Below are 40,979 nucleotides of genomic sequence, written 5' to 3' on the forward strand. Positions count from 1 at the left end.
CAAGCCGATCTCCGATCCCAATACAGAATCGGCAACCTCACAGATCGCGACCACTCCCGAAAGGTGGTCCCACAACAGCGCTTACTCATCACTCGATCGTATAGCCGTTCAAGTGTATCGGTTTATAGCAATTTGGATACACCGAGTGAATGCCACCCAGCATCAAGCGGCCACGACGCGAATCGGCCGTGCCACGCGCAACTGCAGGCTGGATGAGGATCGTATCTTATGTTTTACAGACCTCGAGCATTATCTGAGGTCGCTGCCATAAGACGCTGGTACCCGCACTTTTCGTACGGGTTTGGAACTGCGCAATCATCGTCTAGCCAGATTTAGCAGCCTTGCCGCTTGCGATGAAATGCGGGTTGGCGAAATCCTCATCGTCGCTCTGGTTGCGCTTGCCGTAGGCTAGCGGCTGACCATCCAGCGTGCGCGTCATGCCGCCGGCGGCGCGTAGCACCGCGTCCCCCGCGGCAGTGTCCCATTCCATGGTGCGGCCGAAGCGTGGGTAGACGTCCGCCTCGGCGCCGGCGACGAGGCAGAATTTCAGCGACGAGCCGACCGAAACGATCTCGGCAGCGCCAAGCGCGCGGATATAGGCGTCGGTTTCCGGCGTGTTGTGGGAGCGGCTGGCAACGACGGTCAGCGGCACCGTACCGGCCCTTGCCGAAATCGGCTGGCGATCGACGATTTCATAGTCGTCATTGATCTCGATCGTTTCCGCTTTGCCCGGCCGGCCGGAAAAGAAGCGGCCGGTGCAAGGCGCGAAGACGACGCCGATCTCCGGCACGCCGTGACGGACCAGCGCGATATTGACAGTAAAATCGGTCCTGCGGTTGACGAACTCCTTGGTACCGTCCAGCGGATCGATGAGGAAGAAGGCCTCACCGAGATCCGGTGCCATGATGCCGGCCGAAGCTTCTTCCTCGGCCACACACGGAATCTCGGGAAATGCGGCACGCAGCCCGGCAAGGATGATCTTCTCGCTCTCGCGATCCGCCTCCGTCACTGGCGAGCTGTCCAACTTGCTGTCGACCGCACAGCCGGCACGAAAGACGCGCATCACCTCGCGCCCTGCCGCCAAGGCAAGGTGTTCGAAGACGGCGAGCATCGCTTCGTCGTCAGATACCGCCGCCGCTTTCATATTGGTCTTCGGCAATGTCCCGCTCGTTCAGCCAGTGTTCCAGGGCGTCCACCATCTCCTCGGCCGATCTGCCGAGTGTCTTGAGATGGATTTCGGGCTTTTCCGGCACCTCGTACGGTGAATCGACGCCGGTGAAATTCTTGATCTCACCGTTCAACGCCCGCGCATAAAGGCCCTTCGGATCACGCCTGGCGCATTCCTCGAAGGGGGTGTCGACAAACACCTCGATGAATTCGCCGTCGGCCATCAGTTCGCGCGCCATGCGCCGCTCGGCACTGAACGGCGAAATGAACGACACGATGACGATCAGCCCGGCGTCGGCCATCAGGCGCGCCACTTCGGCGACGCGGCGAATGTTTTCGACACGATCGGCGTCGGTGAAGCCGAGATCGCGGTTGAGGCCGTGTCGGACGTTGTCGCCATCCAGAATGTAGGTATGACGGCCGGTGGCGAACAGTTTCTTTTCGAACAGATTGGCGATGGTAGACTTACCCGAGCCCGAAAGCCCGGTGAACCAGAACACGGCCGGCCGCTGGTTCTTCATATCGGCACGCGCGCGCTTGCCGACATCGAGCGACTGCCAGTGGATGTTTTCGGCGCGGCGCAGCGAATGCAGGATCATGCCGGCGCCGACGGTGGCATTGGTGATGCGGTCGATCAGGATGAAGGCGCCGGTGGTGCGGTTTTCGGCAAACGGATCGAACGCGATCGGCGAGCGCGTCGAGATATTGCAGATGCCGACTTCGTTCATTTCAAGCGACTTGGCCGCCTCATGGGCGAAATCGTTGACGTTGACGCGGTATTTCAGGTCGGTGACTGTGGCGCTGGTCTGGTCGGTTTCGGTGCGCAGGATGTAGGAGCGGCCGGGCAGCAGCGCATGTTCGTCGAACCAGACGATGTTGGCGGCGAACTGGTCGGCGACCTGTGGCCGCGCTGCCGGCGATACCAGCATATTGCCGCGCGAGACCTCGATCTCGTCGTCGAGGACAAGGGTGATGGCCTGGCCGGCAATAGCCTGCTGAAGATCACCGCCATGCGAGACGATGCGCCTGACACGGGAGGGCTTGCCGGATTTCGCGACGACCACCTCGTCGCCCGGCGCAACCGAGCCGGAGGCGATGGTGCCGGCGAAACCGCGAAAATCGAGGTTGGGACGGTTCACATATTGTACGGGAAACCGGAACGGCAATTCGACCGCGGCCTCGTCGACCGAGACGGTTTCAAGATGTTCAATGAGCGTGGGGCCGGAGTACCAGTGGGTCCTGTCGGAACGGCCGGTAACGTTGTCGCCATAGCGGGCCGACATCGGGATGGGCACGATCGTCTGGAAACCGAGCTCACGTGAGAACTGGCCGTAATCCGCCACGATCCGGTTAAAGACCGCCTCGTCGAAGCCGACAAGATCGATCTTGTTGACGGCGAGCACAATGTGGCGGATGCCAAGCAGCGAAGCAATGATCGAATGCCGCCTGGTCTGCCGCAGTACGCCCTGGCGGGCGTCGATCAGCACGATGGCGAGATCCGCCGTTGATGCACCTGTCGCCATGTTACGCGTGTATTGTTCGTGGCCAGGCGTGTCGGCGACGATGAACTTGCGCTTTGGCGTGGCGAAGAAGCGATAGGCGACGTCGATGGTAATGCCTTGCTCGCGCTCGGCCTCGAGGCCGTCGACCAGCAGCGCGAAATCGACATCGTCGCCGGTGGTGCCGTGCTTGCGCGAATCGCGCTCGAGCGTGGCCAGCTGGTCCTCGAAAATCTGCTTGGTGTCGGAAAGCAGGCGCCCGATGAGCGTCGACTTGCCGTCGTCGACCGAGCCGCAGGTCAGGAAGCGCAGCAGCGACTTTCGTTCCTGTGCCGCCAGATAGTCGCGGACGCCGTCGGTCGGGGCGAGGCTCTTGGCCATGATGTGGCGCATACTCAGAAATACCCCTCGCGCTTCTTCTTTTCCATCGAGCCGGCTTCGTCGCGGTCGATCAGGCGACCTTGCCGCTCGGAAGTGCGCGCCGTGAGCATTTCGCCGACTATCGCCTCCAGAGTGTCGGCTTCCGAATCGATCGCGCCCGTCAGCGGATAGCAGCCGAGCGTGCGGAACCGAACCATCCGGTTCTCCACTGTTTCGCCGGGCCGCAGTTGCATGCGCTCGTCATCCCTCAGGATAAGCATGCCATCGCGCTCGACGACCGGCCGCTCCTTGGCCAGATACAGCGGCACGATCGGGATGTCTTCCTGGAGAATGTACTGCCAGATGTCGAGCTCGGTCCAGTTCGACAACGGGAACACCCTGATCGATTCACCGGCAGCGATGCGGGTGTTGAAAATCTTCCACATCTCTGGGCGCTGGTTCTTCGGATCCCAGACATGCTGGGCGTTGCGGAACGAGAAGATGCGTTCCTTGGCCCGCGACTTCTCCTCGTCACGACGGGCGCCGCCGAAGGCTGCGTCAAACCCGTATTTGTCGAGCGCCTGCCGCAGCGCAACCGTCTTCATCACATGCGTATGGGTGTTGGACCCGTGGTCGAACGGATTGATGTTGTCACGCACGCCGTCTTCGTTGACATGGACCAGGAGGTCGAAACCGAGCTTTTGCTGCATCTGGTCGCGAAAGGCGATCATCTCGCGGAATTTCCAGGTCGTGTCGACATGGAGAAAGGGAAAGGGCGGCTTGGCCGGATAGAATGCCTTCATCGCCAAGTGCATGAGCACGGACGAATCCTTACCGACCGAATAGAGCATCACCGGCTTGGTGAAAGCGGCGGCCACCTCGCGAAAGATATGGATGGATTCGGCCTCAAGCCGCTGAAGGTGTGTAAGTGCGATATTCATGGACTGCGAGCGTTCTTTCGTACCGATCCACGGAAGGGCCTGCATCGGAGGCGACCTTCAGCCGCCCGATTCAAACTGCACTTCCGGACAATCTATTCTCGTGCGGGCGTTCTAGCAGATCGTTCCAGTCCAGAACAATGCAAGACAGGCTTGCGGCCGAATGGTTCGGGAATGAATTTTCCGTATGGCCAGCAAAATCGGGAAATTTCTGCTCAGCGAGCGATTGTACTTGGTAGGGGCAGCAAAATGTTGCCTGAGCCTCGGAACCCGAGAGTCAGGAGCCGGCTCGCCTCACAGCGATCCGCCATGTCCTGGCGACACTAGCCGTGGCGACGAGGTCGCTAGGACGAAGTTCCGATGGGAACAAAAAGCTTGTCACCGTTGTGATCGATCTCGATCACCTCACTCTTGCGGCTCAAGCGTTCCGCAAATCCTTTGTGGAAAATGATGGCGTTCATATAGGCAAAGGTCATCGCCAGCGCCCCGGTTCGTAGCGGATAATCGACCAGCGAATGAATGAGAAGAAAAGACACCGAGAGGAATGCCGCCTTCTGAAGGGGGTCACGGCGGACCCTGGCCAGCGCAGCGAATAGCAGTGCAAGATAACCTGCCATCAGCAGGATAGCCGGAACTCCTCCTTCGAAAGCTATTTCAAGATAGTCATTATGGGCATGATTGACGTATTGCTTGAAAATCATGCCCTCCCTTTCATAAATTTGGTAGGCGTTTTGAAAATTCCCAAATCCGACACCTGTCGCCCAATTGTCCTTGATCCCCTCGATGGTGGTTCGGGCGAATTCTCCGCGCCCGAACGCCGGATCAATTGCCTCGACGTCGATCTTCGTCCACGCGCCTATCGTGTAGATCGAAAGCCCAACAAAAATCAGCAGAACGCTGAACCCGCTCGCCCTTGAACGAGCTGAGAGAAAGATCACAGACAATACGGTGATCGCCAACCCGATCAGAACACCGGCACGCGAACCAGCTGCCAAAAGCAGCAGCAAAAGTGTGACCAATCCGAGCGACCCCGACAAAAGCCGCCCGCGGAAGAGACCATGATAAACGACGAAGGGAATCGAGACGAAGAGCAAAGCCGCAAAATGATTCCGGTTCGCAAAAAGCCCGGCATTAATCGTGAAAGGCAACAATCCCTTAATAGCGACGTCGTCTGAGAGGGAATACTGAATCGCTCCCGCCAATCCATTGCAGATCACGCCCATGAAGAAGAACGGAAGAAGCGCGCTGACCTGCTCCGCACGCAAACGCAATACGGCCAAAAAAAACGCTGCAGCGGCCAGAAGATAAAGCAGGCATTCGACCGTGCGGCCGACACCAACGCTGACGAAGCGAAATCGGCTTTCTTCAACCCAGGGATTTCCGAGCAGCAACTCCGGCCGCAATCCGTTGAATATGGCCGCCGGCAGCGGAACGATTTGCAAAACGATCAACGCCACGGCGAAGACCAGCAGCCACAGAACAGGCCGGGGGATTCTCTGGCCGGAGGTTTGCGAAAGGACGGCCGCCGCCGAAACAATTGCCGCAACCTCAATCAAAGTGTCTGTGTAAAGGCCGCTCGCGGTACCACCGCCGATCAGCAGCGACACAAACAAGACCGTGCCAAGAAGATATTTGTCCCATTCCGACGGCCGGTCGTTCAAGATGGAAGTCTCTCAACGCTCAATTTGTGCATTACCAAGGTGCCGACATATCGAAATCGCCAGCTTTCGGCAATGGCGGCGGTCTGCAGCATCAGTAGTTGCATGGGGCAGCCAGTCGGTACAACCGAGAAATCCTGGCTCAGCTTTTGTCGGTCATACGTGCCCTCGGGGATGTTGAACTTTGCTATTTCGCCGGTCGGCCCTAAGCATTTGATAGACCAGAACAATTCTTTTGGAAGCTTCAGATTTCGTGCAGAGGCAATGAGGGAAATCTTGTACGAGCCTGGGGGCAGTTGAATATATTGCTGAAGGGCAGTGTTCTTGACCGGAGTGTTCAAGAACCGGACCGTTGCCCCACCCTCGCCCTCTACAGTACCCTGGGATGTAGCAAATGTAACTTCCAAGCCCGATTGACCGGGGACCTGCCAATCGAAGGGCTTGCCGCTGGGGACCGGCTCGAACGTGCTGTTAAAAATGTATCCGCCTAATTTCCGCTCCTGCTCAGACAGCGTGAAAAGAAACAGCCTATAGGCCGGTCCATATTGCTTCTGACGAATATAGCCGCTGATCGCGGCTGTGAGTTCACTCGAATTCGGAGGTACGCTTGATCCGGTCAAATCGAGCAGCAGCCGATTTGCGAAATTGATCTGCTCAGGAGTCTTGATAAGAGCGTAGATCAGACTGGCTCTCCAGGGCGCCTGCGCCCTGATGGCCGTCAGGACGGCTTCATACCCATCTGGATTCGAGAGAATTGGCGGCATGACTTCGGCGATCGCCGGAAATTGGTCCGGCCATCGCCGCAGCAAGACGTCGATCTCGCCAACGGCCTTCGGCAAATCACCTGCTTCGATGTTGCGGCCAATGGACCTCTGCAGCGCATGGATCTCTGTCTTAGACAATTTTCGGGCTTGATCGAAGAGCTGGTAGGCCTCGTCTTTTTCGCCTTGCCGGTATTTGATTTCACCAATCAGGCTATAGAGACGTGCATCCGCCAGATCGAAGGCGAGCGCGCCTCTGGCCTTGGCAAGCAGGGCATCAAGGTCGGGAGAATTGTTCGGATCGTTCAACTCGAGGGTAATTTCAGCGACTAACGCATCAACGTTGAACGGATCGAGCGCAAAAGAGACAGTTGGTGTTTCGGTTTCAAGAAATCGACTTAGCCCGATCGAGAAAGCCACCAACACTAGAACGGATGCGACGAACCAAACGCTTGAACGCCGGAGATTTTGCATAAGCGGGCTTGCTTGCTCCATCATCGACTTTGCCCTCAATCTTCGGAGTACTCATGTCCGTGCCGTAGTTGTAGTACTGATAGTTCATGTATTTGTAGGCATAATTGTAATCAAACTTGTTCACCGCAAACTTGGACATAGCAGCGCCAACCACATTCGCGCCAGCAGCTCGCAGGCGCTTCAACGCGGCCTTGGCCGACTTGCGCGTCACCTGATTTGTAGAGATGACCATCAATGTGCCCTCAGCGAGCCGGCTGAGAATAGGAGCATCAGAAAGGCCGACAATCGGCGGCGCATCGATAATGACAAGATCGAAGCGCTTGCCGAGATTGGTTACTATCAGAGCCATCTTCGGAGAGGAGAGCAGATCCGCAGGATTTGGAGGGATTGTTCCGGAAGTTAGAACGGTCACGTTGGGATATTTCGTCGCCCTGAAGATGCTCGCCAGATCCTCCTTGCGCACGGTGTTTGTCAGCAGATTGCTTAGCCCGATCGTATTGTCGAGACCAAACAGGCGATGAAGGTTCGGTTTACGGAGATCGCCGTCGACAATGAGAACCCTTGCGCCGAGTGCTGCAAAATCCTGTCCGAGTTTAAACGATGTGGTCGACTTGCCTTCCGACGGCTCCGAACTCGTGACGACCAGCGATCGTGGGGCGCCTTCCGCACCGGAAAACTGCAGCGATGTTCGAAGCGAACGATAGGCCTCCGACAGGCCGGACTTCTGATCGGCAATACTGGCCATGAATTCCCGGTCATCGACGAGGGGCAAGATGCCGAGCATTGCCAAGCCGAGCTCCTTTTCAACCTGCTCTGGATTGGTGAAGGTGTTGTTCAGCAGTTCGATAACATAAATGACAGACGCGCTCAGAGCCATGAAAAGGGCCAGCGCGATCGCAAGATTGATGCTCAAGCGTGGGGAATATGGCCGATCTGGCACTGACGCGAAATCGACGATTGCGGCACTTTGTGTCTTGAGCTCCGAGCTAACACCAACCTCGTTGAGCTTGGCGATAAGACCATCATATTGCGACCGGTTTGAATCGACCTCACGCTTAAGGATTGTGTATTTGATGTTCTTGTCGTTGAAGATTACCTGCTGCTTTTCCATCTCAGCAAGCTTGGCTTTGAGATCGGCCTCCTTGTTCTGCGCCTCCTGATATTTCAGCCGCAACGAATCGGTTATAGCAAGTACGCCGTTGTTATAGAGCCGCTGCAACTCCTTGATCTGCGACTGAAGCTGCTGCATTTCGGGAAAACCGGGCTTGAGAATGCCGAGCTTCTGCTGGTACTGGCTGGTCAAATCCGCCAGTTTTTCACTGAGCTTCTGCAGACCTTCGCTTTCCAGGACGGGGGCCAGACTCGAACCGCGGCCTTTGTCTATTTGATCTACCACCCGTCCCGCATCAAGGCGGTCCTGGATGGCTGTCGCAAGCGCCGTGTTCAGGGCCTCGATATTTGAGCCTATCAGTGATTTGTCGTCGCCAGTAATTGTGATACCGGCATCCTTTGCGTATGCGACCAGCTCCTCTTCCGATTTCTGAAGCTTTTGCTTTACTTGCAAAACCTGTTCCTGGATGAATTGCCGCGCTAAGTCGGAAGTTTCGCTGGTCTGATCAAGACGCTGATCGATGAAGCTTTGAGCAACCTGATTGGCTACATCACTTGCATATTTTGGTTTTTGATCAACGAACGTGATCGACAGCAGGCTTGTGTTCGTAACAAGATTGACCGCGAGATCGTTAAGAATGCGCTTGATCGCAATCTCCTCGCGCTCCTCCGGGGTCTTGTCCTCCAGCGAAGGCGATTTGGAAATACCAAACGCGCGATAGAAAATATTGCTGGGGGAAAAGGCCGGCGTGGGAAACAGGAAATCCGGCTTTTCGCTGAGACCCAATTGAAACACAACACGCTGCGCCAATGCGCGGCTTTTGAGTTTTTCACGCGCGGTCAGGAAGGCACGCACGTCGGCATTTTCAGAAACCACCTCGATGTCCTGGAAGACCTTGGCCGAGGGGACAAGCACCTCCAGTTGCGTCGTTGCCTGGTATTTTGGCGTCTGCATCATCGTGATGATGACACCGGCAACAAGCCCCGCTGCCGCCATAATGACGAAGAGCCATCGATATTGGACGACGTAGAAGAAGAGCTTGAGCGGATTGAACCCCTGTTCCTGCTCCGAATAGTCGCGGCCGTAGGGGCTGTAGTTTTGCCCACCGTCATAATAGAGATCGGCGGACAGGGCTTGGCCATGTCCTGGACCTGCAATTTGATGCTGCCTGTTGCGATCGAGCATGGTGAGAGTTGATCCTATTCGACTGCGTCAGACCGGGCTGCGAACTATATCCCCGGAATCACGGCTATTCGGGCGGCACTGGAGGCTATGCCGAGCGCATCCTTGAGATTATTCATTGCTATCTTCGACTTCGAGGCAAAGACGACAACCTTGTCACCGCCGTAGATCCGTGGATTGCGGGCCTTGCCAGCACGAATTGCCTCCACGTTGTAATTTGCGACCAAGGTGTTCTGGCCGATATTGCGATAGACGAAGACCTTGCTTGCATCCCCGACCGGGCTGAAATTTCCCGCCAGAGCGATTGCGTCCAGAAGGGAGGAATTGCTCGTTACCGGAAAAATACCGGCCCTGTTGACTTCGCCATCGACGGTTATGCGCTGCCCGATTGATTCCTTGACGAAAATCGTCACGTCGGGTGACTGCAGGTAGTTGGCGCCGTAGGCCGTCTCGATCTCTTGCTCCAGCTGCCGAACAGTTTTTCCTGCCGCGGTAATGGTTCCGATAAGCGGAAGCGATATCTGCCCGCTGGAGTCGACTTGAACTGTTCGGCTCAAATTGTCGACCTGGAATACGTTCACTTCAAGCACATCGTTCGGAGACAAAGGCTGCTCGCTGCCGTTCTGGGTGTTCTGCGGCGGAGGCAGGTCCTTCACTACCTTCAGCGCGCCGCCGCCCGAAAGTGGAGTAGATGACGACGTCAGTTGCAGCGCATCGACCGCACCCGAGGAAGTAGGTGTCGTCGACGAGGTGCTGGTGCATGCCGACATTGCAAACGAAGCTAGCAAGACGAGTGCCGTGCCTATGTGGTTTTTTGCCAAATGAAAAATACCCATCACGCTGTCCCGCCCTTGAATAGGCGGCCCAATCCACCAAAACGGCCAGCATTACCGGCGGCTGGGTTTCTCGGACGTGCTTTTCCGATCGGCTCAATGGGCCGGTTCGCCAATATTTCGCCTGGACGTTTCAACACCATGTTGCGGGCCTCGTCATCCCCACATCGCTTGGCAGCAGCAGCAACCGCCTTGGAAAGCCCAGGACGGCGGCGCGTTGCGCTATGAGTGTCCGATGCGATGATATCCACCCTGCCCTCGTCAATCAGCTTTTCCGAATAATAGAGCGCCGTGCGTCCAAAAGCACCAATAATCGAGTCCGCGGTAATCTGGATAAGGCAGCCGACCGCATTCAACCTCTCGATAACGTCGTAATTCGTTTTGATCCAGGTCAAACGCTCAGGATGAGTAAGAATCGGAATGAAACCGGCATTTATCAGGCGTAGAGCAAGATCCTCCATTCGTGGAGGTAGAACATGATGCGGCGGTTCGAACAGAAAATAGCGGGACCTGTTTAAGGTCGGCACTCTGCCCGCCGCCAACTGGTCCGGAAGATCCGGCGCTATGTGAACATCGGCGCCGACGTAGAGAGCAAGTGGTATGGCAGCGCTACGCAGCGCCTGGTGCAACTCTTGAACCGCCCGAACGATGTTCGATGTTCCGTTTTCGTATACGCCGGGCGTCACGTGTGGCGTGCACGCCATATGGGTCGTTCCGTCGGCCACTGCCAGTCGAGCCATTTCCAGAGATTCGGCAAGACTGGGCGAGCCGTCGTCGAGGCCGGGCAAGATATGGGAATGTAGATCGATCATGGGCGTTTGTGACTGCAGGGAAGCAACGTGGCGACGTCATCCCCAAAAAGTATAAATGCGTCATCCGCAAGACAGCGAATGACGCATTTATCAAGTTCATGCGATACGATGGATGCTAGGTCCCGGCTACTGGCGGACAGAGTCGTCGTCATCATGCAGGCCGATGATCAGCGCCGCACCGGCGGCAAAAGCTACGCCTGATGTTTCGAGCGCTACACACATGCCGCCCTTCCGCAGGATTGACCTTGATCGTCCCGTTTGCCGCATCCGAAACTTGCACCAACACGCAGCAGCAACAGATTGCGATTCGACCATTTTTCCTGGACAAACCGGCACTTCGCCCCTCATCCCGGCATGTTCGCCAGCCTCAGACATCCGCATGCCGCCTTGGCTGGGACGATCCACCGATGCGGCAGTCACGACACCAGCATACACGCCAAGCTCGCTCCGTCGCCGACAACAGACACACAGCAGAAAGCGCGACGCGCCTCTGCTGCCGTTGCCTTATTTACTACGCGGTTAACTTAGTCGCTAACGGCGTGGCCGTGATCTTTGTCCGCCGTTGCAGCCAGAACACCAGCCCCAAGAGCCATGCCGCCAAAAATGAAGAGCGGCGTGTTGTTCTTGTTTGTATTAGGATTGCCGGTCTGGGCGGTCTTCTCAGAACCGAGGACATTGAGGCAGATCTTATTCTCGACACGCGAGATATCGAGCGTCGAATTCGCCGGGACGCTCACATTGCAGCCACCGACCTGAACCGAAGCCGAGCCCTTGGCGCCAACCACGACACGGCTGCCGAAATCCAACGCGCCGCCCGCTTGCGCCGGGCCATAGCCAGCCACCTGCGAGATCATCACGTCGCCGTTGACGCTGCCGAGCGATCCAATCGGATTTACGCCGTTATAGGCGGTTGCACAGGTGCACGATCCATCCTGCGCGAAAGACGACACCGGGGCGAAGCCGGCCAACACAACAACCCCGGCCAACGCACTTTTCAAAACTAGATTCATCCGCATCAATCCTTCTGTCCCACGTTACCTGAGGCCCACCCAACCGCTAAGGTACTCAAAAGCGCGTAACAGCTTTCTGCGCCAATTCCAACCCATTTCGCAAATGCGAGATAATTTTTGGTTTCGGTGTGGTTGATTGAACACACCTTTAGAATATCCTAATAATCATCTTTACAGCCGGCTAATAGCGGGCTACTGGCGGGCCGAATTCCCAATCCTTGTGACCGAGGCAGGAGCTAGGAGCCTGGCGCGCAGGACTTGTATGCTGCACCTGCCTGGGCGGGTTGCCCGCATAGAATACCAGCCTCGACGAACTTCGCCGCCAGATCCGTACCGTCGGATGCAAGGCATTGCACCACGACGGCGCCACGGAATTTGGGCGCGACATTACCGTCGCATGGAGTACCCGAGCCGACGGGCTTGCATTTCAAAGCGAGCCCTTGATACCTGCGTGCTTCAAGTGTTAACGCGGCCCGCATCGATTGAGGCCCGCTGAAGGTCACGCCGCACAGCACGATCTTGCGGGGGCCGACGCGGAAGTCGTCGAGGGAAAGTACATAGAGCTGGCCGTCGAACGGTTCGAGTATCTCGCGTGCCTTTGGAGCCGGCGGGCGAACCAGCGTTCCCATGGTCGCGATAACGACAAGGAATACCACGCCAAATACAGAGATCGCAATTGCGAGCAATCCGATCACCCTTAACGACAAAGTTCTCTCCCTAGCAGCTACTGCTACGCGTCGGACTAGCCGCAGCCATCGACCATAATTCCAGCGGACATTTAATTGGGCTTCTGCGCGATCGCAATCATGCTTTTCGCAAGCGAGGGAATGCGCCCCACTCGTTCGAAACGTACAATCTCAAGCCCGACCTCTTGGAGTAGCTTGCTAAGAGTTGGGATTGACCAAAATTTGATATGACCGCCATCCCATAATGCCCAAAAATGGGCGTCCATTCGGCCAGTTAGAGCCAGAGCCAAATTCTTGAGATATCCGTGATACGGTGTAGAAATGATCGCGACACCACCTGGATTGAGCAGATCGCACACATTCCTAGCAAATGCTCTCGGATCATAAAGGTGCTCGACAACTTCAAGGCTGAGGACCATGTCGAATGTGCCATAGCGGGCTCGCAGGTCGTCGTATGCAGAACCGCTCTCAATCCTAATGTCTGGATAGGCCTTATTGGCGATCGCCACAGCGGATTTTGATGGATCAATTCCCGTTACCACGCACCGGTCGCTAAGATGCTTAGCAACACTTCCGTTTCCGCATCCTAAATCAAAAACGGTAGAGGGAGAAAATTCCGCCACGATTTTGTCAACAGCCGGCAATAATATGTTGTGAGAATCATTTGTCTCGTGGGAGACATAGAGATATTCTGCATTTTTTTCTTCGCTCATACAACTCTCCTGGAACCGCAACCTACATTCTAACTATCGATTCAACTCAGCTATACCCTAACCATCGTCTACAGAAAATCCGGTGCGGTCCTTGATTGCACTTGGAATCGACGTATTGTTTTGCTCAGCGAGGGTTTCTATCTCAAAGACCTTGGCGTCAACCAAACCTCGATACCATAGCCCTTGCAAGAAGTGGAAATAAAACCCAGGCTTGCCGTCGAGAAATCCTAGGCGGAACAAATACCGATACATGAAGTAAGCAATTGTTCTAGCGCCGGCGGGAGTACGATAATAAATCTTCTCCTTAAGAAAACGGCGAGCACGCGCTTGCGGACTAGAACCGGACACTGGAAGTTTATCCGCTTTTAAAAATTGAAATTTTGCATTGAGCAGGTCGATGGCCTCTCTAGAGGCGTACTGATTGTGTTTCGTAGACCACCATGTTAAGGAATTTAGGTTCATATCAGAGATTATTATTTCCGATTTTTGAACATTTCCATTTACAATGACATGCTCATCCATCCAGCGCTGCTCGCAGCGCCCACGGCCATTACGCCAAAGCCGGAGTTGCCAACTGGGCTCAATTGCCCCGTGCCTCATCCGTCGGCCGAGGAAATACATTCGGCGCTGCACAAGGATGCCGTCGCAGTCGGAGCCAGCTTGCGACACAACTTGGGCTAGCTGACTTGGCGACGCTGGATCCAGGACCTCATCCGCATCAATCCTAAGAAGCCAACCGCCTTTGGCGGCAAGTGCCGAAATCCCGAAATTCAGTTGGCTCGCGTAATTCACCCACGGGTGGTGAATTACCTCTGCGCCGAGCCCTTCAGCCATTTCGACCGTTCCATCAGTAGACCCGCTGTCAATAACAGTGATGCTTTCGACCTGATCTTTGATACTCGTTATGCAGCGGGCAATATGGACGGACTCATTTAAGGTGAGAATCAGACCGTGGATTCCCGCCGTTGCCTTGTCATTGCCGATCATGCTGGGGACGCCATTAGTAGCTTGAAAAAATGCAACTGACTACCGCGAGGCTATTTGACGGGAAGGATTGCCGACTACGACAGCTCTCTCAGAGACATCCTTTGTGACCACCGAACGCGCCCCTACAATCGCCTCACGCCCCACCCGCACTCCAGGGCCAATAAACGCATCAGCTGCAATCCAAGCCCCTGTCTCAATCCAGATCTTTCCCACCACAAGGGGGAATGCAGGACTCCGATAATCATGCGTCGCGGCGCAGAGATGTACACCTTGACTCACGGTGACGTAGTCTTCAACCGTAATCGGCCCGACCGAGTAGCAAATCACTCTCGGTCCAAGGCTGCTCACGGCACCAAGACGCAAATTCCACGGCGCCCAAATGCGTGCCGATGGGTAGGGATGAGCCCCTCTGCTTACAGTTGCGCCAAATAGTCGCAGCAGGAACCGGCGCCAGCCGTGAGCCGGAACAGGAGACCATCTGTACAGTGTGGCTTCGACAATTTGCCAAATCAGTCGTCTTGATCTGTCTTTGAAGCCTGGCGTGGGAGCCGGTTCTAACCTGAGGCGTCGTGGGGTCAATTCGGGCATGGCCTATTCTGATCGGATGACGGTGCGATGTTCCAGGCGCGGTTGTTTGCCTGTCGATTCTGAATAAGAGGTTCGAACCATGAAGGGCTCGCTAATGCAAAGACTTTCAAAGTGGCGACACCAACTGCTCAGGCTCTCCGTTCTGTTCGTGACGTGTATTGCCGCTATCTGCTTGCCGACAAGCGCGCAGACCCCCGTCCCATTCAGGCTGTTCGAGAATCTATTTTTCTCGGGCGGACCACCCGATTTTCAGTCGTTCGGGTTCGAACACCTCACCATCGCCGACCCTCACGTTCTAGGGTATGATATTCCTAAGACTGACCAGGTACGAAAGGCTCTCGCTCTTCCCAGAGAAAACCGCTATTTGGCGATCGACATTGAGCATTGGCCGCTTACAGGCACTGAAGCGGATCGTGACTCGTCGATCGCCAATTATAAGGCGACACTCAGTGCCATAAGGCAGGCAGACCCACACCTCAACCTTGGGCTCTATAACGTCCTGCCAGTTGCGGACTACTGGCGTGCGATCGGCGCCCGAGGGGGGAACGGGCTCAAGGAGTGGAGGTCTCGAAACACCGAGATTGCTTCCGCCCTTATCCCCCATGTCGACATGCTCTTTCCGTCCCTTTACACCCCGTACGGCGACCAAGACTCTTGGGTCAAGTACGCGCAGGCCAACATCGACGAAGCGCGAAGAATTGCTCAAGGAAGGCCGGTCTATTGCTTTCTATGGCCCCAGTTTCCAAAGACTCTTGCTTTTCTGCCGGGCGAGTTCTGGTACGCCGAACTGCAAACCTGCAGGAGACTGGCTGACGGGATCGTCATCTGGGGGACGAGCGCCCCGGGGCCTACATATCGCCCGATGCAGTGGGACGAAGACGCCGAGTGGTGGCAAGCCACTTTGAAATTCTTGCGCGAATTAGGCAAGATCCCTTAGTGTAGGCTTGTTCACGCTATCCAAGGGTTCAGAGTATCCGAGAGGCAAATTTCCCTAATCGCGCGGGTCCGCGAAGCAGCTCCGAATGTCTTGTGCCCTCCTCGTCAGAAAATCGGCAGCCGATCGTTTTCGCAGGCACACCTCCCACTATTTCATACGGTCGAACATCATCTACAACCAAGGCGCCGGCCGCAACAATAGCGCCCTCACCAATGGTCACGCCTGCAAGTACGGTCGCCCGAGTCGCTATCCAGACATCGTCCCCGATTAAGGTTCTCTCAGAAGGAGGCCTCCCGGAGAATATTATCGGGACTCCCACCCTGTCATAGTTATGCTCTTTGCCCACGATAGCTACGTCGGGGCCGATCATAACATACTTTCCCATTTCCACAGATCCGCAAATTCTCGCCCGCGGCCCTATGTAACCATAAGGACCCATCTGAAGATCCCGGCTAATGTCTGAACCCGCGGCCAGATAGCTTGTTCTATCCACGAAAAACGCGCGATACCTCATTCGATTGAAGCTCATGCGGAGCTGCCGAGCAAGAGGACGTACGCGGGCAGCAAAAAGCTCTCCGCTCATCAATGCCCTCCAGAGGCCAAGGCGCACTCGATCATCCGAACTTGTGACTTAGGGGTATACCGGTCCTCGATCGTCGCAATGGCAAGCAATCTCTCTTTGCTCGTGCGGGGTGTTTCCATCCATTTCGTTAACACAGCCGCCAAACTCTCGACATCGTCTTCCTTGAAAAAATCACCGGTAATGCCCGGCTCAATCGCCTCCACCTCCGGCATCTGATTGTCAAAATTTCCGTGCGTAATTATTGGAATCCCATAAGCCAGTCCGTGCATCGCCGTAAGACCAACCTTGCCTGGAGAAACCATTGCCCGCGCGTGATAGACAATATTCGAAATCAGTTTCTCCTCATAGAGGGCGCCGTTGAAGACTACCCTCACGTTTAATTTTTCAGCTAAGTCTTGCAACTCACCCCGCAATGGCCCATCTCCGATTAACTGCAATACAATACTTCGGCCAGTCTTTCGATGGACAACATTTATTGCCTCAATTGCCAAATGGATCTTCAATTCCCTGGTTAATCGAGCAACACAAACTATGTAATCACCGCGGAGCAATGCATCGCTCTTCTCACTCTCAATTCTAATTCTTTCTATTTTTTGAGCATCATAATCGAGAGAGTTGTAGATTACGTGCATATCCCTTTCATTGAATCCAAATCTCGTACCAATACTTCTTGCACGAACTCCATATAGCATCAATCCGTGCGGGATCCGGTAATATAAATTGCGTAACGCACGTCGCACTTTGCCTTCTACATTCAACCAGCCGTGGGTCCAAAAGTACACTTTATATCCCGCCAGCCGCGCGAATAGCGCATAAGGCCAATTTGTTAAAATGTAAGGATTCCCGAGAAATATCATATGGGAAAATCCGCCTGTTAGAAGCTTACCCAGTAACCCAATCTGAATTGTGAACGGTCCAATGACCACTTGCCTCACGAAGACGATTCCATCCAAACTAGGCCCAGACTTTAGATCGAACTTGTTCTTTGAACCAACAAAAAACGTGTAGCGGTACTTTTCGCTCTTTTGCAATTCCTTGAATATTGCTTCTCTGTAGTGCGGAAAATGCGAATACACCACCGCAACACGTTCTCTGCGATCGACCTCTCCTGCCACGCTACCCTCTGAGACTTCAAGCTTGAATATGGCTGGCCCCGCCTTCGACATTTTCGGATTCGAATCAGCGATTACCCAAAGGGTGCGTTGATCTCGGAACAAGCAGCGGGCGGACATACCTGTAAGGATACCATCTCTGTTGGAACAAAAGGGAGACCATAGAAAGAGACGCCCACATTGTGTACGACGTGTACAACGATCCAGAAAATTGAGCTCCGATCAAATACTGCAGAAATATCAGACATGCCCAGGCATTTGAGTCGCCCGCCCGCAGCAGTCTCCAACATTGAAATGAAATTCGGAATAGAAGCAGAATAAAGGGAATCCCGCCGAGTATACCAGTGGCCATTAGGCTCTCAATCACGACATTGTGTGGATAGAATAGCGTAGTCCGTTCCTCGAGTGCGTCTCCAACGATCGGGCTCTCTAAAAACTGATTGTAGGCGGAATGAGCACTTACCTGCCGCTGTCTCGCAGATATATCAAGCTCATCGGAAAACGAGGCCGAGACACGGCTTAGCCCCAAGGAATCCAACAACTGGCTATCAATGACACCCATTTGCATGAGGACAATGCCGGCGGATATCGCAAACAGTGATGCGACGATCAGTTTTGACGTCCGCAGCGACGCGATGCAGAAAAGCGAAACCACAAGCAGAGCGGCAAGCGGCCCTCGCGAGTCCGCCTTAACGAGCACAATGGCCCCGGCCACGATTGCTAAAACAGCAACTCCCTTCGACATCCAATTCGAACCGCGAAGGTATGCTTTCAAGAACATCCAGGCACCCAGCAAGCAGGTAGATGCTCCCGCATGTCCGACGAAGATCGGGTTAAGCGCCGATACGTTCAGTCTCCCCCCATCGACCACATCGCCCGAGCTGGTAACGAAGTCGAAGTTCCCTTTTGCCAATATGAGCACGCTGCAAATTGCGCCGGCATACAGTAGCACAACTCCTAGTGCGTCGAATTTAACCCATTGCCGCGGAAGAATAAGGGCAAAGGCCGGGGCGAAACAGACGCCGAATGCCCAAACCCAATAGAACCACCTTGGCCTGCCAAGAAGAATATCTTGTAAAACCGTGTCGTTAAGAATGCGAACAAAGTACACAATCCAAAACGCTAGAAATAACGCTACATCAATGTTTAAGTTAACACTTTTCCTAAAGCGAGAGCCGCCCCAAATAACAAGTATTGAAAGAACTAACACGAAGCCGCGAAATATTATCGACACGCTCGCGTTGCCCGGACTTACAAACTCCATCATCGCCGCCAAGAGCGGGAAGCCAAAAATGCCCGCAAGGCATAGAAGGATATATGGATCTTTTAGGTTTACCACTCTATCTCTCGACGAAGAGTTTCTTGCTCTTGTGCAGACAGGCCATTCTTTCATACAAAACGACTATGGCTACTTTTGGAAACGTACGGATCCTCACCGCCAGGCCACCAAGCACAGGAAACCAAGCGAGCCAACGAACACGGCCAACGACAGCAGCGACGACCGTGTGAAAGGCACGAGATTAACGTTTAGCCCATAGAGGCGCATATTTCCAATAATCCCGACCACCGACCCGAAGGCGACAGCGGCCGCAATCCCAACTGCAACATAAGCACCGTAGCCCGTTTTCCCAGCTATGTACCCGAAGATGACGCTTCCTGCCGCAATCGCCCACTGGCCAGCAATGTTCCAGCGCAGCATCCCCGCTCCCTGCGCATACAATTGGATCACATTACCAAGGGTCGAGATGTACCATCCAATGCTAAGCACTGCGACGTTAATGATGAAAATCGATGATATCTGCGACAACACAAAGTAGGAGACTAAGGGTGCACAAAGACAGGTCATGGCGAAGGCCAAGGCTGTCAAAGCGGCAAACTTTGGAAAGACCATATTCACAAGATTCTTGGCGGCTGCCTGATCATGTATATAGCGTCTTGAGAACTCTGGAATGAGCGGCATCGAGGCGGACACAATGAGCATTCGAGTATATGCCGTTATCTTGTAGGCAAGATCGTAAATACCAAGGACAGACAACCCTCCAAAGTGATTGATCATAATTCTAGACAGCGGGTCGAACACCAGTCCTGCTAATGACGTAACCTGCAATTTTATTCCATAGCTCATCGTTTCCAGAAACGCTTTGCGTGAGAACTGCATTGGAACAATGCCTAATCCAGGTATTTTCGCGACCAATACTATCCTTGCTAGCACAAGAACAAGCACGAACTGTGCTGCTTGAGACAGCGCCATACCCTTTACGCCGATATACGGTATGAGTGCGTAGCTCAATACAATGAATATGAGAAAACCACAAATTTGAATAATTGATCTGATATCCGATCTATGCAACCCATCTAGTGCGCTCAGTTGACTACTAACCATAACATTCAAAAAAAGGGATATCGAAGTGACAATGACGAGCCATTGCCCGATTTCGTGAAACTTATCTTCGATACTTGAGACCACCATTCTGCTAAAAGGAACGAGTGTGACCAGTATGATTGCCGTATATAAAATCGCTGTAGCCAGTGTAACGGTGTCGATGTAAACGGCAGCACTTTCACTGTCGTGATCAGCGATCGCCACCATCCTCGACAAACCTGCTCCGCCCGAGACATCAGCTAGCCGTCCAAATGCCACAATCCCTACAGTGAGTGACCAGAGGCCTAGCACTTCGGTCCCCGCTTCGGCAATCAGTAGGCGGTACACCAGAAAATAGCAGATTGTTCCGACCGCGCCTTGGGCGAACGATAGTGCCGAATTTCGCCCAAGCCCTTTGCGCAAAATGCCGCTAGGGGCCTCACGCAAAAGTCGAACTGCACTCTCTAGATACTCACTCAAAGAAGCGATCCATCTGCGGTTTTGGGTGAAGCTCCTGAAAGGGACGCCATCCAAACGAGAGACGTCAAAACGATCAGCTCGATTTGCCTCACGCCCCTCATTGGGGGAATTGTTTCCTGACATGGTCGACAAACAAATCGGGTAGCGGAATGTTGTCGAGGAAGCTCGTCTCGCGGGAGGGATCGTCGTTCACTGTGACTATCGCCTGGCCTGGGTAAGTAATCCGCGGAACCTGTGAAAAAAAGGCAGCCCACAGATTGAAGTTGGAGCCAGTTCCGATGATCGCGCTTGCCTGAGCCATTTCGAGCATATGCGTGACGGATTCTGCATCGTCTGCTCGCTGTACGTCCGGTAGACTAAGCAGCGGAAGAAGTTCGGAATCGCTTCCGTCAGAAAAGACGCGGGCCGGTATGCTCCTCCCTAATCCGTCGCGAAGTGCGGTAAGGCTATCGCAGTACCATTTGATTGGGAGCCGATTGTTGTGCATTCCTGCCTTCACTCGGCCCGGATCAAAGCCGGTAAAATCGCCAAGTCGCACATGGACTGCCACGAAGGGTTCCACAGGCGCCTGCGGCAGATATTTTTTGCGGGTGATCCGACGAAACGCTTCGTGCAGCACACGCCCGTGGCCGCGGACTTCATGGAAATGACTTTCAAAGTTCGAGGTCCCTGTGTTCTTGAAGACCACAACCGTGTTCCTACTCGGATACGGCGCAGGCTCAATCGCATACGCCGGAATCTTGCGCGCCGTTGCGAGAAGGATCGTGCGCCACGGCTCTCCCACATAGCCTTCATTGGTAAAAAGCTTGAAATATTCGCGCCTGTCACGCTCACGGCGCAGATAGGGGCCGATGCGAGGGCGCAACCAGCGCGGTCCGAGCATCCGCGCATTGTTGTTGCGACACCATATCTCGCAACGCGCCCAGGCAAGCATGCTGTGGCCGAGACCGAACCGGCCGATATCCGCATACCCGTAGAGATCTGTCATGACCGCCTGTTTCATCAAAATCGGCGAGTCAGTCAATATTCGGTAGATAAATAGCGTCAGCCCAAGCCAATTGGCCAGACTGATTATGATGTTGGTTGTATATCGCGTGCAGATGATAATCAAATTTTTCAAGGTATGCTGTTACGTCGTGAAACTGGCAGCATCCATCATATATCTTCATAAATAATACTTCTGAGTATATTACTTTAATTCGCTTCTCTATAATTAACTTCTCCGCACCATTCAAGATGTTTAGCTCCGAACCTTGGGCGTCCATCTTGAGGAGGCCTATGTCTTTTACGTTCGCCTTTCTGCAATATTCAGCCAAGGTCGTAACGTTCACTTCTACTACCTTCTCTTCCAGCATATATTTGTCAAACGTTGAACCAGTAGCTCTTGGACTAAATAGGGAACTGGCATCCGGCAGCGTCGTGACATGGAAGGAAGATATTCCTTCCTTTGAAGAGACGGCCATGTTGATCGGAACGATTCGCGGCTCACGCTCGGCGACAGCACTGAGTTTCGCAAAGTTTTCCGGCAATGGTTCGAAGGCGTGAACAGTCGCCTTCGGGCATCTGTTTGCATAAGTGCCCGTGTCACGCCCGTCGGCAGCGCCAACTTCAAAAATCGTGGACACTGCGTCACCTGCGAGGCGTAATTGTTCCTCCATAGAATCATCGATGTGAACGCCGCGCTCAAGCTTTCTCAAATGGTAGCCGAATAGACCGAAAAACCGCTGCGCTGCGATCGCCAGGCTCACCCTCATGAAATGGTTCCTTGTTTGCTACCAGTAAGTTGAATTGATGAACGCGCTATCACGACGAGTATATTTGCCCTGGTCGATCAGAGGCGTTTGAGGACGCTGACTCCGAGTCGTTGGGAGGCGACGAGATATTCCCGCTCGTCATTTTGCCGATCTTTTGCGAACCGCTATGAACTGATCGTTCAGGACGCTGTGAGTCCATTCGCTTGCCGACAATACTTCTTCCAGCTTCTGCATCACTTCAGCTTTTCGCGGCCATCCTGGCTCGACGCCAAACAGACGGAAGTCGTCGACGATGACGGCACAGAAGTGGTCCAAATTGGCCTGGATGAGATCTAGTTCCTTCAACACAGGCTCCGGTTCGTCACCTTGACCGGTGAGGCCGCCGCTAAAATGTCCATCTAGAAAAATAAGCGCCGTTTGCACCCGTGCCGCTATTTCTGGAAGCAGCTTTGCGCCGTCTCCCAGCAGCAGCTCCACATTTTTCCGCTTTGCACAGCGCTTGCTGGCCTGCTGGTACAGAGCTTCGTCAATCTCTACCGAGATCACTTTGTCGAAAAGGTAAGAGAGACGCTTTGTTGTGATCCCTTTGTAGGAGCCAATCTCCACCGCAGTCGTCGCGCCCGTTATGTCTCTGCACGTTTTCATGTTGTGCAGCTTCGTCAGCGAGTGCGGAACAAACTGCCGGTTGCGCAGTTTTGCGACGAGGTCAAGGACATAGCCCGCAATCGGCTCCAAAATGCTCTTCGGGTCATTCATCGTTGAGGTTCTGCAGCATGGGACATTGTTGATTGCTCAAGTTAGGGGCATCCATGGTTGGGTTTCCATATACGCGTTGGAATCGATCGGCTAGGCGCGGTGCATTCAGGCAGATTGAGAACCAGGCTCCTCGCTAGAGGCTGAGCTGTTGTCTTTCAAGCTGAACGATCAGTGCTCCCATGTGGTTTGGACAAGAACTGCCCTAGCTTTCGGGCCGGCTTGGCAAGAAGCGCGTAGTCGAGAGGCCCTGCCCCCAGCCAGCGGCGGCGCGACCGAAGTGCTTCCAAATTGTGCCAGATATGCGAGACAATGCTTCGCGTGCTGGCTCCGCCAACCATCATGTCCACCAACACGTGCCCGGTCGCTGCCGTCTGAAATCCGTGAAGCTCAACAGCTCTCAACATCCAGTCATAATCCGATGCCACTTTGAGGCTGAGATCGAATCCGCCGACCACGTCCGCCACCTTCCTCGTCACATAGAACGTTGGGTGGGCCGGCATCCATCCGGTCCGAAAGCCCTTGGCGGGTCGGGCCTCAGCACGCCAACGGCGCACGACTCGCTTGGTCAAATGGTCTTCGACAAAATCTAGGTCACCATGAAGAATATCGGCCTGCTCGAGCCCCGCGGAGATCCGCCCCAGTGCTGTGCGATCGTGAAAGCAATCGTCTGAATTCAGCACGCCAACTGCATCTCCGGTATAGAGGCGCAGCCCCTTATTCAGCGCATCATACATCCCGGTGTCGGGTTCGCTGATCATTCGAATCTGGTCCTGCGGATAAGACCGGACTATTGCCATCGTCCCGTCCGATGAATTGCCGTCGATGATCACCAGCTCCTTATCACCATGATCCTGAGCCAAGAAGCTCTCGACTGTATGCCGAATTGTCGCCGCGGAGTTCCAACAGACGGTCAAGACCGAGATTCTCATGCCGGTCCGGCCCCGACGCCGCTTACTGTGCCGCAACGCGAATGCGGTCCTCGTCGAGCCGCCGATGTTCGGATTCCCGCCGTACTGTTTGGAGGTCGGACCGGACCATTTCCTCGACCATTGTCGCCACCGACGTTGTTGCCTTCCATCCGAGAACGCGCTCTGCTTTCGAGGCGTCGCCAATAAGAAGCTCGACTTCGGTCGGCCTGAAATAGCGCGGATCCACCTCGACCAGAACGGCGCCGGATTTCGCATCAATGCCTTTTTCATCGATGCCGGAACCAACCCATTGGATCTCGGTCCCGACCTCATTGAATGCAAGCTCGACAAAGCGGCGGACCGAGTTCTTCACTCCGGTTGCAAGGACATAATCGTCTGGTACATCATGCTGGAGAATTCTCCACATGCCTTCGACGTAGTCGCGGGCATGCCCCCAGTCCCGTTCAGCCGACAGATTGCCGAGATAGAGTTTGTCCTGAAGGCCGAGACTTATCGCGGCAGCCGCGCGGGTGATCTTGCGGGTGACAAACGTCTCGCCGCGCATCGGGCTCTCGTGGTTGAACAGGATTCCGTTTGACGCATGAATATCGTAAGCTTCGCGATAATTCACCGTGATCCAGTAAGCATAGATCTTGGCAGCCGCATAGGGCGAGCGGGGATAAAAGGGCGTCGTCTCCCGCTGTGGGATCTCCTGCACCTTGCCGTAGAGCTCGGACGTCGATGCCTGATAGAAACGCGTCTTTTTTGTCAGGCCAAGCAGCCGGATGGCTTCGAGCAGGCGCAATGTACCGATCGCGTCGGCATTCGCCGTATATTCCGCGGTCTCGAAGCTCACCTGGACATGCGATTGTGCGGCAAGATTGTAGATCTCGTCGGGTTGAACTTCCTGGACGATGCGGATGATGTTGGTGGCGTCGGTCATGTCGCCATAGTGCAGCGACAGCTTTACGTTCTTTTCATGCGGATCCTGATAGAGATTGTCTATTCGACCGGTGTTGAACGAGGATGAGCGACGTTTGATGCCATGGACATCATAGCCCTTTGCCAAAAGAAGTTCCGCCAGATACGCGCCATCCTGGCCGGTGATGCCAGTGATGAGTGCAGTTTTCCTAGTCATTGTGCTTCTCCGGGGTCGGTAAGACGATATTCTCAACGTTGATCAGCGTGGCTTTGGACACTACAAAATACCTAACTTCAAAAACTGAGATGTGAGGGCTTGCGAGCGGTGGCTTGGTTACGTCGACTACCGATCTTTGTCGTCTTGTCAACGTGCGCCAAAGCCCGTCAGCATGGTTCGGATGGTACGAAACACAATCAGCACGTCGAGCCAAGGGGAGAAATTCTTGATGTAGTAGAAGTCGTAGTGAAGTTTTTCAAGAACATCGTCCACGGCCGCAACGTGGCCTTGGTTGACTTGTGCCCATCCGGTAATGCCAGGCCGCACGATGTGCCGGTAGCGATAGAACGGCAGCTCCGCTTCATACCACTTCGAGAGTACGAGTGCTTCCGGCCGCGGTCCTATCCAGCTCATCTCGCCGCGCAGGATGTTGAAGGCCTGAGGCAATTCATCGATCCGGGATTTTCTCAAGAACTGCCCCAAACGCGTGATGCGTGTGTCGCCGGCCTTTGTGATGGCCGCTTCCTTTTCGTCGACAGCCGTGTCGCTGAGCTTCATCGTTCGAAACTTGTAGACTTCGTAAGGATGCCCTCCGTAGCCCATTCGCTTCTGTCTGAATAGTGCGGGTCCAGGTGAATCAATCTTTACGGCAATCGCCACAAACAATAGCAATGGCGAGAAAACAACGAGCACAAATAACGCAGAGGCCCAGTCTACCGACTGCTTTATTTTCAGGTAAGCCTGATTTGGATTCAAGGAGCCTAGAGTGTTTTCAGAAAGATGCTCGATCTCGACTCTGCCTGTGAGCGATTCGCTGATTTGCTTGACGTGATAGACTGGTGTTCCCGACAGCGCGCGATCCGCAATATACCGCTCCCATTCATCTGAAAGATCGGCCCTGAGATCGGCCACGACGCCGCTCGCGTATTCGACAACCGTATCGGGCGAATGGATCCTATGCCAGCTCACGCCCGGTATTGTCTCCAGCCTGTCGACATCTCCGCCAGGAATTATCGCCAGGCGGTATGCATCGAGCCGTCGCGTGGCCAGGCTCAGGCCAAAGTACCACAATGTTGACTGGATGAAGCTCGCGGCAGCCTGGAATCGGCTGTAGTCAAATCTGAAGAAGAAGATAGTGACGAACACAAGGCCATAGGTCAGCGCGAAAGTTGGCAAGATGTAGCCAGCCGCCGCGACACCCGGGAAATTACCGATGCGCTTGTAGAGAAAGTAGCCTGTCGTATGAGCGATGAATGCCGCGACGATCGTAACCTGCAAGTTTGAGTACAGGATAACCTGTTGATCAAACGACATGCGGATCAGCGCAGGCAGCAGGATAGCGAATGTCAGTCCGCCAAGCAGCTGAAAGCGCATTCGGAGCAGCAGATGCCTTCGATTGGGCAATTGGACAGTGGTGGTGCTCAAATTGAATCTCGCAACCCGGGCCCTATGGAAACCTGGACGTTCACCTGACAAGTTGCCGCTCTCGGCCAACGCTGGAATAGGTTATCCCTTCCCTCACGACGTCCTCGCCGCGATAGACGTTTCGCAGGTCGACCATCACCGGCGTCGCCATCACTGCACGAAGCCGCTTCAGATCCAATGACCGAAACGCGTTCCACTCGGTGACGATGACGATCGCGTGCGCGCCGTCGGCCACCGCGTAGGCGCTTTCCCCGAATTCAATGCCGTCGATCATCTTGCGCGCCTGCTCCATGCCGACCGGATCATAGGCCTTGATCGAAGCGCCTGCATCCTGGAGTGCCTGAATGATGGCCAATGAGGGGGCATCGCGCATGTCGTCGGTGTTCGGCTTGAACGTAAGGCCAAGGATTCCGACAGTCTTGCCGCGCACAGAGCCGCCGCAGGCCTCAACCACCTTGCGCGCCATCGCCCGCTTGCGCTGGTCGTTTATCGAGACCGTCGTTTCAATCAGCCGCACTGGGCTTGCCGCGTCCTGCGCGGTCTTGACCAGTGCCAGCGTATCTTTCGGGAAACAGGAGCCGCCATAGCCCGGCCCAGCATGAAGAAACTTTGCGCCGATGCGGTTGTCCATGCCGATGCCACGCGCCACGTCCTGCACATCGGCTCCCAACCGCTCGCAAAGATCGGCAATTTCGTTGATGAAGGTGATCTTCATGGCCAGAAACGCATTGCCGGCATATTTGGTGAGCTCAGCCGTACGTCGGCTCGTATAGAATATCGGCGCCGCATTCAGCGAGAGCGGGCGGTAGATCTCGCCCATGACCGTTTTGGCCCTTTCGGCATCGGTTCCAACAATGATGCGGTCGGGCCGCTTGAAGTCCTCGATCGCCGATCCTTCGCGAAGAAATTCGGGATTGGACACCACCGCAAAATCGGCGGTGGGATTTTGCTCGCGGATGATCCGTTCGACCTCATCACCGGTACCGACAGGGACGGTCGATTTCGTCACCACGACCGTAAATCCTTTGAGCGCGCGGCCGACTTCGGCGGCCGCATCGTAGACGAAGGACAGATCGGCGTGCCCATCGCCACGCCGTGACGGCGTGCCCACGGCGATGAAGACGACATCCGATTGCGAAACCGCATCGGCCAGATTGTCGTCGAAACGCAAGCGACCTTGCACGGCGTTGGTGGTGACGAGGTCGTCGAGCCCTGGCTCGTAGATCGGTATCTTGCCGAGTTTGAGCATGGCAAGCTTTTCCGCATCACGATCGACGCAGCAGACCTGATGGCCAAAGTCGGCGAAGCAGGCGCCCGAGACGAGCCCTACATAGCCGGCACCAATCATTGTTATCCGCATATCGCGTACTCTTAATCAGCGCCGACGAGACGATCTCGTCAGACAGCGCCTAGTCCCACCGAAGAACGGCTACCGCACTCCCGGGTGAAAAACCCGAGAGCCGATCCTACAACAATTTGCATCGCCTCGCCGCACGTTGATGCTGCGATTTTATGCGATTGCTACGAGATCCCTGGTATCCAGATCGACAGGTATCTCGCCATTCATGATGGCAACCAGAACCCGAGCCCTTCCGGCTGGATCGAGCCGGTCAAGGCGACCGATCATTTCCGCGAACGGGCCGGAAAGGATCCGAACCGAAGCACCGGCTGCGAGGCCGCCGCTGAAATCGAGCAAGCCATGCCTGCCGGTCAACGCAATGAAGCGCTCTACCAGACCGGAGGGGACAGGCAAAGGCCGGTCCCCTTGCATGACGAGGGAGCGCACCCCGAAGGTTCCGTTGATCGAGCGCCACCGTTGCAACGCGACGTCAAGGGCTATGAACATATAGCCGGGGAAATAGGCCGCAACTCGTGTTTCGAGCCGCCGGGCATGACGCACGGTTTTCTCGCAGCGAGGCACAAAGGGCTGGAATCCCTGGATCCGGAGATGCCGCTCGGCGACATGCTCTTTTCCGGGAAAGACACTGGCGGCATACCAGTGCGTTGCCGGTGCGGCGGTCGGCTCGGGCGACAGGGTTGTTGCCTTGCTCATTGTTTTTTTCGCGCTACTCACGTGTCTTCCTTCGGCGGTCGGCGGCATGATCTCAGGTCAACGGTTACGACAGTGTGTGGATACCAGCAAGCAACCAAGCCACTAGAGTCAAGGCGGTTGGGTTAAGAATTTCCTACACATTGTCCAGAAATTTAGCTGTGCCTAAATAATCATCGAGCCGCTTTCTTTTTCATCTGGCGGAGATGCTATGTCGAGCAATTTCCATACGTAGATGCTTGGTTACGCTGGTCGTGCCGAATCGACCGTCGGTTCTGGTCCTTAGTCCGTCGACTTGAAGCTAATGTGACGGGCTCGAGTCATGAAGGTCTGACAGCGACGCAACATGCAGTTCCGTTCTGACTTCAGTTCGGCTCGACCGGCTTCACGAACGCTTCAACAGCGACCAGACAGCCGGCACCAGGCTCGCGGCCAGCGCAACCTTGATCAGATCACCGACGATAAAGGGCACCACCCCGAACTGCCAGGATTTTTCCGGGCCGATCAACAGCGCCAGCCAGGCAAAGCCCATTGCCATCATGACGATCTCGGCCACCAGCATGGCATTGAAGAGCTTGATAGGATGGCGATCCCAGCCGCGGTCGGCAGCCCAGCCGACGATGGCCGCCATCACGACGAAGCCGGCTAGATAACCGCCGGTCGAACCGAGCATGTAAGCGATACCGATGCCCTTTTCGGGCGTGCTCTGGAAGACCGGGAGGCCCAACGCGCCCTCGGTCATGTAGAGAAGCAGCGTGGCGACGCCAAGGCGCATGCCGAAGGCGGCAGCGATCAGGAAGACGGCGAGCGTCTGCATCGAGATATCGACCGGTCCAAGCATGACCTTGGTCTTGGCAGACAAGATCAGCAGCAGCGTTCCGGCGATCGCCAGCAAAAGCTGTCCTGCCAGCCGGGCCGTGCCCTTTTCAGGCAAAGCGAGAGAAATGAGCGGACGCATCGTCGTTGCAATTGCCATGGTCTTCCCCGTTCCGGATTGCCGCCGAACGCGGCCTTGCGTTTTCCTATATTGGCTTCCGTGCTATGCGGCAATCGGTTTTGCCCTCGCCCCAAAAAAGGTCGCGACGTTCGCATGGCGCTGAAATTCGATACACGCTTCGATCCGGCCTACGGCCAGGGCGTAGCCGTTGCGCCTGGTATTCAACGCGTCACCGCCAGGAACCCAAGCCCGTTCACCTTTCATGGAACCAATAGCTATATCGTCGGGCGCGAGACGCTGGCGGTGATCGATCCCGGGCCGGATGACGAGGCACATCTTCGAACACTGCTCGAAGCGATCGGGACCAGGCCGGTCAGCCATATCTTCATCAGCCACACGCATCGCGACCATTCGCCGCTGGCGGCGCGGTTGAAGCAGCATACGGGTGCGGTGGTTCTGGCGGAGGGCCGGCATCGACCGGCGCGGCCATTGCGTACCGGCGAGGTCAATCCACTCGATGCCAGCGCCGACACCGGCTTTGTTCCTGATATCGCGCTGCCGGATGATTTGGTGATCGACGGCGACGGCTGGGCGATCCGGACGGTGCTGACGCCCGGCCATACAGCCAATCACGCGGCCTTCGCGCTGGAGGGAAGCGGCATCCTTTTCTCGGCCGATCACGTCATGGCGTGGGCAACCACGATCGTCGCGCCGCCGGATGGCGCGATGGCTGACTATATGACATCGCTCGACCGGCTGATCGAACGCGATGACCGGCTGCTGCTGCCCGGTCATGGTGGGCCGGTGACCGAGCCGCGCAGCTTCATGCGCGGATTGAAAATGCATCGCAAAATGCGCGAGCGGGCAATTTTGGAGCGGATCAACAGCGGCGACCGGACAATCAAGGACATGGTGGAGGCGATCTATCGAGACACCGACCCCCGCCTGCATGGCGCGGCCGGCCTGTCGGTGCTTGCCCACCTAGAAGACCTGGTGGCGCAGGGCTTGGTCCACACCGATGGCGCGCCGGCTATCCACGGCATCTATTCGCCGGCAACGTAGCACACTTCGGATATTATTCCGCCGGCGCCACGCCCGCCTGGCCGGCGACTTCCTGGTCGAGTTCGGCAAGGAAATCGGTGATGCGCGCTGCATTGTCGCCAAGGTCGTGGCGGCCGTAACGCGAGGCCGAGCGCATATCGACGATGACCGCATCGCCGTCGTCGCTCACGCGGATGGCGACATCGGCGGGAAGGCCAAGCAGCAAGCTCTTGGCCAGTGCATCGACCGTCACGTCGCTTTGCCCTGCTGCCTCTGGAAACGGCGCCGTAAGCTGCCAGCCGCGCCGAGCGAGCACGGTTTTGACCGCATCCAGAACGCGATCGAAAGGCAAGGTGTAGCTGCGTCCGGTAACGAGCGGATAAGCTTCGATTTGCAGGCGCTCCTCGCCGGGTGTCGGGGGCGAAAGCTCGTTCATATCCTTTGTCCGGGTAGAAATATCGAGCGCCGGCGGGTCGTCGAAATCCGTCGAGATGTCGCGCAGCGGCGGATAGGTCGCCGCCCAATAGGCCGCGACGGCATAAGGGATGAGCACCAGAAGCGCCAGCAAGGCGCCGGCGGTCAGGTCTTGGCCGCCACGATCACCGAAGTTCCACAATCGCGCGAAGGCAAACCCGGCAAACAGAAGCGCAAACGCGGCCAGCAAGGCGACAATGCCAAGCACCCATAGGAAAGCTTGGGTCTCGACGAGCTCATAGCGATGGCCGATGAGAGCGGTCAGCAGCAGGACTGCCGAAAACGCGCCAGCGCGCCGCGACCAACCGGCAGCCCTCGACGTTTGTCGCTCGGGAATTCCCGTCATTGTTTTCCGCGCTGCCCCAACCCGAACAAAGGCATAGTGCCTTTCAGCGGCGGCTTGAAGGCGCAAAGACGCCGCATCTCCGGTCAATCCGTCGGCAGGTGATAATCCCGGAACTGCTGGCGCAAGGTAATCTTCTGGATCTTGCCGGCAGCGGTGTGTGGGATTTCGCCGACAAAAGCGACGTCGTCCGGCATCCACCACTTCGCCACCTTGCCGTCCATGAAAGCGAGAATATCCGTCTTGGTCGGCTCCCTACCCGGCTTGCGCACGACCACGAGCAAAGGCCGCTCGCCCCATTTCGAATGCGGAATGCCGATGGCGGCGGCCTCCGCCACGTCGGGATGGCCGACCGCGAGGTTCTCGAGCTCGATAGTCGAGATCCATTCGCCGCCCGACTTGATTACGTCCTTGGCGCGGTCGGTGATCTGCATATAGCCTCCGGGATCGATATGCGCGACGTCACCGGTATCGAACCAGCCGTCTTGATCGAACTGTTCGGATCCGATGCCGCCATAATAGGCGCGCGCGACGGCCGGCCCGCGGACCTTGAGCCGGCCGAAGGTCTTGCCGTCCCATGGCAGTTCGCTGCCGGCGTCGTCCGTCACCTTCATTTCGATGCCGAACGGTGTAAAGCCTTGTTTCTGCTGGACGCCGAGGCGGGCCTCGCCCTTCAGCCCGGCGTAATCCGGCTTCAGGGTGCACAGCGTGCCGAGCGGCGACATCTCGGTCATGCCCCAGGCGTGGACGACCTGGACATCGTAACTGTCCTGGAACTTCGTCGTGAGCGCGCGTGGACAGGACGAGCCGCCGATGACGACTTTCTGCAGATAGGGCAGTTTCTTGCCGGTCTCTTCCAGATACTGGAGGAGCATCATCCACACCGTCGGCACGGCCGCGCTGAAGGTCACCTTCTCGGTGTCGAGCAGCTCGTAGATCGAAGCGCCATCCATCTTGCAGCCGGGCATGACCAGTTTGGCGCCGACCATCGGCGCGCTCTGGGCAAGGCCCCAGGCGTTGGCATGAAACATCGGCACGACCGGCAGTATGGTGTCGCGCGACGACATACCCATGGCGTCGGGCATCGCGGCGATCATGGCGTGCAGCACGTTCGAACGATGGCTGTAGAGGACGCCTTTCGGGTCGCCTGTCGTACCCGAGGTGTAGCACATGCCGGCGGCGGTGTTTTCATCGAATGTCTTCCAGGCGAAGTTGCCGTCGGCTTCAGCGAGCCATTCTTCGTACGCAACCACATTGGGCAGCGCAGTCTCCGGCATATGCGCATTGTCGGTCAGCACGATAACCTGCTTCAGCGACTTGACCGCGCCGGCGATCTTTTCGAGCTGCGGCAGGAAGGTCAGATCGACGAAGATCGCCTTATCCCCGGCATTGTTCATGATCCAGGTAATCTGCTCGGGAAAGAGCCGCGGGTTGAGCGTGTGATAGATCGCGCCGATACCCATGATGCCGTACCAGGCCTCGATGTGGCGCGCAGTGTTCCAGGCCAGGGTTGCGATGCGGTCGCCAAGCCCCAAACCGTCACGCTCGAGCCGCTGGGCGACCTTCAGGGCACGATCATGGATCTCGGCATATGTGCTGCGCACGATCGGCCCCTCGATCGAACGCGACACGACCTCGCGGCTGCCGTGCTGCCGCTCGGCGTTGTCAATCAGCTTATGGCAAAGCAGCGGCCATTCCTGCATCAGCCCGAGCATCTTGTTCCTCCCGATATTTTTTTCGCCATTGTGGAGCGAACCGGCGGATTGTCCAGCCAGGATCGGGCTGGAGCGGTGCATGGAGCCAAATGAGGCCGAATTCGCCACAATCCGGCCATGCTCGGCGTTAACGTTGATTAACGGGCGGGGCGCGATTGGCGAATGAAAGAGGTTCGCATGGACGCGCAGCTCGACGACAAAGCCCTCGAAAATACGCTTGCCGAAAGTCTGGCCGATCTGGTAGCGGCCGACGTCGCGCAGGCCGATCTGGTGCCTGACGCCAAAGCCGTTTCCGAAGATGAATTCGTCGAGGTCGTCGGTGGCGCCCTCGAAGCGGTCGGCGGCACGCTCTTGTTCAAGATGTGCGTAGAGAACGAGGGCGAAAGCCAGCACGTCGCTGCCGCCTGCGTCGGCGACGGCGGCAGTCGCCAGTTCCTGCTGCTCACCTTGCCGACCAGCGGTGGTGCGCTGAAGGTCGAGACGACCTCGAAAAGCACCAATCCGGTGGCCGGCATTGCCGCCGCCTATGCCGGGTTGATGGACGCATTCCAGGCCGCGGCCTGATTTTAGGCGGGATACCGGAGGAAAGCGCAAGACTGCCGCCCAGGGGCGACGCCCGCCGGTGGCCGGCAGGTCTTGCGCAACGCGGTTGCCAGACACATCTTGGGGTTGAGGCAAGGAGATCCGATATGGACCAAATCGCAAACCCGTCACCCGGCTTTCAGCGCAATCCCGGCAAGGTCATCACCGTCGAGCCTTACAAGGGCACCGTGAGGGTGCGCGCCGGCGATGTCGTCATCGCTTCGTCCAGCAAGGTCAAAGTGCTGACCGAATCGCCCTACCCCCCCGTTTTCTATATTCCGTTCGGCGACATCGACTTTAAACAGCTTGGCAAGACCGAACACTCGACCCACTGCCCCTACAAGGGCGATGCCAGCTATTGGAGCGTGCTGCCCGCCAGCGATGCCGGCAAGGACGCGATGTGGGCTTATGAGCGGCCTTTCGACGAGATGGCCGACATCCGCGATCACGGCGCGTTCTATCCGAACAAGGTGACCATTGAGGCCACGCCCCACTGATCAGTCGGTGGTGCCTTGATCGCCGATGCCGTCGGCATCGTCGAGACGCACGAAGGTGAGGCCCTTGGCCTTCAGCGCCAAAAGTCCCTGCACCACGCCTTCGCCGGCCGCATGGGTCGGCTGGTTGATGTGAGCGATGATGACGTCGCCGTCCTTTGCCGCGGCAATGCGCCGGGCGGTCTCTTTTGCGCCGAGCAATGAGCCGCCATCGCCGTTGACAGAGAATCCGGCGATCTTGAAACCAAGCTTGCGTATCATCGCGATTGCCGACGGGCTGTATTCGGCGGTTGCGCCGCGAAACCATTTCGGCGCCGGTTCGCCGGTCACGGCAAGAGCGGCAGCACCCGATTCGACCTCGGCCAGCACAGCCTCCGGGCTGCCGGCACTGCGAATGCCGTAGATCTTTTGCGGCGTGTCGACGGCTGGGACATGGCGGCCGCCATGGTTTTCCAATTCGAACAGTTCGGGATGCGCCCGCATGATCTCGACGGCGGCGGCGTTGTGCTTCAGCCAGATGCCGGTGACGAAAATGGTGGCAGGAATCTTGTTTTCCACCAGCGCCGAGAGAATCCGTGTGTCGGTCCTTCCGCCGCACGCATCGAGCGTCAGCGCGACGCGGCCGCTACCCGCCTCGGCCTTGATGTGCAGCGTCGGTGCGACGAGCAACTGCGCGTTGCCGGGAGAAACAGCCCACAGCGATATCGCAACGGCGCAAAAATACTTTTGGAACGGGCGCATCGATTACTTCCAGGTCGGCCGGATCAAAGTTGAAGCGGCGACCCCAAGACCGGCATCAAGGCGGAAATCGGGACGATGCCCCTGCAAAAGCGTCGGCAGCGGCAATTTGACCGCCGGCCTGACCTTTGGCAAGCGCGAGGTCACAACGCGTGCTTCACGTCCTTAACCTTACGCGAAAGGGTCGCGCGCACCGCGTCGACCACCGCTTTGACCTCAAGTCGCCAGACGCAGCAAGCCTTGCTCGGATCGGGACGGCGGCACAGGTCCCTGGCTATGCACTCGCAAGGCATAGAGGGCCGCGGCGTAACACTGGCCACGCCGACAGGGCCCCAGACGGCCGGGTCGGTCAGGCCGAACAGGCCGACAACCGGCGTTCCGGCGGCGGCGGCCATGTGCATCGGGCCACTCTCGTTTCCCAGAAACAGGCGTGCCTGGCCGAGGACCGCCAGCAGCGTTGCCAGCGACAGCGCCCCGACCACGTTGACGACCGGCGAAGCGGCCTTGGCGACGATGCGCTCGGCAGATGCGCGTTCATCGGGGCCGCCGACAAGCAGGAAGTCCAAGCCGGTCTGCCGTGAGATCTCATCGATCGCCAGCGCAAAACGTTCCGGCTGCCATTGCCGCCCCCGGAAGCTCGCTCCCGCATGAACGGCTATGAAGGCGTTACGCCGAAGATGATGCCGGTCGAGAAGCGCCAATGCCTTGGCGGTCTCCAGCGGCAGCGGCTCAATCTTTGGGACCGGCGCACGCAACTCCACGCCGAGCGCCTCAAGCGGCGAAAGATAGCGGTAGAGATAATGCTGGCCACCAAAGCCAAACGGTTTGGCCAGGACGTTGGCGGGCTGGCGTTCCAGCCAGCGCAACGGTTTTTCGGGTGGATCATATCCGACGCGGGTCTTGGCGTTGACGAGCCTGACGATGATGCGTGAGGTCTTGGAATCGGCCAGGTCGATGGTCAGGTCAAACCGGAACCGGCGCAGAGCGCGCACCATCGCGTAAAGCTCGCGACCACGCTGCACAGGGGTGCCACGCATCCGTACGCGCCGGAACGCCACCACGTCCGAGGCGATGCCATGAGCCAACAGAAAACTGGCAAAGTTCGCTTCGCAAAGGAACACGATCCTGGCCATTGGATATTGGAGGCGCAGGTTTCTGGCGAGCGCGGAAGCGAGGACAATATCGCCGATGAACTTCGTCTGGAGGATGATAATCGAGCGGACGTGGGTGGGCGGGTTCTGCAACATCTGTTTCTGGCACCGGGGTGGGTTCGGGGGCCGGAAACTGGGCAGAAACGATGTCGGGATTTGGAGCTGACACACGCACGTTCGCGTGAATTCGGTTACAAATCGGCAAGGTTAGATGCCGGTGGACTCCAACTCCTATCCGCGGCCGTACTTTGCAGCCTGCACGGCCGCTTGCGCGGCAGATCTGTTCCAGATCGAGCAGATCAAAGTCGACACGGCGATCCCAAAAGCCCCCCTCAAAGCTCAAGGTCACAGTGCGTGCTTCGCGTCTTTAACGGTACGTGAAGGATCACGTCCACCGTGCCAGCAATGATCAATCGTCGCACCTGCCCGCGGCACACTTTGTTGGAACACATTTATTTGAGATTGGTCAAACGGGTCTTCACGAGCGACTATTGCCACCCGAAGCTTCCGGCGTCGTGTGCGCCCCCAGGGATCATGCTGCATGACCCACTGATTTACCGAGAGTTGCCCTGTGCCTTTTCTTGGCCTTGAGACTTCGACCACCAGACAAAATACAGCGAGCCCATCTTCATCACAGGCACGCGGCGGTCGCGTTCCCGGGCTCGCAACTCACGATAGGTCTTCATCTTCAGAGTGCCGCCAGGCAACCTGATACGCACCGCCATCGGTCCAACTCCCGTTGTGCAACGCAGCAATTTTCGTGCAATGCGGTAAGTAGAGACCTTCCGTTACGGAAGAGTCAACAGCAGCCTCATCAACTTAATTTGCAAGCTGGCCTGCGGAGGCTCCGCGCGGCTTTCCCAGGCGCATGCCAAGCCGAAAGAATTGAGGCGTCACCCTGGCGACTGATCGTCAACCAGGCGCTGGCGGTTCGACCACCAGGTGAAATAAACCCGGCCGATCTTGACGACGGGTATGCGGCGGGCGCGCTCGCGGTCGCGCAATTCGCGGTACACTTTCACCTTCAGCGTGCCGCCCGGCATTCTGATACGCACTGCCATCGCTTCCGCCGCCCCAAATTGTGCAATGCAGCATCAAAGACCTTCCGTGGCGGAAGAGTCAACGCCCGCCCGCCGACTTTTTCTGGGATTTGTCGAGCGGTCTCGGAAGTTTTGGCGCGCACGGCGGTTCCTGATCCTGCACCGAGGCGTCAATGCCCAGTCGGGATCGTCGGGTGCGGGGCTATTTCCTTGGCGAAGATTTGTTGGGCGACGATGGGCGATCGGACATCCCGCTCGGCCACCAGATGACGAAGTAATTGCCGACCTGCCAAACCGGCACTTCGCGCTTCTGCTCGCGACGCCGCAGCTCGTCCCTTTTCTTGATCTTCAAAGTCCCGCCCGGAAGCCTGATTCTTATTGTCACGTGTCCTCCCCGTACCCCCCAAGGTACGAACGATAGACGGGAACGGTTTCATCCCGGCTAAGCAATTTCATCCAGGTCGAGCAATTTCGGGCGCGGTAGACGCAGGAACCGGGACCGGAGCGAGATCGCCGGAGCCGGGTTCATTTGAAGAAATCCGCAATGCCGTTGATGGCCAGCACAGCATAGACGATCGGTCCGGCGATAAACGCACAATAGAGGCAGAGGATCGCCGCCAGCACCGCGAGCAGCGGCTTGTCGCGACCGACGGCGCGGAGTTCGGACTTCACCGACCAGCTCGCCGCAGCGGTTTGTTCATCATCAGACATGTGCACCATCCCGCGGCCATTTCACACGGCGGGTCGAAAACATCAACCTTCCTTGCCATGCGGAGGAATCGGCGGTCGGTATCTATTCACGCTCCGGCTTTCGCAGCCTGCACCGCCGCTTGCGCGGCAGCCAGCCTGGCAATCGGCACCCGATAGGGCGAGCACGAGACATAGTCGAGGCCGACCTTCTCGCAGAAATGGATCGAGGCCGGGTCGCCGCCATGCTCGCCGCAAATACCGAGCTTGATGTCGGACCGCGTCGCCCTGCCCTTCTCGGCCGCCATCCGTACCAACTCGCCGACGCCCTCTATGTCGAGCGAGACGAACGGATCCTGCTCGATAATGCCTTTTTGCCGGTAGGTCTCGAGGAAAGAGGCCGCGTCGTCGCGCGAGATGCCGAAAGTGGTCTGGGTCAAATCGTTGGTGCCGAAGGAGAAGAATTCGGCCGCCTCGGCGATGACGTGGGCGCGGATCGCGGCGCGCGGCAGTTCGATCATCGTGCCGGTCAGGTAATCGATCTTGACGCCGGTCTCCTCCATCACGCTTTTGGCGACCGAATCGATGCGCGCCTTGACGAAGTCGAGCTCCTTCACCAGCCCGACCAGCGGCACCATGATTTCAGGCACCACCAGCGCGCCGGCCTTCCGGCCGGCCTCGACCGCTGCCTCGAAAATGGCGCGCGCCTGCATCTCGGCGATTTCGGGATAGGAGATGGCAAGCCGGCAGCCGCGATGGCCGAGCATCGGATTGAACTCGTGTAGCGCTTCGGTGCGCCGACGGAGCTTGTCCGGCGACACGTTCATGGCGGCGGCGACCTCGGCCACCTCCTCCTCGGTCTTGGGCAGGAATTCGTGCAGCGGCGGATCGAGCAGGCGGATCGTCACCGGCAGCCCGGCCATGATCTCGAACAATTCGAGGAAATCGGCGCGCTGCATCGGCAACAGCTTGGCCAGCGCCGTTCGCCGCTCCTTTTCCGTGTCGGCCAGGATCATCTCGCGCATGGCAACGATGCGGTCGCCGTCGAAGAACATGTGCTCGGTGCGGCAAAGCCCGATGCCTTCGGCGCCGAAGGAGCGCGCCATGCGCGCATCTAGCGGCGTCTCGGCATTGGTGCGCACCCTCATGCGGCGCGCGCCGTCGGCCCATTCCATGATGGCGGCGAAATCGCCCGAGAGTTCCGGCTGCAGCATCGGCACGGCGCCCTTCAGCACCTGGCCGTTGCCGCCGTCGATGGTGATGATATCGCCCTTGCGGAAGGTCGCGCCCATCGCCATCAGCGTGCCGGCCTTGTAGTCGACGCGCAGCGAGCCGGCGCCCGAAACGCAAGGCTTGCCCATGCCCCGCGCAACAACAGCGGCGTGGCTGGTCATGCCGCCGCGCGTCGTCAGGATGCCTTCGGCCGCGTGCATGCCATGGATGTCTTCGGGGCTGGTCTCGATGCGCACCAGGATCGCCTTGCGGCCTTGTGTCTTGGCCTCCTCGGCGTCGTTCGATGAAAACACGATCTCGCCGGTGGCAGCACCTGGAGACGCCGGCAGGCCGACGCCGATGATGTCGCGCGCCGCCTTCGGATCGATCGTCGGATGCAGCAACTGGTCGAGCGAGGCCGGATCAATGCGGGCGACAGCCTCTTCCTTCGAAATCAGTCCATCCCTGGCCATGTCGACGGCAATCTTCAGCGCCGCCTTGGCGGTGCGTTTGCCGGACCTGGTCTGCAGCATCCATAATTTGCCGCGTTCGATGGTGAATTCGAGATCCTGCATGTCGCGGTAATGCTTTTCCAGGCGGTCGGAGATGCTGACGAAAGCCTGGAAGGCGTCCGGCATCAGCTTCTGCAGCGACGGCTTGTCGGAGCCGGCGGCAATGCGCGCCGCCTCGGTGATGTTCTGCGGCGTGCGGATGCCGGCAACGACATCCTCGCCCTGCGCGTTGACCAGGAACTCGCCATAGAGCTGCTTTTCGCCGGTCGAGGGGTTGCGGGTGAAGGCAACGCCGGTGGCCGAGGTGTCACCCATATTGCCGAAGACCATGGCCTGGACGTTGACCGCCGTGCCCCAGCTTGCGGGAATATCGTGCAGGCGCCGGTAGGTGATGGCGCGGTTGTTCATCCAGCTGGAAAACACCGCGCCGATCGCGCCCCAGAGCTGCTCGTGCGGATCCTGCGGAAAGGGTTTACCAAGCTCCTCCTCGACCTTGGCCTTGTAGAGCGCGATCACGCCTTGCCATTCGATGGCTGTCAGCTCGGTGTCGAGCTCATGGCCGAGGCCACCCTTCTGGTCTTCGAGGATTTCCTCGAACACCTCATGGTCGAGGCCCATGACGACGTCGGAATACATCTGGATGAAACGGCGATAGCTGTCATAGGCAAAGCGCGGATCGCCTGAATCGGCGGCCAAGGCTTCGACCGTCTCGTCGTTGAGGCCGAGATTGAGCACGGTGTCCATCATGCCGGGCATGGAAGCGCGGGCACCGGAGCGCACGGAGACCAAAAGTAGTTTCGACGGATCGCCGAAGCGGCGCCCGGTCAGCCGGCCGATATGGTCGAGGGCTATCGCAACATCCCCTTCCAGCGAGGCCGGATAGGCGTGGCCGTTCGCGTAATATGCGTTGCAGACTTCGGTGGTGATTGTGAAGCCCGGCGGCACCGGCAGGCCCAGGCTGCACATTTCGGCAAGGTTGGCGCCCTTGCCGCCGAGCAGATTGCGGTCGCCGGCACGGCCTTCCGCGGCGCCGTCGCCAAAGGTGTACACCCACTTGGTCATGCTTGCTCCCCGGTTGCAGGAGATTGGAAAGGCTTGGCAAATCGAGCGATATGATGCTGCAGCGCGAAAGGCAAGGCATCGGCCAAGCCGGCCGGCCTCTACAATCGATTAAGGAAAAGCTGCGCCGAAAAGACTTGCTTTTTGGAAAGCTTTGAACAACGGGCAGAACGATGAGAATGACCGGAAAGCTCGATTATCTGGAAATGCCGGTGACGGCGGCACGCTGGACAGCGTGAAGGCTTTCTACAGCGCGGCCTTCTCGTGGTCGAAAGATGCGCCGGCCAAGCCGCTGCCCGTGCTCTATTCCGAAAGGCTGGAGAAAACATTGAGCGCCGTCGAGAATGCCGGCGGCACCATCGTCAAGCCGATCTTTTTATTCCCCGGCGGCAGGCGGTTCCATTTCGTCGATCGGTCGCGCATAGTCGGCATTGAGCTTTCTGCCGGCTCGTCCTATAAGGCCGCGCGCACAGCGGGCACGCTCCGGCTGTTGGGGCGTCGCCAAGTGGTAAGGCATCGGTTTTTGGTACCGACATTCCCAGGTTCGAATCCTGGCGCCCCAGCCAATTCTCCGATTCTGACGATCTCCCGAGTCGTGATCTAAGTTGCAGACACCTTGGTCGCGGAGTGAACCGCCCCGGGTTTTCCGGAGGCCGTTTCGTTTGAGTCACGCGGCTATGGCTGGTTCATCCAACATGGCGTAGTAGCGT

The 40,979-nt window shown here is 57.1% G+C and carries 37 protein-coding genes, 1 tRNA gene and 1 pseudogene; 6 read left to right on the forward strand and 33 right to left on the reverse strand.

Going from position 1 to position 40,979, the window contains the following annotated elements:
* Positions 1 to 322: 322 nt before the first annotated feature.
* The 12 genes from cysQ to NKH21_RS29345 form a co-directional block, all read right to left on the reverse strand.
* Complete coding sequence (cysQ, locus tag NKH21_RS29290; protein WP_352869386.1) at positions 323 to 1,111, reverse strand: 3'(2'),5'-bisphosphate nucleotidase CysQ; 789 nt, start codon at positions 1,109 to 1,111, stop codon at positions 323 to 325.
* Between the two features lie 10 nt (positions 1,112 to 1,121).
* On the reverse strand, positions 1,122 to 3,059 hold the full coding sequence (gene cysN / locus NKH21_RS29295) for a sulfate adenylyltransferase subunit CysN (RefSeq protein WP_352869307.1): 1,938 nt from the start codon (positions 3,057 to 3,059) through the stop codon (positions 1,122 to 1,124).
* A 2-nt stretch (positions 3,060 to 3,061) separates the two neighbouring features.
* On the reverse strand, positions 3,062 to 3,967 hold the full coding sequence (gene cysD, locus NKH21_RS29300) for a sulfate adenylyltransferase subunit CysD (protein WP_352869310.1): 906 nt from the start codon (positions 3,965 to 3,967) through the stop codon (positions 3,062 to 3,064).
* Between the two features lie 341 nt (positions 3,968 to 4,308).
* A complete protein-coding gene (locus NKH21_RS29305) occupies positions 4,309 to 5,625 on the reverse strand; it encodes an O-antigen ligase family protein (protein WP_352869313.1) in 1,317 nt (438 codons plus the stop codon).
* Positions 5,622 to 6,803, reverse strand: a complete 1,182-nt coding sequence (locus NKH21_RS29310; protein WP_352869316.1) for a tetratricopeptide repeat protein — start codon at positions 6,801 to 6,803, stop codon at positions 5,622 to 5,624. The genes NKH21_RS29305 and NKH21_RS29310 overlap by 4 nt, the downstream gene beginning before the upstream one ends.
* On the reverse strand, positions 6,769 to 9,153 hold the full coding sequence (locus tag NKH21_RS29315; RefSeq protein ID WP_352869319.1) for a GumC family protein: 2,385 nt from the start codon (positions 9,151 to 9,153) through the stop codon (positions 6,769 to 6,771). Before NKH21_RS29315 ends, NKH21_RS29310 begins: the two co-directional genes overlap by 35 nt.
* A 44-nt stretch (positions 9,154 to 9,197) precedes the next feature.
* Complete coding sequence (locus NKH21_RS29320) at positions 9,198 to 9,986, reverse strand: polysaccharide biosynthesis/export family protein (protein WP_352869322.1); 789 nt, start codon at positions 9,984 to 9,986, stop codon at positions 9,198 to 9,200.
* The gene (locus NKH21_RS29325; RefSeq protein ID WP_352869325.1) at positions 9,986 to 10,795 is read right to left on the reverse strand and encodes a tyrosine-protein phosphatase; all 810 of its coding nucleotides are present in this window, start codon (positions 10,793 to 10,795) and stop codon (positions 9,986 to 9,988) included. Before NKH21_RS29325 ends, NKH21_RS29320 begins: the two co-directional genes overlap by 1 nt.
* Before the next feature lie 524 nt (positions 10,796 to 11,319).
* On the reverse strand, positions 11,320 to 11,811 hold the full coding sequence (locus NKH21_RS29330; protein ID WP_352869328.1) for a hypothetical protein: 492 nt from the start codon (positions 11,809 to 11,811) through the stop codon (positions 11,320 to 11,322).
* Positions 11,812 to 12,041: 230 nt separating this feature from the next.
* Positions 12,042 to 12,512, reverse strand: a complete 471-nt coding sequence (locus NKH21_RS29335) for a hypothetical protein (protein ID WP_352869331.1) — start codon at positions 12,510 to 12,512, stop codon at positions 12,042 to 12,044.
* Between the two features lie 71 nt (positions 12,513 to 12,583).
* On the reverse strand, positions 12,584 to 13,204 hold the full coding sequence (locus NKH21_RS29340; protein WP_352869334.1) for a class I SAM-dependent methyltransferase: 621 nt from the start codon (positions 13,202 to 13,204) through the stop codon (positions 12,584 to 12,586).
* Between the two features lie 57 nt (positions 13,205 to 13,261).
* The gene (locus NKH21_RS29345) at positions 13,262 to 14,191 is read right to left on the reverse strand and encodes a glycosyltransferase family 2 protein (protein ID WP_352869336.1); all 930 of its coding nucleotides are present in this window, start codon (positions 14,189 to 14,191) and stop codon (positions 13,262 to 13,264) included.
* A 667-nt stretch (positions 14,192 to 14,858) separates the two neighbouring features.
* Here NKH21_RS29345 and NKH21_RS29350 point away from each other — a divergent pair.
* Positions 14,859 to 15,716 carry a hypothetical protein gene (locus tag NKH21_RS29350; protein WP_352869338.1) on the forward strand — a complete coding sequence of 286 codons (858 nt, stop codon included), beginning with the start codon at positions 14,859 to 14,861 and terminating at the stop codon, positions 15,714 to 15,716.
* Positions 15,717 to 15,744: 28 nt separating this feature from the next.
* On the opposite strand, the gene NKH21_RS29355 is transcribed toward NKH21_RS29350, so the two are convergent.
* From NKH21_RS29355 to NKH21_RS29415, 13 genes are all read right to left on the reverse strand, one after another.
* Positions 15,745 to 16,299, reverse strand: a complete 555-nt coding sequence (locus NKH21_RS29355) for a CatB-related O-acetyltransferase (RefSeq protein ID WP_352869340.1) — start codon at positions 16,297 to 16,299, stop codon at positions 15,745 to 15,747.
* Positions 16,299 to 17,465: a glycosyltransferase family 4 protein gene (locus tag NKH21_RS29360; protein ID WP_352869342.1), complete on the reverse strand. Its 1,167-nt coding sequence runs from the start codon at positions 17,463 to 17,465 to the stop codon at positions 16,299 to 16,301. The genes NKH21_RS29355 and NKH21_RS29360 overlap by 1 nt, the downstream gene beginning before the upstream one ends.
* A gap of 13 nt (positions 17,466 to 17,478) precedes the next feature.
* A complete protein-coding gene (locus tag NKH21_RS29365; protein ID WP_352869344.1) occupies positions 17,479 to 18,750 on the reverse strand; it encodes an O-antigen ligase family protein in 1,272 nt (423 codons plus the stop codon).
* Positions 18,751 to 18,843: 93 nt separating this feature from the next.
* Positions 18,844 to 20,253, reverse strand: coding sequence for an oligosaccharide flippase family protein (locus NKH21_RS29370; protein WP_352869346.1), 1,410 nt, complete (start codon positions 20,251 to 20,253; stop codon positions 18,844 to 18,846).
* A 97-nt stretch (positions 20,254 to 20,350) separates the two neighbouring features.
* Positions 20,351 to 21,241: a hypothetical protein gene (locus NKH21_RS29375; protein WP_352869348.1), complete on the reverse strand. Its 891-nt coding sequence runs from the start codon at positions 21,239 to 21,241 to the stop codon at positions 20,351 to 20,353.
* Between the two features lie 28 nt (positions 21,242 to 21,269).
* Positions 21,270 to 22,007 (reverse strand): FkbM family methyltransferase, encoded by a 738-nt coding sequence (locus NKH21_RS29380; protein ID WP_352869350.1) that lies wholly within the window; start codon positions 22,005 to 22,007, stop codon positions 21,270 to 21,272.
* A 138-nt stretch (positions 22,008 to 22,145) separates the two neighbouring features.
* On the reverse strand, positions 22,146 to 22,763 hold the full coding sequence (locus NKH21_RS29385; protein ID WP_352869352.1) for an rRNA adenine N-6-methyltransferase family protein: 618 nt from the start codon (positions 22,761 to 22,763) through the stop codon (positions 22,146 to 22,148).
* 155 nt (positions 22,764 to 22,918) lie between these two features.
* Positions 22,919 to 23,692: a glycosyltransferase family 2 protein gene (locus tag NKH21_RS29390; RefSeq protein ID WP_352869354.1), complete on the reverse strand. Its 774-nt coding sequence runs from the start codon at positions 23,690 to 23,692 to the stop codon at positions 22,919 to 22,921.
* A gap of 22 nt (positions 23,693 to 23,714) precedes the next feature.
* Entirely contained in the window at positions 23,715 to 24,809 is a 1,095-nt protein-coding gene (gene gmd / locus NKH21_RS29395; protein ID WP_352869356.1) for a GDP-mannose 4,6-dehydratase, read from the reverse strand.
* A 147-nt stretch (positions 24,810 to 24,956) separates the two neighbouring features.
* Positions 24,957 to 26,234, reverse strand: coding sequence for a sugar transferase (locus NKH21_RS29400; protein WP_352869358.1), 1,278 nt, complete (start codon positions 26,232 to 26,234; stop codon positions 24,957 to 24,959).
* A 40-nt stretch (positions 26,235 to 26,274) separates the two neighbouring features.
* On the reverse strand, positions 26,275 to 27,594 hold the full coding sequence (locus NKH21_RS29405; protein ID WP_352869360.1) for a UDP-glucose dehydrogenase family protein: 1,320 nt from the start codon (positions 27,592 to 27,594) through the stop codon (positions 26,275 to 26,277).
* A gap of 150 nt (positions 27,595 to 27,744) precedes the next feature.
* Complete coding sequence (gene nusG, locus NKH21_RS29410) at positions 27,745 to 28,335, reverse strand: transcription termination/antitermination protein NusG (protein ID WP_352869362.1); 591 nt, start codon at positions 28,333 to 28,335, stop codon at positions 27,745 to 27,747.
* A 334-nt stretch (positions 28,336 to 28,669) separates the two neighbouring features.
* The gene (locus tag NKH21_RS29415; RefSeq protein ID WP_352869364.1) at positions 28,670 to 29,260 is read right to left on the reverse strand and encodes a biotin transporter BioY; all 591 of its coding nucleotides are present in this window, start codon (positions 29,258 to 29,260) and stop codon (positions 28,670 to 28,672) included.
* Positions 29,261 to 29,374: 114 nt separating this feature from the next.
* Between NKH21_RS29415 and NKH21_RS29420 the strand changes: the two genes are divergently transcribed.
* On the forward strand, positions 29,375 to 30,283 hold the full coding sequence (locus NKH21_RS29420; protein ID WP_352869366.1) for an MBL fold metallo-hydrolase: 909 nt from the start codon (positions 29,375 to 29,377) through the stop codon (positions 30,281 to 30,283).
* Positions 30,284 to 30,296: 13 nt separating this feature from the next.
* Here the strand turns inward: NKH21_RS29420 and NKH21_RS29425 are convergent, their stop codons facing one another.
* Together NKH21_RS29425 and NKH21_RS29430 are read right to left on the reverse strand one after the other, a co-directional pair.
* Positions 30,297 to 31,082, reverse strand: a complete 786-nt coding sequence (locus NKH21_RS29425; protein WP_352869368.1) for a DUF1499 domain-containing protein — start codon at positions 31,080 to 31,082, stop codon at positions 30,297 to 30,299.
* Between the two features lie 83 nt (positions 31,083 to 31,165).
* Positions 31,166 to 32,794 carry a fatty-acid--CoA ligase gene (locus tag NKH21_RS29430; protein WP_352869370.1) on the reverse strand — a complete coding sequence of 543 codons (1,629 nt, stop codon included), beginning with the start codon at positions 32,792 to 32,794 and terminating at the stop codon, positions 31,166 to 31,168.
* 177 nt (positions 32,795 to 32,971) lie between these two features.
* Here NKH21_RS29430 and NKH21_RS29435 point away from each other — a divergent pair, with 177 nt between their 5' ends.
* The gene (locus NKH21_RS29435) at positions 32,972 to 33,358 is read left to right on the forward strand and encodes a hypothetical protein (RefSeq protein ID WP_352869372.1); all 387 of its coding nucleotides are present in this window, start codon (positions 32,972 to 32,974) and stop codon (positions 33,356 to 33,358) included.
* A 125-nt stretch (positions 33,359 to 33,483) separates the two neighbouring features.
* Positions 33,484 to 33,873 carry a DUF427 domain-containing protein gene (locus NKH21_RS29440; protein ID WP_352869374.1) on the forward strand — a complete coding sequence of 130 codons (390 nt, stop codon included), beginning with the start codon at positions 33,484 to 33,486 and terminating at the stop codon, positions 33,871 to 33,873.
* On the opposite strand, the gene NKH21_RS29445 is transcribed toward NKH21_RS29440, so the two are convergent.
* The 6 genes from NKH21_RS29445 to ppdK all read right to left on the reverse strand — a co-directional run bounded on the left by NKH21_RS29445 (position 33,874) and on the right by ppdK (position 40,272).
* A complete protein-coding gene (locus NKH21_RS29445) occupies positions 33,874 to 34,611 on the reverse strand; it encodes a polysaccharide deacetylase family protein (protein WP_352869376.1) in 738 nt (245 codons plus the stop codon). It lies immediately after the preceding gene.
* A 140-nt stretch (positions 34,612 to 34,751) separates the two neighbouring features.
* A complete protein-coding gene (locus NKH21_RS29450) occupies positions 34,752 to 35,855 on the reverse strand; it encodes a glycosyltransferase family 9 protein (RefSeq protein ID WP_352869378.1) in 1,104 nt (367 codons plus the stop codon).
* A gap of 458 nt (positions 35,856 to 36,313) precedes the next feature.
* Positions 36,314 to 36,484 (reverse strand): hypothetical protein, encoded by a 171-nt coding sequence (locus NKH21_RS29455; protein ID WP_352869380.1) that lies wholly within the window; start codon positions 36,482 to 36,484, stop codon positions 36,314 to 36,316.
* A 168-nt stretch (positions 36,485 to 36,652) separates the two neighbouring features.
* The gene (locus NKH21_RS29460; RefSeq protein WP_352564264.1) at positions 36,653 to 36,820 is read right to left on the reverse strand and encodes a hypothetical protein; all 168 of its coding nucleotides are present in this window, start codon (positions 36,818 to 36,820) and stop codon (positions 36,653 to 36,655) included.
* Between the two features lie 504 nt (positions 36,821 to 37,324).
* Positions 37,325 to 37,510 (reverse strand): hypothetical protein, encoded by a 186-nt coding sequence (locus NKH21_RS29465; protein WP_352869382.1) that lies wholly within the window; start codon positions 37,508 to 37,510, stop codon positions 37,325 to 37,327.
* An 86-nt stretch (positions 37,511 to 37,596) separates the two neighbouring features.
* Complete coding sequence (ppdK, locus tag NKH21_RS29470; RefSeq protein WP_352869384.1) at positions 37,597 to 40,272, reverse strand: pyruvate, phosphate dikinase; 2,676 nt, start codon at positions 40,270 to 40,272, stop codon at positions 37,597 to 37,599.
* A gap of 170 nt (positions 40,273 to 40,442) precedes the next feature.
* On the opposite strand from ppdK, the pseudogene NKH21_RS29475 reads away from it, so the two are divergent.
* Both NKH21_RS29475 and NKH21_RS29480 read left to right on the forward strand, forming a co-directional pair.
* Positions 40,443 to 40,681: pseudogene (locus tag NKH21_RS29475) on the forward strand (VOC family protein); the annotation flags it as partial.
* Between the two features lie 79 nt (positions 40,682 to 40,760).
* Positions 40,761 to 40,835 (forward strand) — tRNA-Gln (locus NKH21_RS29480).
* Positions 40,836 to 40,979: the final 144 nt, after the last annotated feature.

The organism is Mesorhizobium sp. M1329 (assembly GCF_040318035.1).
Lineage (GTDB): Bacteria > Pseudomonadota > Alphaproteobacteria > Rhizobiales > Rhizobiaceae > Mesorhizobium.

Bases quoted from the DNA above. Each gene is read 5' to 3' on its own strand.
- cysQ (WP_352869386.1), bottom strand. From the start codon at position 1,111: ATGCTCGCCGTCTTCGAACACCTTGCCTTGGCGGCAGGGCGCGAGGTG.
- cysN (WP_352869307.1), bottom strand. From the start codon at position 3,059: ATGCGCCACATCATGGCCAAGAGCCTCGCCCCGACCGACGGCGTCCGC.
- cysD (WP_352869310.1), bottom strand. From the start codon at position 3,967: ATGAATATCGCACTTACACACCTTCAGCGGCTTGAGGCCGAATCCATC.
- NKH21_RS29315 (WP_352869319.1), bottom strand. From the start codon at position 9,153: ATGCTCGATCGCAACAGGCAGCATCAAATTGCAGGTCCAGGACATGGC.
- NKH21_RS29320 (WP_352869322.1), bottom strand. From the start codon at position 9,986: ATGGGTATTTTTCATTTGGCAAAAAACCACATAGGCACGGCACTCGTC.
- NKH21_RS29325 (WP_352869325.1), bottom strand. From the start codon at position 10,795: ATGATCGATCTACATTCCCATATCTTGCCCGGCCTCGACGACGGCTCG.
- NKH21_RS29330 (WP_352869328.1), bottom strand. From the start codon at position 11,811: ATGCGGATGAATCTAGTTTTGAAAAGTGCGTTGGCCGGGGTTGTTGTG.
- NKH21_RS29340 (WP_352869334.1), bottom strand. From the start codon at position 13,204: ATGAGCGAAGAAAAAAATGCAGAATATCTCTATGTCTCCCACGAGACA.
- NKH21_RS29345 (WP_352869336.1), bottom strand. From the start codon at position 14,191: ATGATCGGCAATGACAAGGCAACGGCGGGAATCCACGGTCTGATTCTC.
- NKH21_RS29350 (WP_352869338.1), top strand. From the start codon at position 14,859: ATGAAGGGCTCGCTAATGCAAAGACTTTCAAAGTGGCGACACCAACTG.
- NKH21_RS29355 (WP_352869340.1), bottom strand. From the start codon at position 16,299: ATGAGCGGAGAGCTTTTTGCTGCCCGCGTACGTCCTCTTGCTCGGCAG.
- NKH21_RS29360 (WP_352869342.1), bottom strand. From the start codon at position 17,465: ATGTCGAAGGCGGGGCCAGCCATATTCAAGCTTGAAGTCTCAGAGGGT.
- NKH21_RS29375 (WP_352869348.1), bottom strand. From the start codon at position 21,241: ATGACAGATCTCTACGGGTATGCGGATATCGGCCGGTTCGGTCTCGGC.
- NKH21_RS29380 (WP_352869350.1), bottom strand. From the start codon at position 22,007: ATGAGGGTGAGCCTGGCGATCGCAGCGCAGCGGTTTTTCGGTCTATTC.
- NKH21_RS29385 (WP_352869352.1), bottom strand. From the start codon at position 22,763: ATGAATGACCCGAAGAGCATTTTGGAGCCGATTGCGGGCTATGTCCTT.
- NKH21_RS29390 (WP_352869354.1), bottom strand. From the start codon at position 23,692: ATGAGAATCTCGGTCTTGACCGTCTGTTGGAACTCCGCGGCGACAATT.
- gmd (WP_352869356.1), bottom strand. From the start codon at position 24,809: ATGACTAGGAAAACTGCACTCATCACTGGCATCACCGGCCAGGATGGC.
- NKH21_RS29405 (WP_352869360.1), bottom strand. From the start codon at position 27,594: ATGCGGATAACAATGATTGGTGCCGGCTATGTAGGGCTCGTCTCGGGC.
- nusG (WP_352869362.1), bottom strand. From the start codon at position 28,335: ATGCCGCCGACCGCCGAAGGAAGACACGTGAGTAGCGCGAAAAAAACA.
- NKH21_RS29415 (WP_352869364.1), bottom strand. From the start codon at position 29,260: ATGGCAATTGCAACGACGATGCGTCCGCTCATTTCTCTCGCTTTGCCT.
- NKH21_RS29420 (WP_352869366.1), top strand. From the start codon at position 29,375: ATGGCGCTGAAATTCGATACACGCTTCGATCCGGCCTACGGCCAGGGC.
- NKH21_RS29425 (WP_352869368.1), bottom strand. From the start codon at position 31,082: ATGACGGGAATTCCCGAGCGACAAACGTCGAGGGCTGCCGGTTGGTCG.
- NKH21_RS29430 (WP_352869370.1), bottom strand. From the start codon at position 32,794: ATGCTCGGGCTGATGCAGGAATGGCCGCTGCTTTGCCATAAGCTGATT.
- NKH21_RS29435 (WP_352869372.1), top strand. From the start codon at position 32,972: ATGGACGCGCAGCTCGACGACAAAGCCCTCGAAAATACGCTTGCCGAA.
- NKH21_RS29440 (WP_352869374.1), top strand. From the start codon at position 33,484: ATGGACCAAATCGCAAACCCGTCACCCGGCTTTCAGCGCAATCCCGGC.
- NKH21_RS29445 (WP_352869376.1), bottom strand. From the start codon at position 34,611: ATGCGCCCGTTCCAAAAGTATTTTTGCGCCGTTGCGATATCGCTGTGG.
- NKH21_RS29450 (WP_352869378.1), bottom strand. From the start codon at position 35,855: ATGTTGCAGAACCCGCCCACCCACGTCCGCTCGATTATCATCCTCCAG.
- NKH21_RS29455 (WP_352869380.1), bottom strand. From the start codon at position 36,484: ATGGCGGTGCGTATCAGGTTGCCTGGCGGCACTCTGAAGATGAAGACC.
- NKH21_RS29460 (WP_352564264.1), bottom strand. From the start codon at position 36,820: ATGGCAGTGCGTATCAGAATGCCGGGCGGCACGCTGAAGGTGAAAGTG.
- NKH21_RS29465 (WP_352869382.1), bottom strand. From the start codon at position 37,510: ATGTCTGATGATGAACAAACCGCTGCGGCGAGCTGGTCGGTGAAGTCC.
- ppdK (WP_352869384.1), bottom strand. From the start codon at position 40,272: ATGACCAAGTGGGTGTACACCTTTGGCGACGGCGCCGCGGAAGGCCGT.